We start from the raw sequence: 56,230 nt of genomic DNA, 5'->3' as shown, positions 1-56,230 counted from the left end.
CGCTACGAGGCGGCCAAGAACGGCGGAGGTGCGGCATGAGCAACGAGATTCGCGACCAGGTGCCCGCGGACAGCCCCGGCGCACGCGAGATCGGCTTTGCCGTTCCGCAAATCTGTAACGCCGGCCGCGTGCTGTTCGACAATCTCGACAAGGGGCGCGGCGACAAGCTCGCGCTCATCGGCCCGGCGGGCACGCGGACCTATGCCGAGCTCTGCGCCGAGGCTTGCCGCTGGGGCAACGGGCTTGCCTCGCTCGGCCTCAAGCGCGGCGACCGCGTGCTCTTGTTTCTCGACGACACGCCGGCCTATCCCGCCGCCTTCTTCGGCGCGGTGCGCGCCGGCTTCGTGCCGCTCCTGATCAACACGCTGACGCCGCCGGACCTCTTGCAGTTCTATCTTGCCGATTCCGGCGCTGCCGTTGCGGTGGTGGATGCCGAATTCTGCGCGCGCTTCAATGCGGAAGCTTGCAGGGACACGGGGCTGCACACGCTGATCGTCGTCAATGGCGAGGTGCGCGACCACGCCGCGCCTGTTGCCATCGCAGCGGCAAGCTGGCTCATGCAGTTCCCGGCCGAACTCGCGGAAGCCAACACCGATCGCGACGAGATGGCGTTCTGGATGTACTCCTCCGGCTCCACCGGCCGGCCCAAGGGCATCGTGCATCTCCAGCACGATATGGCCTATAGCGAAGCCGCCTTTGCCCGGAGCGTGTTGAAGCTGACGTCTGGCGACATCTGCTTCTCGGTGCCCAAGATCTTCTTCGCTTACGGCTTCGGCAATTCCGTCACCTTCCCATTCTCGGCGGGCGCGGCAACGTTGCTGTTGCCAGGCCAGCCGAAGCCCGCATCGATCTTTTCGGCGATCGCGCAATACAAGCCGACGGTGTTCTTCGGCCTGCCGACGCTTTATACATCGCTGACCAAGGCCGAAGGCGCGGACAAGACGAATTTCTCGTCGCTGCGCATGGCGCTCTCCGCCGCCGAGGTGCTCTCGGCCGAAGTCTTCAACGGCTGGAAGACGCTCACCGGGCTTGAGATCGTCGAAGGCCTCGGCTCGACCGAGGTGCTGCACATCTATCTCTCCAACCGTCCCGAGCGGAAGAAGCTCGGCGCCGCCGGCCTGCGCGTGCCCGGCTACGAGGTTGCGCTGCGCGACAAGGACGGCCGCGACGTCGCCGACAACGAGGAAGGCATCTTGTGGGTGCGCGGCGATTCCAACACGCCGCTGTACTGGAACCGGCCGGACAAATCCGCCGAGACGATCCGCGAGGGCGGCTGGATCTACACCGGCGATCGCTTCGTGCGCGATGCCGACGGCTTCCACTTCTTCCGCGGCCGCGCCGACGATCTCATCAAGATCTCCGGCCAGTGGGTCTATCCGCTGGAGGTCGAACTCTGCCTCGCCGACCACCCTGATATTCGCGAATGCGCGGTGTTCGCCGCCGAACTGCCGGACCGGCGCATGACGCTGAAGGCCGTGGTGGTGATGAACAACCGCACCACTGATCAGAGCGAGACGACGCGCAAGCTCCAGGATTATGTGAAGGGTAAGCTATTGCCCTACAAATATCCGCGCGAGGTGATCTTCATCGACGAGCTGCCGAAGACGGGCACGGGGAAGATCGACCGGCAGGCGTTGCTGCGGATGTGAGGCCGAGGACGCCGCCACACGTTCAGCAGGCGAAGCGAAGCGTGCCCACCACTGATCCATTGGAGGAAAGATGGTGGGCACGGCGCAAGAGCGCCTTTCCCACCCTACGAAATCTCACACTGGACTGTCATCGCCCGCGAAGGCGGCCGATCCAGTATTCCAGAGACGGTCGTGATTGAGCCGACAGGCCGCGGCGTACTGGATGCCCGGCCTGCGCGGGTAATGACAGCGGAGATAAGGGCGGCAGCGTTGCCCCCCACTCTCACCCGCCCTTCCCCAGACGTTCCAGCGCATCCTCGGCCCGCAGCGGCACGCGTGAGGCTTCGTTGTTGAGATCGACGAGCTGCACCAAGAGCTCCAGCAGCGCCTTGCGGTCGGCGGGTTTCAACGGCTCCAGCATGCGTGCCTGGGCTCGCTCGACGGCGGGGATGATTTCGCGCAGGATCGCGGCGCCTGATTTGGTCAGATAGAGCAGCTTGATCCGCTTGTCCTCAGGCGCCGGCTTGCGCTCGATATAGGCCTTGGCCTGAAGCCGCTCGATCACGCTGCCGAGCGTGGAGCGATCGAAGGCGATCACCGCCGACAGACGGGTCGCGTCGATGCCGGGATGGGTGTGGACCGCGATCAGCGCCGCATATTGCACCGGCGTCAGGTCGAACGCCTTGCACTCCTCCATGAAGATCGAGACCGCGATCTGCTGCATGCGCCGGAACAGATAGCCCGGCGCGGCATAGACCGCGTCCATCGTGATCGGAGCAAGAGGTTTACTCGGCATCGGGCTGCTTCTCCGGCGCGGCATTGGCGAAGGCCGGCATTGCCTTGGCGGCGGCTTCTGCCTGAAGCAGGCGCGGATAGGCCGACACATCGACGCCGAACCGGCGCGCATTGGCGAGCTGCGGCACCAGACAGAGATCGGCCAGCGTCGGCGCGTCTCCGAAGCAGAACGGGCCCGGCTCGTCCCTGATCAGCGTCTCGCAGGCCGACAGCCCCTCGCGGTTGACCCAGGCCGCCCAGTCCTGGACCTTCTCCTCGGCAAGGCCGAGCTCGCGCAGCCGCGCCAGCACCTTCAGGTTCTGCACCGGATGTGTGTCGCAGGCGATCGCGAGCGCGAACGCGCGCACCTTGGCACGGCGCAGCGGGTCCTTCGGCAGCAGCGGCGGATTGGGGTGCGTTTCGTCGAGCCATTCGATGATCGCGACCGATTGGGTCAGCACTGCGCCCGCATCGTCCTCCAGCGCCGGCACTAGGCCTTGCGGGTTGATGGCGAGATAAGCGGGCGCGCATTGCTCGCCCTTGCGCAGATGATGCGGCAGATGCTCGGCACCGAGGCCCTTGAGGTTGAGCGCGATCCGCACGCGATAAGCGGCGCTGGAGCGGAAATAGCCGTGCAGCTTCATTGAGACCTCCCTTGTGTTTCTTGTCGTTCCGGGGCTCGCGGAGCGAGAAGCCGGAACCTCGAGATTCCGGGTTCGATGCTGCCGCATCGCCCCGGAATGACGGCCAACATTCCTCACGTTGACGCTACCTATATCGTCAGTATACTGTCAATCGACAAAACGAACGGAGCCGCACCATGGAAGCCGTGACCAAGACGCCGGAACGCGAGGCGTTTTACCGGAAGATCGACGGCGAAAATCTCACCGCGCTGTGGACGGTGATGAACGACTTGATCACGCCGGAGCCGAAGAGCGCCTGCCGGCCTCACTTATGGAAGTTCGACATCATCCGCGACTACATGACGGAAGCCGGCAAGCTGATCACCGCCAAGGAAGCCGAGCGGCGCGTGCTGGTGCTGGAGAACCCGGGCCTGCGCGGCCAGTCCAAGATCACGACCTCGCTTTATGCCGGCGTGCAGATGGTGGTGCCCGGCGACGTCGCGCCCGCGCACCGCCACAGCCAGTCCGCGCTGCGCTTCGTGCTGGAAGGCAAGGGCGCCCACACCGCGGTCGACGGCGAGCGCACTGCGATGGAGCCCGGCGACTTCATCATCACGCCGTCGATGACCTGGCACGATCATTCCAACGAGACCAGCGAGCCGATGTTTTGGCTCGACGGCCTCGATATCCCGCTGGTGCAGTTCTTCGACTGCTCCTTTGCGGAAGGCTCAAAGGAGGACCAGCAGAAGATCACAAGACCTCCCGGCGACAGCTTTGCGCGCTACGGCCACAACCTGCTGCCGGTCGACGTAAAGCGGAGCTCGAAGACCTCGCCGATCTTCAGCTATCCCTATGCCTACACCCGCGAAGCGCTGGAGAAAGCCCGCGTGTGTCAGGAATGGGACGCCTGCCACGGCCTGAAGCTGAAGTTCAGCAATCCCGAGACCGGCGATTTCGCAATGCCGACCATCGGCACCTTCATCCAGCTGCTCCCGAAGGGTTTCAAGACCGCGCGTTATCGCTCGACCGATGCCACGGTGTTCTGCCCGATCGAAGGCCGCGGCCGCAGCCGGGTTGGGGAAGCGACCTTCGAATGGGGCCCGCGCGATCTGTTTGTGGTGCCGAGCTGGCACTGGGTCACGCACGAGGCGGATGAGGACGCCGTGCTGTTCAGCTTCTCGGACCGGCCGGTGCAGCAGAAGCTGGATCTGTTTCGGGAAGATCGCGGGAACGCGTGAGGGTTGACCCGTCATTCCGGGACGATGCGAAGCATCGAATCCGGAATCTCGAGATTCCGGGTTCACGCTTCGCGGGCCCCGGAATGACAGCGGTGCTCACCGCCAGTGCAGCAGCCTTGTCTCCAGCCAGCCGATCACCTTCCCCACGGCCAGCCCGAACACCGACAGAATCACCACACCCGCAAGCAGCTGATCCGTCTGCATCAGATTGCCGGCCTGGAGCACGAACGCGCCGATGCCGTATTGCGCGCCGATCATCTCGGCGCTGACGACGAGCAGCAGCGCGACCGAGGCGGTGATGCGGAAGCCAGCGAGGATCGCGGGCAGCGCGCCAGGCCAGATCACCTTGCGCACGATGGTGGCAAACGGAACGTTGAAGCTCTGCGCCATGCGGATCAGGTTGCGCGGCACCGCGTCGACGCCGCTATAGACCGAGATCGCGGTCGAGAAGAAGACGCCGAGCGCAATGGTCGCGATCTTCGGCTCTTCGCCGATGCCGAGCCAAAGGATCAGGAGCGGCAGCAGCGCGATCTTCGGGATCGGAAACAGCGCCGAGATGAAGGTGATGCCGACGCTGCGCGCGAGCCGCGACAGGCCGATGGCGAACCCGACGGCAACGCCCGCCGCCGTCCCGAGCAACCAGCCGATGCCGATGCGCAGCAGCGAGGCCGAAACGTGCTGCCAGAGCGCGCCAGAGATCGCGAGCTGATAGATCGCACGTACGATCGCCGACGGCGCCGGCAGGAACAGCGGATTGACGAAGCCCGCGCTGCCGGCGGCCTGCCAGATCGCGATGACGAGCGCGAGCGCGATCCAGCCGCCGAAGCGGCTCGACGCAGGCACGAAGCCCGCACCGCGGAAGCGGACGCGTCGAGTGGCTTGGTCCCTCGAAGAGCCTTCCGCCGGCGCACGGTCAAGCATGCTGAACCTCGCGTTCGGCGTCGATCGCCTCGTTGCGGATCAGCGACCAGATCTGGCTTTGCAGCGCCAGCAGCTTTTCCCGCGCAGCGGTTTCGCCGCGCTCTGCACGCGTCATCGGCACGGTCACGACCTCGCGAATGCGGCCGGGCCGCCGCGACAGCACCACGATGCGGTCTGCGAGCCGCGCTGCCTCTTCGAGATTATGCGTAACGTAGACCGCGCCCATGCCGCCGTCGGCGAGCAGGCGAACGAAATCCTCCATCAGGAGTTCGCGGGTTTGCGAATCCAGCGCCGACAGCGGCTCGTCCATCAGCAGGATCGCAGGCTTGACCGCAAGCGCGCGCGAAATGCCGACGCGCTGGCGCATGCCGCCGGAGAGCTGTTTTGGATAGGTTTTGCGAAATTCGGTCAGGCCGGTGCGGCGCAGCGCGTCCTCGACCAGCGCGCGACGCTGCGTTGCTGAAAGCTGTGTGTGCAGCAGCGGGAATTCGACGTTCTCCTCGACGGTCGCCCATGGCAACAGCGCGAAGTCCTGAAAGACGAAGGTCAGCGGATTAAGGCTGTCCGCCGGCGGCTGGCCGCGCAGCTCGGGCGCACCCGAGCTCGGCTGCAAGAGGCCGCCGAGGATCGACAGCAGCGTGCTCTTGCCGCAGCCGGAGGGACCGACGATCGCCACGACCTCGCCGGCGCTGACGGTGAACGAGACGTCGTCGAGCACGGCGAGGTCGCCGAAGCGATGAGAGATGTGGTCGGCGATCAGATCCATGCGCGCCCGCCTTCTTCACCCTCCCCTGGAGGGGGAGGGTCGGTTTGCATGCAGCGAAGCGAAATGCAAACCGGGGTGGGGTGGCGGTCTATCCACATGGATGGTGACAATGCCTGCTCCCGGACTTTCCGCGAGTACTCGGAGCGAACGACGGACAGACCACCGCCATGGCTCACCCCACCCCGCTCGCTCCGGACGATGCTGCGCATCGCCGGCACGATCGACCCTCCCCCTTCAGGGGAGGGTGGCAGGTTGCCCGTCACGAGAGTCTGCATCGTCAGCATCAATCCGCCTTCACATAGTCCTTCGCGATGATCGCGTTCGCATCAAAGCCCTTGTCGGCAAAGCCCTGTTCCTGGAGCCATTTGATCTGGTTGTCGACGTTCTTCACATCCAGCTTGCCGTCGGGGTCAATATAGGCACAGTTGCCGACGACCTGCTCGACCGGGAGGTTGGTATATTTGGCAATGATCTCCAGGAGCGGCTTGGTCTGGTCGTTGACCGGCGCAACACCGTCCTTCATCGCGGTGAGGATGACGTCGTGATATTCGCGATCGGCCTTCGCCAGAGCGGCGAGCAGTTTTCTCACCAGCGCCTTGTTGGTCAGCGTCTTCGGCGAAGCGAACACCGCCCCTAACTGCCAGGGCGTCTCGTCGCCGACCCAGCCCAAAAATTTCGCGCCGCCCTCGTCGATCAGCTTTCGCGCCGTCGAGACCGGAAGCAGCGCCGCATCGACGGTCTCGCCCTTTAGCGCAGCCGCAGCATTCGACAGCGATTGCAGCGGCACGATCTTCACGTCCGCGAGCTTGAAGCCATATTTGTCGGCGAGCAGCCCGAGCGAGTAATGAAAGCTCGATCCGACCTGCGTCACCGCCACGCGCTTGCCCGCAAGATCCTTCGGCGTCTTCAGGCCGGCGGCATAGGCGTTGTTGCTGGCGAAATAGCCGATCAGGGGATAGCCGGCCTTCTCGCGGCTCATGCCGCCGATCACCTTCAGCGTCCCCTTGCCGGCGAGATTGTAGAGACCGGCGGTGAAGGCGGTGATGCCGAAATCGACGTCGCCCGATGTGGTGGCGACCGCGATCGGCTGCGCCGCGTCGAAGAACTTCAGCTCGACCTCCAAGCCGGCCTCGCGAAAATAGCCCTTGTCCTGCGCAATGAAGACCGGCGCGGAGGACGACAGACGAAGCACGCCGATCTTCGCCTTCAGCACGTCTTCGGCCCGGGCCGTGCCCGTCGCCATGATCGCCAAAAGGCCCACTAGCGCGAGCCGCGCAATCCCCATCATCCCATTTCCTCCAGTGGTTCTCTTGGGCGTTCTCTTGCAGTCCGCTAAAGGCCCTTGGGCACCGTCTGGTCCCGCCCGATGAAGGCGCCCTGCCGTTTCAACGTTTCCTGCAATTTTTCAACGGCGATGTCACGTGGCATCCGGTTTCCGGCCAGCGCCAAGGCGGCAGCGGAACCGGCCGCCTCCCCCATCACGAAACACGCACCGGAGACCCGTGCCGCCGATTGGCCCTCATGGGTCATGGAGGCACAGCGGCCGGCGACCAGGAGATTGTCGACGCCTTCGGGCACCAGCATCCGGTACGGCAGCTCGTTATAGCCGCGCGAGTCCGGGATCGGCGGAAAGGTGAAGACCACGTCGCCGGGCACATGGGCCTCGATCGGCCAGCCATTGACGCCGATCGAATCCTCGAACGAAGCGCAGCCGAGCACGTCCTCGCCGCTGAGCTGGTAGCCGCCGCTAATGCGGCGGGTCTCGCGGATGCCGAGCTGCGGCGGCAGGTCGACGATGTAGGAATTTTCGAAGCCCGGCACAGTGCACAGGAACTCGAACGCGGCGAGCGCCTGCTTGCGGCCCTCGATCTCGCCGCGGGTGAGGTCGTCGGGCTCGACGCCATTGATGGCGTGGCCGTCCTCGCGCGCGACTTGCGTGAAATTCACCCGCCATTCGACGCCGGACTTTTGCGGCCGCACGATCGCGCTCTTGCGCGGGAATTTGTGCGTGCCGGCGGCAGTGGCCTTCTCCATCAATTGCGGAATGGTTCGCCAGGCCTCCCCTGCCTTCGCGGGATCGATGCCGTTGAGACGCAGCATCATCGAGGGGTACATCGGATGGCCATGCTCGTCGCCGATTTCGAACGGCGCGCCGGCCCACACCGCGAGATCGCCGTCGCCCGAGCAGTCGATGAGGATCTCAGATCGCACCGCCTGCCGGCCCGCCTTGGTCTCGACCATCAGCGCATCGATGCGGCGGTCATCGCCCATCACCACGCCGGCGCCGAGCGCGTGAAAGAGGATGTGCACCTTATGGCTGGCAAGCAGCTCGTCGGCCGCGATCTTGTAGGCGGCGGTGTCATAGGCCTGGGCAAAGACCTTGCCGAGGATCAGGTGCGGCGCATTGAGACCGTTGAGCCGATCGATCCGCGCCAGCAGCTCCGAGGCCATGCCCTGCACCAAGCGGCGATGCTCGCCGTAGACATTGCCGTGCAGGCCGCAGAAATTGGTGACGCCGGCTGCCGTGCCCATGCCGCCGAGAAAGCCGTAGCGCTCGACCAGCAGAGTCTTCCGCCCCGCGCGCGCCGCTGACGCCGCCGCAACGATGCCGGCCGGGCCGCCGCCGAGCACGACGATTTCATATTCGCCATAGAGCGGCACCTGTCGTGCCGGTTCTTCGATCATCGCCCGCATGACGCGTCCTGTTCACAACTCTCTTGCTTGGGGCCGACTATGGATCAGTGCGCACTGAGCTACAATCCACCAAAAAAGCTCGCGATCGACGAGCGCAGGACACTGGAAACGCTGCGCCGGATGCGGCAGGACGATGATGCCGTCTATCGCAGCATCAACAACATCTGCCGCGGCTGCTGAACGCCTAACCTTTGCCGCCCCGCCAATTCGCCGCCCGCTTCTCGGCAAACGAGGCCAGCCCTTCCGCTGCCTCTGCGCTCTGACGCTTGACCGAATGCAGATGCACGAGCCGCGTGTAAGCGGCATCGTCCACCGCCATGCCGCCGAACGAGCTCTCCAGCGCGAGCATTTTGGTTTCGGCCATCGCTTCCGGCCCGTTGGCGAGCAACTGCTCCACCATCTTGCTGCCTGCGGCCTCCAGTTCGGCGAGCGGCACCACCTCGTGGACGAGGCCGATGCGGCGGGCGTCCTCGGCGCCAAAGCGCTCTCCGGTCAGCGCGTAGCGGCGGACTTGCCGTACACTCATGGCGTCGCAGAGCTGCGGGATGATGATGGCGGCGGTCAGGCCCCAGCGCACCTCGGTGATCGAGAACAGGGCGTTGTCCGCGGCGATCACGACGTCGCAGGCCGCGATCACGCCGGTGCCGCCACCGAAGCAGCCGCCCTGCACCAGCGCGACCGTCGGAACCGGCAGCGTGTTGAGCCGCTGCACGGCCTCGAAGGTCGCGCGCGAGGCCGCCTCGTTCGCTTCAGTTGATTGCGGCCGCACGCCGTTGATCCATTTGAGGTCGGCGCCGGCCTGGAAATGCTTGCCATTGCCCCGGAGCACGACGACACGGAGGCTCTGCTTCTTGCCGAGATCGTCCATGGCCGCGAGCACGCCCGCGATCAAGGCGCCATCATAGGCGTTGTTGACCTCGGGACGGTTCAGGGTGACGGTCGCAACGCCGCGCTCGTCGAGGGTCCACAACACTGGATTGGCGGTCATCGGCGATCCTCCGGTCGATTTGTTTGCCGCGCACTATGGCCGAGGCCGCGCGCCCTGATCCATATCTTTCCGGCGTGGGGCGGCCGCGTCCATCGCATGGCGGCTTGTGTCATGCTGGCACCAGGCGGCAAGAGATCAGGACTGGACATAGACATGCGCATCTGCATTTTCGGCGCGGGCGCCGTCGGCAGCCACATTGCGGTACGGCTGGCACGCGCGGGCCATGAGGTCAGTTGCGTGATGCGGGGGGCGCATCTGGAGGCGGCTCGCGCCGGCGGCCTCAAGCTGCGCGTCGGCGATTCCGAGGTCGGCGCCAAGGTGAACGCGTCAGGCGATCCGGCCCAACTCGGGCCGCAGGACGTCGTGATCTCGACGCTGAAAGCAACCGCTCTTCAGGGACTGGTCTCCAGCATCAAGCCGCTGCTGCAGGACGACACCGCGATCGTGTTCGCGCAGAACGGCATTCCCTGGTGGTACGGCATCGGCCTGCCGCCGCGACACCCCACGCCGCCGGACATTTCGTTTCTCGATCCCGGTGGGCGCTTGCGCGCCTGCATCCCCAAGGAACGCATCGTCGGCGGCGTCGTCTTCTCGTCCAACGAGGTGATTGCGCCCGGCGTGGTGCAGAACCTCACCCCGGACCGCAACCGCCTCTTGATCGGCGAATGCGACGACCGCAATTCCGAGCGCATCACCAGGCTGCGCGGTGTCTTCAACGATGCCCGGCTGGAATCGCCGCCGGTGGCCGAGATCCGCGAGGCGATCTGGTCAAAGCTCCTGACCAACATGTCGCTGTCAGTGCTGTGCCTGCTCACCGGCCAGACCGCGCGCGGCGTGCGCGACGACCCCGCCTTCACTGAAGTCATTCCACGCATGCTGAACGAGGCCAACGACATCGCCCAGCACTTCATCCCCGAGGTCAAGCGCGTGACCCGCAGCGGCCCTGCCCCCAATCACAAGCCATCGCTGCTCCAGGATTACGAGCTCGGTCGCGCCATGGAGATCGACGTGCTGGTGAAGGCGCCGGCCGCCTTCGCGCGTGCCGCCGGCCTATCGACCCCGGCCCTCGACCTAATCGCCGCGCTGGCGATCCAGAAGGCGCGCGACAAGGGGCTCTATGCGGCGTGAACTTCAGGCAAGCCCATCGATCCAAGCCGCCAGCGTGTCGAGCACCTCTGTCAGCGCCTCGTCATTGCTGCGGCCGGACTTTTTCAGGACCGCGAAGGAGTGATCGCCGCCCTCGATCTCATGCAGCGTCGCCTTCGCTCCGAGCCGCGCGACGACAGGCTTGAGATGGCCGAGATCGGCAAGCCCGTCGCGCGTCCCCTGCAGGAACAGCATCGGGATTGCGATGCCGCCGAGATGCTCGGCCCGCTCGGCCGACGGCTTTTTGTCGGCATGCAGGGGAAAGCCGAGGAAGGCGAGCCCTTTGACATGAGGCAATGGGGCCTTGGACTGCGCCTGCGAGGTCATCCGCCCGCCGAATGACTTCCCGCCGGCCACGAGCTTCAGTCCCGGGCACAGCCGCGCCGCCTCCAGGGCCGCCGCGCGGATCGCGACGTGGGCGACCCCCGGTGGATCGGGACGCCCCTGCTTCTTCTCCATGTACGGGAAATTGAAGCGAAGCGTCGCGATGCCGCGGTCAGCGAGACCTTGTGCGACCTTCTCCATGAACGCATGCCGCATATCGGCGCCTGCGCCGTGCGCCAGCACGTAGCAGGCGCGCGCCTCGGCCGGCTGCGTCAGGATCGCCGAGACTGTGCCGATGCGCTCGATGTCGAGCTTGAGCTCTTGAGTTTTGGCAGCCAAAATCAGACACCCTGATGCATTTCTGGCCGCCTTGGTAGCGTCACTGGCGCAGCCTGAAAACACAATAATTGCCGCGCCCTGCCGGCCTACCAAGCCGGACAGCCGCATTGACCGAGGTAACCATGTCCCACCGCTCCTCCTGGATGACCGAAGAGCTCGAAATCTTCCGCGACCAGTTCCGGAAATATCTCGCCAAGGACCTGGCGCCGCACGCGCAAAAATGGCGCGAGCAGAAGATGGTCGACCGCTTCGCCTGGCGCGGGCTCGGCGAGATGGGGGCGCTGCTGGCAAGCGTGCCGGAGGAATATGGCGGGTTGGGCGCCACCTTCGCCTATGATGCGGCGGTGCTGGACGATCTCGAAAGCACGGTGCCGGAGCTGACGACGGGCGTCTCGGTGCACAGCGCCATCGTCGCGCACTATATTCTCAATTACGGCTCGGAGGAGCAGAAGAAGCGCTGGCTGCCGAAGATGGCCTCGGGCGAGATGGTCGGCGCCATCGCCATGACCGAGCCCGGCACCGGCTCGGATCTGCAGGCCGTGAAGACCACGGCGAAGAAGCAGGGCAATTCCTACGTCATCAACGGCCAGAAGACGTTCATCACCAACGGTCAGGCCGCCGATCTCGTCATCGTGGTCGCACGTACCGGCGAGGCGGGCGCGAAAGGCATCTCGCTGATCGTGGTCGAGACGGCGGGCACTGAAGGCTATCGGCGCGGGCGTAACCTCGACAAGATCGGCCTGCACGCCTCCGACACGTCGGAGCTGTTCTTCGACAATGTCACCGTGCCGCCGGACAACCTGCTCGGCAAGGAGGAAGGCCAGGGCTTTGTCCAGCTGATGCAGCAATTGCCGCAGGAGCGCCTCGCGCTCGCGGTCGGCGCCGTCGCCTCGATGGAACGCGCGGTCAAGCTCACCACCGACTACACCAAGGAGCGGAAAGCCTTCGGCAAACCGCTCATGGACTTCCAGAACACCGCGTTCAAGCTCGCCGAGCGCAAGACCGAGGCGATGATCGCGCGCGTCTTCGTCGACTGGTGCATCGAGCGACTGATCGCAAAAGACCTCGACACGGTCACGGCGTCGATGGCGAAATATTGGTGCTCGGAGAAGCAGGTCGAGACCGCCGACGAATGCCTGCAGCTGTTCGGTGGCTACGGCTACATGCAGGAGTACCCGATCTCACGCATCTTCATCGATTCCCGCATCCAGAAGATCTACGGCGGCACCAACGAGATCATGAAGCTGTTGATTGCAAGGTCGCTGTAGTCGCGTCCTGCTCAATTCGGATGCCACCAGCGGCCGCCGATAACGACACCGTCGGAGACGATCTTGCGATCGCCGATCAGGTGCTCGCCGACGACGTCCTCGTAATCGAACTGGCCCTGCCTGACCGAGATCAGCGTGGCGTCGCCGACGCTGCCCGGTTTGAGGCTGCCGAGCTCGGGGCGGCGCAGCGCCATCGCCGCATTCACCGTCGAGGCCGCAATCACATCCGGTAGCTCCATGCCCATGCACAGGAATTTCGACATGGTCGTGACCTGATCATAGGCGGGGCCGTCGATGCACAGCATGTGGATGTCGGACGAGATCGTGTCCGGATAGAAGCCGTTGGCGAGCATCGCGCGCGCGGTCTTGAACGCGAACGAGCCCTTGCCGTGACCGATGTCGAACAGCACGCCGCGCTCGCGTGCATCCAGCACCGCCTTCTTCACCGTGCCCTGCGCGGTCGCGGGCGTGTTGGGGAAGGGGCGGAACGCGTGGGTGAGCACGTCGCCTGGGCGCAGGCGGGCCAGCACCTCCTCATAGCTCGGCGGCGGGTGATCGATATGCGCCATCAGGGGCATGCCGACCTCGTTCGCGACTTGGAGCGCGATATCGAGTGGCACCGTCCCGGACGTGCCCGACGAATGCAGGCCCACACGCACCTTGATGCCGATGATGAGATCGCGATTGGCATCCGCCACCTTGGCCGCGTCGATCGGATTCATCAGCCGCAGCTCCTCGCTCTCGCCGACCATGATCCGGTGCGAGAAGCCGAAGATGCCGGCATGCGAGACGTGGAGATAAGCGAGAATGCGGACCTGGCTCGGCTCGATCACATGCTTGCGAAAGCCTGCGAAATTGCCCGGGCCGGCGCTGCCGGTATCCACCGCCGTGGTGACGCCGGAGAGGCGGCAGAATTCCTCGGCATCGATGCCGAGCGAGGTGCCGCCCCAATAGACATGGGTGTGCAGATCGATCAGCCCCGGCGTCACGATGTAGCGTGAAGCGTCACGGACCTCGGTGGCCGGGTCGGCCTTGAGCCCGCTGCCGACCGCTGCCACCTTGCCGCCGGCAAAAGCGACGTCAGTCACGGCGTCGAGCTTCTGGGACGGATCGACCACACGGCCGCCGCGCAGGATCAAGTCGAAAGGCATCGTCGTCTCCGGAAGTGCTGTAAGGTGTGGCGGGCACGTCGGCCGGACCAGCAAGGAAGGAAGCCGTTCGCTTCTAGCAATTTTTGCGCCGAGCGGCGTGGCAAACCGTGACGGTGGCCCTGAAAATGGCGATCCCGGGAAGACTCGAACTTCCGACCTACGGTTTAGGAAACCGCCGCTCTATCCGGCTGAGCTACGGGACCGCGGAACCCGGAGTTGCGGGTTCGGCCCCCTCATAGCAGAGCAGGATGCCGTTCGCCAGCCGCAAGGCGGGTCATCGCCAAGCCGAGAGGAGGCTGTACAATCGCGTCTGGATTGACCCTGCGGAGCAGCTCCCATGATCGAAAGCATCAGCGCCATCACGCTCGGCACGCACGACATGGCGCGCGCCGTTCAGTTCTACCGTTCGCTGGGGTTCGAGCTGCTCCATGGCGGAAAAGCCGCGGCATTTACCAGCTTTCGCGCGGGGACCGGCTATGTCAACCTGACCGCCCAGCCCGACGACAAGCGCTGGTCCTGGTGGGGCCGCGTCATTTTCTATGTCGCCGATGTCGACGCAATCTTTGAGCAAGCGCGCGCCGCCGGATGGCAGCCGTCGACCACGCCGCGCGATGCGGAATGGGGCGAACGTTATTTCCATCTCACCGACCCCGATGGCCATGAGCTCAGTTTCGCGCGGCCGCTTCGCGGAGTTTGAAGAGGCGGGATAGCTACGCCCTGATATTGTTGTCCTTTACCACCTTGCCCCAATAAGCGACCTGCCTGTCGAAGAAGGTCTTGAAGCCGGCGCCGTCCTCGAGCAGCAGCGTCATGTGCTCGGTGTCCTTGAGCTGGGCGGCGGTCGCGGGCTCACTCAGGATCTCCTTGGAGGCCGTCGCCATGGCCGAAACGATGTCCGGCGGCGTGCCGGCGGGCGCGAAGATGCCCCACCAGACGAGCGTCTCGAAGTCCGGAAAGCCCGCCTCGATCGCGGTCTGCGTGTCCGGCAGCGCCGGCAGCCGCTCGCGGCCAAGCTGCAGGATCGGTCGCAGCATGTTGGTGCCGAGCTGGGCGGCGACCAGCGCCGCCGATCCTGCAATCAGATCGACATGGCCGCCGAGCACGTCGTTCATCGCCGGGCCGCCGCCGCGATAGGGTACGTGCATGATCTCGACACCGGCCTTGCTGCCGAGCACGGTCATGGCAAGATGCCCGAGCGTACCGATGCCGACCGAGGCATATTTCACCGCGCCGGGCGTCGCCTTGCAGGCCGCCACCACGTCCGCGAAGCTCTTGTAGGGACAGCCGGCGCCGGCCGCGATGACGTAAGGCGCGGTGCCGATCAGTAGAACCGGCATCAGCTCACGCTCGACATCCACCGGCGGCTTGTCGAGGATGGATGGAATCACCGCATGGGAATCGAACGTCACCAGAAATGTCGAGCCGTCCGCGGGGCTCTTGGCCACCTGCGCCGCGCCGAGCGCGCCAGCGGCGCCCGACTTGTTCTCGACCACGACGATGCGGCCAAGCCTGGTTTGCAGGTTGGATTGCAACAGCCGCGCCATCGCGTCGGTCGATCCGCCCGGCGGAAACGGCACCACCAGCGTGATCTTGCTCCCTTGCGCCGCCGCCGGCGCCATTGCGAGGATGGCCGGCGCAGCCAGGAGCGTACGTCGCGTGATCGTCATGGTCCCCTCCCTTTGATCCCCCCGCGCTTTGCTTTTTGAGCGCTTCAGGTCGTCCCGAAACCGGATCCCGGTTTCCTGTATTCTGGCCTTGGTGGACTAAAGATGTCCAACACGCGGGCGCCGTCGGGGCCGGCGCGCATGGTGTGCGGCACGTTGCCGGGCGTGCGCCAGAAATCACCCTTCTTGACCAAGATTTCCTCATCGCCCTGGACGCGGATGGCGGAGCCGTCGAGCAGCACGCCCCATTGCTCCTCGGGATGATGGTGCAGCGTGCCCTGCGCATGCGGCGCGAGCGTCACCACCGACAGCATCGCCTGCTCGCCGGAGAAGATGCGCGTGGTCACCCCAGCCGCGAGTTCGCGAAACAGCCCGTCGCTGGGATCATCGATATTGTGGAATTCATTCTTCTGGCTCATGCCATCCTCTCTTGTCGCCGCCTGATCAGGACTTGCCGTAAGAGCCCTGGTAGCGCCCCTCGCGAATCGCCTTCAGCGTCTCCTCCTCGCGCGCGACCTGGACGCGCACCGCCTCCAGCAGAGCCGCGGCGCCCGCGGCGGGAAACGACACCACGCCGTCCTCGTCGCCGACGACGATGTCGCCGGGCGCAATCACGCTGCCGCCGATCGTGACCGGCACGTTGATCTCGCCGGGGCCGTTCTTGTAGGGGCCGCGATGGATCACCGCGCGGGCGTAGCAGGGAAAGTCGTCGGCCGCGAACGCCGCAACGTCGCGGATCGCGCCGTCGATGACATAGCCTTCGGCTTTGCGCCATTGCGCGATGTTCTTCATGATCTCGCCGACTAGGGCTCGCGACTCGTCGCCGCCGCCATCGACCACGATGACGTCGCCGGGGCCGACCAGCTCGAGCGCGCGGTGGATGGCGAGATTGTCGCCGGGACGGGTGCGCACCGTGAAGGCCGCTCCCACCAGCTTGCCGCCGCGATGATAGGGCCTTAACCCCACTGCGCCCGGCAGCCGGGCCAGATTGTCGGAGATCACCGAGGTCGGCGCGTCGCCGAAACCTGCGATGATGCTCGCCGGCGGCTTCGGCACGCTGCTCGCTGCGATGGTGATCGTCATGTCGGTCCTTCCGTGTTCTTGTCCGTGTTTTTGTCTTATTCGGCGTGCGCCCGCGCCTTAGCCGGCCAAATCCGGAAGGCGCGCCCCTCCTTCATCCACGCCGCGCGCTCGTCGCGCAACAGGGTGCGGCGGACCTTGCCGGAATCATCGCGCGGCGGTGCGTTGACGATCTCGAAACTCTCCGGGTGCTTGTAGCGGCTGAGCTTGTCCTTCAGGAAATCTGCCACGCCATCAGCGATGGCCTGACCGCCGGCATCGGGCTCCGGCTCGATGATGGCGTGGACGCGCTGGCCCAATTCCGGATCGGGCAATCCCACCACGACGCAGGAACGCACGCCGGGACAGGCGGAGACGGCGGCCTCGACCTCGGCCGGATAGATGTTGGCGCCGCCGCGCAGGATCATGTCGGCGAGACGGTCACCGAGATAGAGATAGCCTTCCGCATCCAGCCGGCCGATATCGCCAAGCGATTCCCAGCCGTCGGCTCGGCGCTTCGGCTCGGCGCCGAGATAGTGATAGGTAGCGTCCCTGCCGTCATTGTTGAGGAAATAGATCTCGCCGGTCTCGCCAAGCGCGACATCGTTGCCGTCCTTGCCGATGATGCGAAGCTTCGCCATGTCGCCGATCTTGCCGACCGAACCCTTGTGCGTCAGCCATTCCGTACCGGAGATGATGCAGGCGCCCTGGCGCTCGGTGCCGCCATAGAGCTCCCAGATCCGCTCGGGCCCGAGCCAGGCGATCCAGTTCTCCTTCAGCCAGGGCGGCATCGGAGCTGCCATGTGGAAAACTGTCTGAAGACTCGACACATCGTAGGCGTTGCGCACGGTCTCCGGCAGCGCCCAGATCCGGTGCATCATGGTCGGCACGAAATTGACCCATTGCACGCGCTCGCGTTCGATCTGCCGCAGCGTCTCCTCGGCGTCGAACTTGACGAGGCCGGTGAGCTTGCCGCCGGCGAACAGCGCGTAATGCGACACGATGAACGGCGCATTGTGATACAGCGGGCCGGGATTGAGCAGTGAGACCCCGAAGGGGATATTGAGCGGCGGCGCAGCGACGGTGTCGGTCACTGCCGGATGATGGTCGAGGATCACCTTGGGACGGCCGGTCGAGCCGCCTGAGGTCATGGCCTTCCAGTAGCGCGCCACCGGCGGGTTGAGCGGCTCGTCCGGAAAACCTTGCGGCACGAAATCAGCCGGGAGACGGTTCGGCGCGTTCCAATCGGCCTCGCCGCCGACCACCAGTGCCGGCTTGAGGATGTCGAGCACCGCGGCGGCTTCGCCGCGCGGCAGCCGCCACGACAGCGAGGTCGGCGTTGCCCCGCACTTCCACACGGCAAAGGATGTCTCGAAGAACGCGTTGCTGTTGGGCAATCCGATCGCGACGAAGTCACCGGGCTTGACGCCCTTGGCCATGAACGCCCGCGCGCGCCGGTTGGCGCCACGCTCGAGCTCGTCCCATGTCAGTGTCTCCTGCCCATGACGGACGGCGATCGTGCCGTGCGGTTTGCGCTCAGCGTACCAGCGCGGCACGTCGGACAGGGGCAGCAGCATCAGGCGTTTCCACTTCGTCTTTTTGGCGCCGCCTCACGATGAGGCGCTCACACTGCGAAGTGTAACAGCCAAAGCCAAGCCTTCAAGTCGCAAGCCTTCAAGGCATGCGCATCAGCGCTCCGCGCCGCAGCCCGCACTATCGAACAGTGCCGCGAGCCCGCATCGCGAGGTCAGCATCTTCTCGCCGTCATGGCCGACGCCGGGAACGTCCAAGATCCTGTGATTGGGCGGGCCGTGGTTGCGCTTGGCCATTGCCTCCGCATAGGCATGGCCGCGGGCGTGGCGCCTTGCGCCTTCGCCATGCAGCTCTTGTCGAGCGGCGGGATGCTCGGGATTGGTGTCGAGGGTGCCGAGCAGATAGATCACCTCGCGCTCGACATAGCGCTGCTCGAGCGCGGCCGGCGCCACGTTCGCACGAGCGCGGTTGCGACGATACCTGCCGGCCCTCGCATAACGGACATTCTCCTTCGAATTCAGATCAATAAAGGTTTAAGCGCATCGCCTGCCGCGCGGCTGTGACTCCCGCGCCACGTCAAGCAAAAAATGTCAGCAGCCCAGCCATGAAATTCCCGGGTTCCATGGGTGACAAGCCGGCGATAAAGAGGCAAAAATCCGGCTCGACTCAGGTGGGGTTGAGTCGTGCAAGGAATGCTCTCGTAAAATGTCGCTCGTAGTTGCATCGCGTCGTGCGACGCCGCTTCTCGTTACCGCAGCAGGATTATTTCTGCTGACGCTGCCGCATGCCCAGGCGCAATGGTGGAAGCGCGCGCCGGTCGACTTCGAGCAATGCGCCGACGCCGCCGAGAAATCCCCGACCAAGGCCGAAAAGACGGCGGCGCTCGCCGATTGCAACGCCAAGTTCGCGGGCCGCCGCAAGGCAGGCGGCGGCTATTCCTATTACGACTTCCTCCAGGATCGCACCTTCGACATCGCCGGGCCGAATCCGACGCCCGAGGAGCAGAAGAAGATCGACGAAGCCTACACCGCCTATCTCGCTAGTCAGCGCCGCAGCAATGAAGCGGCCCAAGCCACCGCGCGACAGCAGCGCGAGCAGCAAGAACAACAAGTCCAGCAGCTCCAGCAGGTCGCACTGCGCACCGAGGTCGAACGCGTACGCGTGCCCGTCCCGGTTGAGCGGCCGAAGGTGCAGCAGACTGTCGGCCCGAGGCCGAAGGGCGCGCCCTGCACCAAGGGCTCGTTCTCCTGCGAATGGCCGCGCCTGTCGGAAAGCTTGAATGATTTGAAGAAGTTGTTCAATCCAACGCAGAGTAAGCCGGCGAAGAAGGGCTAGCTGGCCACTGCCGTCATTGCGAGGAGCACTTGCGACGAAGCAATCCAGTCTGCCTTCGTGGAAAGATTCTGGATTGCTTCGCGGAGCCTGTCATCGGGCCGCGCTTCGCGCGGACCCGTTGGCTCGCAATGACGAGTTGGATGGAGATTCGCGTCCCTTCCTCAATTCGCGTGCTTCTTCTTGCTCCGCTTCGGTTTGGCCACCGACGCACTCGCGGGCGCCGCTGCCGTTGGCGGAGCGCTCAACGCCTTGCGGCTCTCCTGCAATCGCGCGTCATAGCCCGGAGAGTTCACGACCGTCGGCGGCCTTGCATGAGCGAACGTGGATGTGCCGCAGAGCGCAGCCAGCGCGAGCCCGATCATCAAACAACGCTTCATCGCACCGCTCCTTCGCGCTCACGCTGATCCGCGAATCTGCCGTGGCGTCAGCCCGGATGGGCCCTTGCCCGCGACTTCGGCTTCCTTGATCAACGCAACAATGCGGCGCATCAGCGGCACGTCGATATTGTTCTGTTCGGCCAACGCGATGACCGCGCCCTGAAGATAGTCGATCTCGGTCTTGCGCCCTTGTTTCAGGTCCTGCCACATCGAGGAACGCGCCTCGGGGTCGATCTTCATCGTGCGGCCCAGGATCGCATTGAAGATTACATCTGGCAGCCTCAGCAAGGTCGGCGTCCATCCCATTGGGATCGGCGTTGCCGAAACCGGCGCGATGCCGGCAGCCTTCAGCGCGGCCAGGCCCTCGGCCATCTGGTCCGCGAACAGCCTTCGCCAGTCGCGGCTCGCCAATTGAGCGGCGAGCGGCATGTCGGATAGCGCGCTGAGTGCGTTGTTCAGATTGATGATCAGCTTGCCCCATTGCACGTCGGTGATGTCGCGGCTCGCGCGCATGGTGAGCCCCGGAACCGAGAGCGCCGCGGCCGTGTTCTCCGCATCCTCTCCGACATGAATATCGCCGGACGTCGAACGGTGGAAACGGCCCTCACCCATCGCGATCACGTTGAACGGCACCATGCCGGCGAGCACGCGCCGGCCGCCGAGACGCTCACCTAGCACCGCGACATTGCCGATGCCGTTCTGAAGCGAGACGACGAGGGCGTCGTGCGGCGCATGCTGCGCGATCTGCTCCGCGATATCGGCGGTGTCGGCGCTCTTCACCGTCACCAGCACGATGCCGGCGCTGTGGAAGATCGAAGGGTCGTCCGACAAGGCGAGCTGGCCAGCACCGAGCTTGTTCTCGGAGCCATCGTGGTCCGTCAGCCGCAGGCCGAAGCGTTCGATCTCGCCCTTCACCCGCGGCCGCACCAGCAGCGCGACGCGGCGGCCCGCGGCCGCCAGCATGCCGCCGACGAAACAGCCGATGGCGCCGGCGCCGGCCACCACGATCGGTCGATCCGTAAGCACTGACCTCGCTCCCTGAATGACCGGTCTTCGATAGCAGAGGCGAAGCCGGCTGCCCATCGCGTCGCAGCCGCCTTGTAACCGTCATGACTGCCCCATATGTTCTCGCCCCGGGGGCCCGTCAGCGGCGAGCGCTCGCCGAACGAGACGCCAAAGGGAGAGCACGATGGGTCTACTCGACGTCCTCAACGGCATGCAGAACGGCCCGCGCGGCCCCAGCGCGCCCAGCTCCGAGCAATCCTCCACCGGCATGTCGCCGATGACCATGGCGCTGCTCGGCCTGCTCGCCTGGAAAGCCTTCAAGCATATCACCGCAAACCAATCCGGCACGGCCCCGCAACCGTCGCCGACGCCTGCGCCGCCGCCGGTGAACACCGCAGACAGCGGCGGGCTTGGCGGTCTCGGAGGCCTGCTGAAGGGCGGCCTCGGCGGCCTGCTAGCGGGCGGCGCGGCCGGCACCGTGCTGAGCGGCGGGCTTGGCGATCTCCTCAACCAGCTCCAGAAGAGCGGCCATGGCGACGCCGCAAATTCCTGGGTCGGCAAGGGCGAGAACAAGCCGATTGCACCGGGCGATCTCGCCAGCGCGCTCGGCGCCGACCAGATCGACAGCCTGTCCGCCCAGAGCGGCCTGTCGCGTGAGGAGCTGCTGTCCGGCCTCAGCCAGTATCTGCCGCAGGTGGTCGACCATCTGACGCCGGACGGAAGGCTGCCGACCGAGGACGAGCTCTCGGGCCGCATCTGATTGTCGTCAAAGGGAGGGGAGCACTGTCATGAGCATGGGCGGCCTGTTGTGGATCATCCTTGTCGGCTTCGTTGCCGGCCTCATCGCGCGCTGGCTCGCGCCGGGGCCGAACAATCCGAGCGGCTTCATCCTCACCACTATCCTCGGCATCGCCGGCGCGTTTCTCGCGACCTTCGTCGGCCAGGCCATCGGCCATTACAGCCCCGACCAGGGCGCCGGCTTCATCATGGCCACGATCGGCGCCGTGGTGGTGCTATTCATCTGGCACCGCCTGGTGGCCAGCGGCGTGATCAAGGGGTGATCGCCGCAGGCCGTAGGGGAGCCTGCCGCCTCACACAGCGTCATTGCGAGGAGCTCTTGCGACGAAGCAATCCAGACCGTCGCCGCGGACGCTTTCTGGATTGCTTCGCTTAGCTCGCAATGACAGGGGTCACGTAATCAAATGCATCCCCGCATCCATGCGCACGACCTCGCCGGTCATGTTGCTGGAGGCCGGCATCGCGAGGAAGCAGACGAGCTGCGCGATGTCTTCCGCGCTCGAGGCGACCTTGAGCGGCACTTTCGCCACCACGCTGTCGCGCACCTGTTTTGCGCCGGCTTCGCCGCGGCCCTTGGTGAACCAGGGCGTGTCGATATAGCCGGGGCACACCGTGTTGACGCGGATCAGCGGCGCCAGCGCGCGCGACAGCGACAAGGTCATGGTGTTGAGCGCGCCCTTGCTCGCGGCATAGGCGATCGACGAGCCGACGCCGCTGATGCCGGCGACCGAGGACACGTTGACCACCGCCGACGGCCGGCCCGAAGCCTTGGCGCCGGCCTCGAGCAGGCTGCGTGCCGCGCGTACCATCTGGAACGGGCCGATGGTGTTGACGCCATAGACCCGCTGGAAATCTTCCGCCGACAAGCCGTCGAGATCGGCGTGAGCGACGTGCTTGGTGGTGCCGGCATTGTTGACGAGCACGTCGAGCCGGCCCCACCCGGCCGCCGCTGCGACGATCTTGCGGCAATCGTCATCCTTTGAGACGTCGCCTTGCGCGACCAGGACTTCCGCGGCGCCGGCCTTGCGGCAGAGCTCAGCCGTGGCCTCGGCTTCCTTCTGGCTCGAGGAATAATTGATGACGAGCCGGGCCCCGCTCCGCGCGAGAATTTCCGCGGTTGCAGCACCCAGGCCGGATGCCGACCCCGTCACGACTGCACACAAGCTGTCCTTTGCCATCCCTGATGTCCCTCCCTGATCTGATGTCGGCGTCTTGTTTAGCGAGTTTGCCGCGCCCTGCAAATCGAGCAAACTCCGCTAAGCGGAATTAGCTTGTCGCCCATGCCGGCGCTGCAGGTTGGCCTGCGATCAACGCTTGTCAGGGCCATGGCTTTTTCCGATCATCGGGCGCAAGAAGAGACCGCGCGCCCATCCACGGGGCGGACGCGCCAATGGCAAAGCACGGGGAACGCTGTGGCGGAGAGTGACGATATCGTCGTCGAGACCGCGGAAAAAATCTTCGCCGATCTCGCCGATCCGCAAACCATCAACAACGACAAGAAGAATTCGTGGCAGGCGCCGCTGTGGCAGGCGCTGAGCGAGGCCGGCCTGCCGCTATCGTGGGTGCCTGACGACCTGGGCGGCTCCGGCGCTAGCCTTGCCGACGGCTTTGCCCTTCTGAACGCTGCGGGCCGCTTTGCTGTCGCGGTTCCCCTGGCCGAGACCATGCTCGCGGGCTGGCTGCTCGCGCAGGCCAAGATTGCCTCGCCCGAGGGCGAGATGACCTTGCTGCCGGCCTCGCCAAAGGATCACATCACGCTCGATGCCGACGGCGCGCTCTCCGGCCGCGCGCGCGGCGTGCCCTTTGCCAAGGCGGCGAAGCATTTTGCGGTGCTCGCGCAGGGCAAGGACGGCATGTCCATCGCGCTGGTCGATGCGAGCAAGACCCGGATCGAAGCCGGGCTCAATGTCGGCTACGATCACAGCGACACCGTGACGCTCGATAAGGTTCAGCCCGTCACCCTCAAGCCCGCGCCACAAAGCTTTGAGCAGACCACGCTGATGCTGATGGGCGGCGTCGCGCGCAGCCTTCAGATCGCCGGCGCGCTGGAATCCATGCTCGATATCTCCGTGCGCTATTCCAACGAGCGCGTCGCCTTCGAGAAGAAGATCTCGAAATTCCAGGCGGTGCAGCACAATCTCGCACGCCTCGCCGGTGAATCCGCCGCAGCGCTAGCGGCCGCGACCTCTGCCGCCGATGCGATTGCGAACGCCAAGGCGTTCGATGACGAGGTCTATCTCGAAGCCGCCTCCGCAAAAATCCGTTGCGCGGAAGCTGCGGAAAAGGGCGGCGCCATCGCGCACCAGGTCCACGGCGCGATCGGCTTCACCATGGAGCATATCCTGCACCGCTACTCGCTGCGGGCGCTGGCCTGGCGCGACGATTTCGGGTCGGAGAGCCATTGGGCCGTCGAGCTCGGCAGGCTCGTTGCAAACCGCGGCGCCGATGAATTGTGGCCGCTCGTGGCCTCGCGCTGATCAGGGGACGACGACAATGACCGCTGCCCTCCGTTTCGATCCGATCCGCCTCCCCGAAAAATGCGAGCAATTGCGCAAGGAAGTGCGCGCCTTCCTCGCCGAAGAAATTGCCGCCGGCACTTTCGATCCGCACAAGCCCAACCGCGAGGACACCGACGCGCCGGAATTTTCGCGCCGGGTCGGCGCCAAGGGCTGGCTCGGCATGACCTGGCCCAAGAAATATGGCGGCCAGGAGCGCTCGTTCCTCGAACGTTACGTGGTGACCGAGGAGATGCGCGTGGCGAATGCGCCGACGCGGCGCTTCTTCGTCGCCGATCGCCAGAGCGGACCGGTGTTGCTGAAATACGCGCCCGAGCACATCAAGATGGAGATCCTGCCGCGCATCTGCCGCGGCGAGATCTGTTTCGCCATCGGCATGAGCGAGCCGAACTCCGGCTCCGACCTGTTCGCGGCAAAGACGCGCGCGACCAAGACCGACGGCGGCTATCTCATCAACGGCACCAAGATCTGGACCTCGTCGGCGCATATTGCCGACTACATGATCGCGATCTTCCGGACCTCGCCGCCGACCAAGGAAAACCGCCGCCACGGCCTGACCCAGTTCCTGGTCAAGATGAAGCAGCCGGGCATCAAGGTGAACCCGATCGGCCAGATCACCGGCCAATACGAGTTCAACGAGGTCGTCTTCACCGATCACTTCATTCCCGACGATCATGTGCTCGGCGAGGTCGATGGCGCCTGGAAGCAGGCGACATCGGAGCTTGCCTATGAGCGTTCAGGCCCCGAACGCTTCCTCGAAACCTATTACGTGCTGACCGAACTGGTGCGCGCGATCGGCCCCAACCCGGACACGCGCAGCGCCGAGGGCATCGGGCGCCTCGTCGCGCAGCTCCACACCATGCGGCGCATGTCGGTCTCGGTTGCCGGCATGCTGCAGGCCGGCAAGGAGCCGGTGGTGGAAGCGTCCATCGTCAAGGATATCGGCACGGTCTGGGAGCAGCAGCTGCCGCACCGCGTGCGCGATCTCGCCGCCTTCGTCGAGGAGACCGCGACCAACCGCGAGACGCTGGAGCGGCAGCTCGATTTCGCCATCAAGACCGCACCGAAACTCACTATCCAGGGCGGCACCACCGAGGTGCTGCGCGGCATCATCGCCCGCGGACTGGGACTTCGATAGTGCGGATGAGAGCGATGCGCTGGCGGCGGGCGCCGTTCACCTCTCCGATCGGGAGAGGTCTTCGCAACTGATACTGGAGGCACAAAATGACCACGTATAATGATATCGGCGTCGAGAAGGTCGGGCATGTCGGCACCATCGAGATCCGCCGGCCGCCGCTCAATTTCTTCGACATCTCGCTGATCAATCAGATCGCGGATGCGCTCGACGAGTTCGACCGCGATATCGAAATCCGCGCCTCGGTGCTGTCGGCGCAGGGCAAGGCGTTCTGCGCCGGCGCCAATTTCGGCGATCCGGCGCGGCAGGCGCAGGAGGCGCGCGAGGCCGAGAAGACCGCCAAGGGCGATCCGGCCGACAGTCTCGGGCCGATCAACCATCTCTACATCCAGGCCGTGCGCATCTTCCGCGCCAAGAAGCCGATCGTCGCCGCCGTGCAGGGCGCCGCCATCGGCGGCGGCCTGGGCCTGGCGGTGTCCGCGGACTTCCGCGTCACCTGCCCCGAAGCCCGCTTCTCCGCGAACTTTACCAAGCTCGGCTTCCATCCCGGCTTCGGCCTGACCGTGACGCTGCCCGAGCTGATCGGCAAGAACAACGCCGAGCTGATGTTCTACACCAGCCGCCGCGTCACCGGCGAGGAGGCTTACAAATGGGGCCTCGCCAACGAGCTGGTGCCGCAGGACCAGGTCAAGGCGGCCGCGATGAAGCTCGCCAGCGAGATCGCCGAATGCTCCCCGCTCGGGCTGCTCTCCACCCGCGCCACGATGCGCGCCGGATTGGCCGACCGCGTCATGGCGGCGACCAATCACGAGCTCGCCGAGCAGACGCGGCTGCGCGCGACAGAGGATTTTAAGGAGGGCGTGAAGGCGACGGAAGAACGGCGCGTGGCGAATTTTAAAGGAAGGTAGCTCGTCGGGTGAAGGCACCTCTTTGTTCCTTCTCCCCTTGTGGGAGAAGGTGGCGCGAAGCGCCGGATGAGGGGTATCTATCCATGCGATCAAGTCCGCATTTGCGGAGAGATACCCCTCACCCGTCTCGCCGGGATGCGGCGAGCCACCCTCTCCCAAAAGGGGAGAGGGTTAAGTGCGCCCCACCACCAGCGCGTCGACGATCGTCACGCCCTGCCCCTCCGGGTGCACCAGCACCGGGTTGAGCTCGATCTCCGCGATCTCCGCCGCATGCCGTGCGGCAAGCACGGAGATATCGGCGACGAGCTGCGCCAGCGCCGTGACATCCGCCCTCGCCCCTCCGCGAAAACCGTTCAGGAGCGGCGCAGCCTTCAATCCTGCCAGCATCGCGCCGGCCTCCTCGGCACCGACAGGCGCCGGACGATAGATCACATCGCGGAATAGCTCGGTCGTGACGCCGCCGAGCCCCACCATCACCATCGGGCCAAATGTCTTGTCCGTCATCGTTCCCACGATGATCTCGACGCCCTTCTTCGCCATCGGCCCGACCAGCACACCTTGAATGACCGCCGCCGGCCGCTGCCTGCGCGCATTGTTGAGCAACGCTTCGAACGCCAGGAAGACCTCGCCCTTGGTGGTGATGTTGACCCGCACGCCATCGACTTCGCTCTTGTGCGCGATGTCGGGCGACTGGATCTTCATCACCAGCGGAAAGCCTACGCGGGCGACGGCTTCATCCAGCCCGGCCTTTTCCGTCACCAACACTTCGTCCGGCAGCCCGATGCCGGCGCCGCGGAGCAATGCCTTGCTGTCGGCCTCGGACAATGTCTGCTGCTTCAAATGCGCAGAGAGATCGCGCACCGGCAACCGCGTCTCGTCCGCGGGCTTCGGCAGATTGAACATTGCGTAGTCGACGAGCCGCCGCATCGCGACGCCGACATGAGTCAAACCGGAGAGGACCACGACACCGGACTTCGCGAGCTCCCGCCGCGCGAAGTCGGAGGGCACCGTGTAGGAATAGAACGCGACCGGCTTCTTCTGCGCCGCCAGCGCCGGCGTCAGCTCGGCCTCGTCGAACGGTTTGCGCACCTCGCTCGACAGTGAGAGCACGACCAGCACCGCGTCGACCTCGTCGGAGGCGGTGAGCAGGTCGACGCTCTTCTGCAATCCGCCGGAGGTCACGCCTTGCGCCGTAACGTCGATCGGGTTGCGTGCGGTGCCGTAGGACGGCATCAGCGTTCGGATCCCGGCCTGGATCGTTTCGGAGAGCTCCGGCACCTGCAAGCCTTGCAGTGCCACAGCATCCGCGGCCCAGATGCCGGCGCCGCCGGAGACGGTGACAACGGCGACGCGATCGCCCTTTGGCAGCGGATTACTGGCGAGCAGCGCCGCGATCGTCAGCGCCTCGTCGAGATCGTTGGAGACGATGAATCCGTATTTCGCGAACACCGCGTCATAGGCCGTCGACCAGCCGGCCATGCTCGCCGTGTGGGAGGCTGCCGCGCGCTGGCCTGCGCCGGAACGGCCGACTTTTGTCACGATGACGGGCTTTCTCGTCTCGGCGGCGCGCCGCGCCGCGGCCAGAAACTTGTCGACGTCACGGATGCCTTCGATGAACAGCAGGATCACGTCGGTCGAGGCGTCCTGCACCAAATAGTCCAGGAACTCGCCGGCGCCGAGATCGGATTCGTTGCCGGCGCTGACAACGTAGCTCACGGCGATACCGATCGCCCTCGCACGATGATAATAGGCAAAGCCGATGCCGCCGCTCTGCGCGACGATGCCGATCCGTTTTTGCGTAGCGACCAGCGGCACCACACCTGGTTTGACGTCCACTGCGGGACTGAAGGTGGCCGCCACGCGCTGCATTTGGCTGAAGAAGCCCTCGGCATTTGGGCCGGAAATCCGCATGCCGGTGCGTCTCGCCAGCGCCGCGATCGCGTCCTGCATCGCCGCGCTGTCGCCGCCCTCCTCCGCGAAGCCAGAGGAGATGATGACGGCGTTCTTGACCCCGGCGACGGCGCATTGCTCGAGCGCCGGCAGCACTGCGCGGGCCGGAATGACGATGACGGCGAGATCGATCGGCGCGCCGATCTCGGCGATCGATTTATAGCAGGCGAGCCCGTCGATGTCGGCATAGTTCGGGTTCACCGGATAGATCTTGCCGGGATAATCGTTCTTGCGCAGCATCGACAAAAGCCGTCCGGGAATCTTCTCGTGATCGCGCGAGGCCCCGATCAGCGCGATGCTCGCGGGCGCAAAGAAGCTGTCGAGCGGATGCGGCATGGCGTGTCCCTGTTGTTTTTCGATCAGTCTATCCGTGATGGCCGGGCTTGTCCCGACGATCCAACGCCGTCATTCCAGCTCAAGAACGCGGATGCCCGGGACAAGCCCGGGCACGACGATACGGTGAGAGATGAGCCGACAAATCAAGCGACGCGGAACGTTACACCACCTAACAAGAACTCGTTGCCGGCAACGGCCAGCCCCTTCGCCTTGGCCGCATGCAGCACGCCCGCCACGTCAGCCACCCGAAACTCCAGCGCGCTCATGATCTCGCTGGCCCCCTTCACGAAGCGGAAGCTTGCGTTGGGCAGCTTCAGTTCGGCGTCGCGCGGCGCAATACCAATGATCTTACCCCAGTGCTCCGCCAGCCCCTGCGGGTCTGGGCTTTGCATCTCCACGGTCGTCAGCGCCTGCGTCACATCCTTGCGGATGAATTTTTGCCAGTCGGGTCCCGCCGGCGGATAGACGCCAAGAATGTCGTCGCTGCCTTCGGTGTGATTGAACTCGATGAAGGCGGCGCGGCAGTCGCGGGGGTGGAGCTGCACGCCGTGATAGGGCGCATGGTCGATGACGTTGGCGGTGCGCACGCCCAGCGCGTTGGCGTTGCGGCCGCGCTCGTCCGGATCGTTGCAGCAGAAGATCGCCATGTAGCCGCCGCGCCCGCCGGTTTTCTCGATGAAGCGACCGGCCGTGGTGCCGTCCCTGAAGGGCGCCACGACTTCCAGCAGGATCGTGTCGACCGGGAGCAGCGCGTTCTCCAGACCGTATTTCGCGACATTGCCGTCGCGATAGCACACAGTGAGGCCCATGATCCTGCCGATATCCGTGATGACAGGCTCAAGCTGCGGCGCCACCAGGCAGATCTGACGCAGCCGGATATAGGGCGCCATCGTCATGCGCCCTTGAAGGTCGGTTTGCGCTTCTCGACGAAGGCTTTGGCGGCCTCCTTGTGGTCCTCGGTGTCGCCGCATCGGGTGTGATGGATCGCCTCGCCATCGAAGCAATCCTCCAGCGCCAGGTGCTCGGCATTGTTGATGTTGCGCTTGATGAAGCCAAGCGCAATCGATGGGCCCTGCGCCAGCGACAGCGCGAGCTCGTGCGCGGCAGCGTCGATCTCGGTGTCGGGAACCACCTTCGTCACCATGCCGATCGCATGCGCCTCTTTTGCAGTCAGCACCGGCGACATCAGATAGAGCTCGCGCGCCCGCGCGCTGCCGAGCAGTTGCGTCAGAAAATAGGTCCCGCCGTAATCGCCGGAGAAGCCGACCTTGGCGAAGGCCGTGGTGATCTTGCAGGATTCGCTGGCGATGCGCAGGTCGCAGGACAGCGCCATCGACAGGCCGGCGCCGGCCGCCGCGCCGTCGAGCTGCGCCACGACGGGCTTTGGCATCTGATGCAGGATGCGCGAGACCTCCATGCCGCGGCGCAGGTTTGCGAGCTTCTGCTCGAACGGCAGCGGCGCGCGGCCCTCCGCCATCGACTTGACGTCGCCGCCGACGCAGAAGCTGCCGCCCGCGCCCTTGAACAGCACCGCCCGCACCTCCGGATCATCGGCCGCGCGCCGCGCCGCCTCGACCAGCCCGCGCACCATGTCCGGGTTGAGCGCATTCTTGCGCTCGGGCCGGTTCATGGTGATGGTGAGCAGCCCGCCTTCGAGCTTTTGCAGGACCATGTCGTTGCTCATGGGTGTCTCCCTTGTTGTTTTAGCTATCACCACACCGTCATTGCGAGCAAAGCGAAGCAATCCAGAAGTGTTTCCGCAGATGCAGTCTGGATTGCTTCGTCGCTTCGCTCGCGATGACGTTGCGAGTTCGTCACGCTGTCATTTCTTCACCAGCGGGCAGCGCGACTGCTCCAGCGACTGGAACGCCTCGTTGCCGGGGACTGTGGCGAGCAGCTTGTAATCGTCCCAGCGGCCCTTGGATTCCGACGGCTTCTTCACCTCGAACAGGTACATGTCATGGATCATGCGGCCGTCCTCGCGGATCTTGCCACCCTTGGCGAAGAAGTCATTGATCGGCGTCTCCTTCATCACCTTCATGACCGCCGCAGCGTCGGTCGTGCCGGCTGCCTTCACCGCTTTCAGGTAATGCGTGACGGAGGAATAGACGCCGGCCTGCGCCGAGGTCGGCGGCCGCTTCACGCGTTCCCGGAAGCGCTTCGAGAAGGCGCGCGTCTCGTCGTTCATGTCCCAGTAGAACGCTTCGGCCAGCAGCAGGCCCTGCGCGGTCTCAAGCCCGATCGAGTCGATGTCGGTGACGAAGGCGAGCAGCGGCGACAGCTTCTGGCCGCCCTTCATGATGCCGAACTCCGCCGATTGCTTGATGGCGTTGACGGTGTCGCCGCCGGCATTGGCGAGCCCAATCACCTTGGCCTTCGAGGCCTGCGCCTGCAGCAGGAACGACGAGAAATCCGAGGTGTTGAGCGGATGACGCACGCTGCCGAGCACCTTGCCACCGGTCTTGGTGACGACGTTGCTGGTATCCTTCTCCAGATCCTGGCCGAAGGCATAATCGGCGGTGAGGAAGAACCAGGTGTCGAGGCCCGATTTGACCGCGGCAAGGCCGGTCACGTTGGCCTGGGCGAACGTGTCGAACACGTAGTGCACGGTATAGGGACCGCAGGCTTCGTTGCTGAGGCGGATCGAGCCCGGGCCGTTGAAGATGATGATCTTGTTGCGCGCTTTCGCGATCTCTCCGGCGGCGAGCGCGGTCGCCGAGGCCGCGACGTCGTAGATCATCTCGACGCCCTGGTTGTCGAGCATGTCGCGGGCGATGTTGGCGGACAGATCGGCCTTGTTGAGATGGTCGGCCGCCAGCACCTGGATCTTGCGTCCCAGCACCTCGCCGCCAAAGTCCTCGACAGCCATCTTGGCCGCGGTCTCGCTGCCGGGGCCGGTGATGTCCGCATAGAGGCTCGACATGTCGAGGATGCCGCCGATCTTGAGCGGCGGCTTGTCCTGGGCCTGCACGGCGCTCGCGCTGAGGGCAAACGCGGCAGCAAAAATGCCCGTCAGAATATGCTTCATCGAAACAGACCTCCCTTATCGTGCCGTGCTCTGATGGCGGCTTGGCTATTGGTGTTGCTGCAATCATGCCGTATGCGCGAGAGCGCAGCAAGCGAAGGTACGTTGCGTGCGCACGATTGCCGCGTGTGTTTTCCGCAAAGCGGAATGGTGAGGCGCGGACAAATGTCTCCACGTCATTGCGAGCGTAGCGAAGCAATCCAGAATCTTTCCGCGGAGGGACTCTGGATTGCTTCGCTACGCCCGCAATGACGGAGTATGAGGAAGCCTCTTCGCGAGCCACTACGCATGAGCTAAGCTTGGCACGCAATACAACCTCTCCGGGTCACGTGACGCCACGCCTTCACCTCATCGTCGCACTTCTTCTCGTCGCGGGTCACAGCGCATCCGCGAGCCCATGCCAATTCGAGTCTCAGGGCGAAGGCCGCGTCGCGGCCATCGTCGATGCGCGCAGCGTGCGTCTCGACGATGGCCGTGAAATCCGCCTGATCGGCATCGAGACGACGGCGACGACAAAGCAGGCCCTGACGTCGCTGCTCGCCGGCCGCGACGTGGCCCTGCGCGGCACCGACGACACACCTGACCGCTACGGCCGGCAAGGCGCTTTTGTGTTCGCTGGCGAAAGCGACACCCCGGTGCAGACGACGCTGCTCGCCCAAGGCGATGCCATCGTCTCCGCCGAGATCACGGACAAGGACTGCGCGGCCGCCCTGATGGCGTCGGAAGCCGAGGCGCGGCGCCAAAAAATGGGCAGCTGGGCTGATCCGTCGGCCATAAAAAACGCGGAAAGTCCGGACGATATTTTGGCAGGGATTGGGCGTTTTATGGTGGTCGAGGGCAAAGTCCTGTCGGTCCGGCAAGCTGGGGCAATGACCTACCTCAACTTCGGACGAAACTGGACACGGGACTTTGCGGCGACTATTTCAAGGCGCACGCTGCCGGCATTCGAAAACGCCGGAATTACCCTCAAGTCCTTGGAGAATCGACGTATTCGCGTTCGGGGCTGGGTTGAAGGGAATACGGGGCCGCGTATCGATATACGCCTCGTGGGACAGGTCGAGTTGCTGGGCGCAAACGAGCCGACAGGGGTAAGGCCCTAAAAGGGCCGGGCACGGGTTAAGCGACGTGAATGGGGTGCTAGAACGGCACGAACGAGGTGATGGCCGCCGCCTGCGGGCTGCGCCGGCCGCGCTGTGCCTTGTTCTGGGCGGGCTTCTCGCCGGCTGCGGCGACATGGGCAGGTTCCAGGCCGCCGCGACCCCACCGGCTGTCGCGATGCCCAAGCCGAAGCCCGCCGTCGCGCAGACGCCGGCCACCGAGAAGGAGCACGAGCGCATCCTGGCGAGCTATGGCGGCACCTATGACGATCCGCGGCTGGAATCGCTCGTCAGCAAGACCGTCGACCGGCTGGTCGCCGCCTCCGATCGCCCCGATCAGGGCTACAAGGTCACCATCCTCAATTCCGGCGCGGTGAATGCGTTCGCACTGCCGAACGGCCAGCTCTACGTCACGCGGGGCCTGCTCGCGCTCGCCAGCGACACCTCGGAATTGTCCTCCGTGCTCAGCCACGAGATGGCACATGTCCTGTCCAAGCACGCCGCGATGCGCGAGGACCAGGCGCGCCAAGCCGCGATCGTCACCCGTGTCGTCACCGACATGAGCAACGATCCAGATCTGACCGCGCTCGCGCTCGCCAAGACCAAGCTCACCATGGCGAGCTTCTCGCGCAAGCAGGAGATCGAGGCCGACGGCATCGGCGTCGGCATTTCCGCGCGCGCGCATTTTGACCCTTACGGTGCGGCGCGCTTCCTCTCGGCGATGGAGCGCAATGCCGAGCTGAAGGCCGGGAAAAGCTCGCTCGATCCGCGCGCGCAGGATTTCACCTCGTCGCATCCGGCTACCCCGGAGCGCGTGCAGAATGCGCAGACAATCGCGCGACAATATGCAGCGCCCGAAGGCGCCGAGCGCGACCGCGAGACCTATCTCGCCGCGATCGACAATCTCGTCTATGGCGAAGACCCCAGTGAAGGTTTTGTCCGCGGCCGCAGGTTCCTGCATCCCAAGCTCGGCTTTACCTTCCAGGCGCCGGACAATTTCACGCTCGACAACACCGCGCAGGCGGTGATCGGCGTGCGCGAGGGCGGCTCGCAGGCGATGCGCTTCGACGTGGTGCGCGTGCCCGCCGAGCAGTCGCTCGGCGATTACCTGAACTCCGGCTGGATGGAAGGTGTCGAGAAGGCGTCCACCGAGGATCTCACCATCAACGGCTTTCCGGCGGCATCCGCCACCGCCAAGGGCGATCAGTGGCGGTTCAAGGTCTATGCTTTGCGCTTCGGCAGCGACGTCTACCGCTTCATCTTCGCGGCCAGGCAGAAGTCGACCGAGAGCGACCGCAACGCGCGCGAGACCGTCAATTCATTCCGCCGCCTGACGCTCGAGGAGATCCAGGCCGCGCGCCCGCTACGGATCAAGGTCATCACGGTGCAGCCCGGCGACACCGTGGAATCGCTCTCCCATCGCATGGCCGGCGTCGACCATCCCGCCGAGCGTTTCCGCGTGCTCAACGGCCTCGATCGCACCGCCCAGGTGAAGGTGCGTGATCGGGTGAAGATCGTCGCGGATTGACGTCGACGCGTAGCCCGGATGGCTACCGCCCCGCGTCCATGTCGCCGGCCTCGCGCTGGCCGCTGAGCCAGAGCGCGAGCAGGGTCCAGAACGCGCCCGACAACAGGTACGCACCCGAGGCGATGACGCCGAGATTGGTGGCAAGCAAAAGCGCCACCAGCGGCGCGAAGCCGGCGCCGAACAGCCAGGCCATATCCGACGTCAGTGCGGACGCCGTGTAACGGTACGTCTGCTTGAAGTTCGAGGCGATCGCGCCCGAGGACTGGCCGAAGGACAGGCCGAGCAGGATGAAGCCGATCACCATGTAGATGGTCTCGCCGAACGCACCAGCGTCGAGCAGCTGCGGGGCGAAGCCGCTATAGATCGCGATCGCGATCGCCGATCCCATCAGCAGCGACTTGCGGCCGACACGGTCGGCGATGATGCCGGAGATCACGATCGCGGCGACGCCGAACACGGCAGCAACGATTTCGATGATCAGGAAGCGCACCGGGCTTTCGCGGGTGAACAGGAACACCCAGGACAGCGGAAACACCGTCACCATGTGGAACAGCGCGAAGCTCGCCAGCGGCGCGAACGCACCGAGCATGATGTTCTGACCTTCGCGCGCGACGGTGTCTGAGATGCGCGCCGGCTGCAATTCGCGAGTCTCGAACAGCGAAGCATATTCCTCGGTCGTCACCATGCGCAGGCGGGCGAACAGCGCCACGACGTTGATGGCGAAGGCGACGAAGAACGGATAGCGCCAGCCCCAGTCGAAGAAATCGTCGGCCGAGAGGTTGCCGGCGAAATAGGCGAACAGCGCGCTCGCCACGATCAGCCCGAGCGGGGCCCCTAGCTGCGGCACCATTGCGTACCAGCCACGCTTGGAGGGCGGCGCATTCAGCGCCAGCAGCGAGGCGAGACCGTCCCATGCGCCGCCCCAGGCCAAACCCTGCGCGATACGCGCCAGCGCCAGCAGCCAGATCGCGGCAACGCCGATCTCGTGATAGCCCGGCAGGAACGCGATCGCGACGGTAGCGGTGCCGAGCAGGAAAAGCGCCGAGATCAGCTTGGCCGTCTTGCCGTAGCCGCGGTCGATCGTCATGAAAATGACGGTGCCGATGGGGCGGGCCATGAAGGCCAGCGCGAAGATCATGAAGGAATAGAGCGTGCCCGTCAGTTCGCTCGCGAACGGGAACACCAGGCGGGGGAACACGATCACGGAGGCGATCGCGAAGACGAAGAAGTCGAAGAATTCCGAGGTACGGCCAATGATGACGCCGATGGCGATCTCGCCGGGGCTGGCCTGGTCGTGGCCGTGCTCGCCCGAGGGGAGGTCTGCCATTGCGGGGGTCTGTGCCGTCGCCATGCGTGCGCCCTTAACGTCCTGAAAACCAAAGCCAACCGCCCGGCGGGACGCCAGGCAATCTGGACCTCTCTGACCCAACATTCCGCACTGCAACATTGGACAAATTGTCCAATGTCAGGATTGTTGCGCCGCAGCTACCCGTTGGCCCCGCAAAGGAAACTCATTCTCAAAGGCTCGGCCCGTGTCCCGTCTCAAGATTCTGGCGCTGCTACCCCTGGCGGCTGCGCTCAGTGGCTGCAACTACATCGTGCTGGCGCCCGCCGGCGATATCGCTGCCCAGCAGCGCGACCTCGTCATCATCTCCACCGTCCTGATGCTCCTGATTGTCGTCCCCGTGATGGCGCTGACGGTGCTGTTCGCCTGGCGCTACCGCCAGTCCAACACTGAGGCTCGCTACGAGCCGGATTGGGACCACTCGACCAAGCTCGAGCTGGTGATCTGGTCGGCGCCGCTCTTGATCATCGTCTGCCTGGGCGCGCTGACCTGGATGGGAACGCATCTGCTCGACCCTTATCGCACGCTTGGCCGCATCCATGCCGAACGCGCCGTGGATCAATCCAAGGCCCCGCTCGAGGTCGACGTCGTCGCGCTCGACTGGAAATGGCTCTTCATCTACCCGGACTACGGCATTGCCACCGTCAACGAGCTCGCAGCTCCGGTCGACCGTCCGATCACCTTCCGCATCACCGCATCCTCGGTGATGAACTCGTTCTACATCCCGGCGCTCGCCGGCCAGATCTACGCGATGCCGGGCATGGAGACCAAGCTCCACGCCGTCGTCAACCACGCCGGCACCTACAAGGGTTTTTCGGCGAATTACAGCGGCGCCGGCTTCTCCGGCATGCACTTCAACTTCCAGGGCCTCGACGACAAGGGCTTTGATGCCTGGATCGCCAGCGCCAAGTCGGCCGGCGGCTCGCTCGGCCGCGCCGAATATCTCCAGCTCGAAAAGCCCAGTCAGAACGAACCGGTCCGGCGCTACAGCACGATCGATTCCGATCTCTACCGCCTGATCCTCAATATGTGCGTCGAGACCGGCAAGATGTGCCAGAGCGAGATGATGGCGATCGACGCCAAGGGCGGAGCCGGCCATCAGGGCCTGAACAACACTCTGCCGCTCGCCTACGACAAATACGCCCGCCGCGGCACGGCGCTTGGGCCGGAGCCGAGCTTCGTTGCCGGCACCTGCACCCCGGATGCGCCGCAAGGTGCCGCGACCACCGCGTCGATCAAGGCGCCGACCGACACCGCGCCGCTGCTCGGCGCCGGCCTGAAGCGGCCGTCGTTCACGCCGCTGAAGTCCTCGTCCTTCTTCCTCGGACAGCGTCCGAAGTCAGATTCTTAAAGAGATCCCGCATGTCTCCTGATCTTCTCAAGCTCATCTTTGGCCGGCTCGGCTTCGAATCGCTGCCGCTGCACGAGCCGATCGTCGTCGGCACCTTCGTGGTGGTCGCGCTCGGCGGCGCCGCGCTGCTCGGCGCCCTCACCTATTTCCGTCTCTGGGGCTATCTGTGGCGCGAGTGGTTCACCACCGTGGACCACAAGCGCATCGGCATCATGTACATGATCCTCGGTATCGTGATGCTGCTGCGCGGCTTCGCCGACGCGCTGATGATGCGCGGCCAGCAGATGCTCGCCTTTGGCGGCTCCGAAGGCTATCTCAACGCCCATCACTACGACCAGGTCTTCACCGCCCACGGCGTGATCATGATCTTCTTCGTGGCGATGCCGCTGGTCACCGGCCTGATGAACTACGTCGTGCCGCTCCAGATCGGCGCGCGCGACGTGTCGTTCCCGTTCCTGAACAATTTCAGCTTCTGGATGACGGTCGGCGGCGCAGTGCTGGTGATGGCCTCGCTGTTCATCGGCGAATTCGCCCGCACCGGCTGGCTGGCCTATCCGCCGCTGTCGAACATCGGCTACAGTCCCGACGTCGGCGTCGACTATTACATCTGGGCGCTTCAGGTCGCCGGCGTCGGCACGACGCTATCCGGCATCAATCTGATCTGTACTATCGTCAAGCTGCGAGCTCCGGGCATGACCATGATGCGGATGCCGGTGTTCACCTGGACCTCGCTCTGCACCAACGTCCTGATCGTCGCCTCCTTCCCCGTCCTCACCGTCGTGCTCGCGCTGCTCTCGCTCGACCGCTACGTCGGCACCAACTTCTTCACGAACGATTTCGGCGGCAGCCCGATGATGTACGTGAACCTGATCTGGATCTGGGGCCACCCCGAGGTCTACATCCTGGTTCTCCCCGCCTTCGGCATCTTCTCGGAAGTCACCTCGACCTTCTCCGGCAAGCGGCTGTTCGGCTACACCTCGATGGTCTACGCCACGGTCGTCATCACCATCCTGTCGTACCTGGTCTGGCTGCATCACTTCTTCACGATGGGCTCGGGCGCCAGCGTCAACTCGTTCTTCGGCATCACCACGATGATCATCTCGATCCCGACGGGGGCGAAGATGTTCAACTGGCTGTTCACGATGTATCGCGGCCGCATCCGCTACGAGCTACCGATGATGTGGACCATTGCCTTCATGCTGACCTTCGTGATCGGCGGCATGACCGGCGTTCTGCTCGCGGTACCGCCGGCCGACTTCGTCCTGCACAACAGCCTGTTCCTGATCGCGCACTTCCATAATGTGATCATCGGCGGCGTGGTGTTCGGCGCGTTCGCAGGCATCAGCTACTGGTTCCCGAAGGCGTTCGGCTTCAAGCTCGATCCGTTCTGGGGCAAGCTGTCGTTCTGGTTCTGGGTCACCGGCTTCTATCTTGCCTTCATGCCGCTCTATGTGCTCGGCCTAATGGGCGTGACCCGCCGCCTGCGCGTGTTCGACGATCCCTCGCTCCAGATCTGGTTCGTCATCGCCGCGATCGGCGCCGGGCTCGTCTTGCTCGGTATCATCTGCATGCTGGTGCAGTTCGCGGTGAGCTTCCTCAAGCGCGAGCAGCTCAAGGACGTCACCGGCGATCCCTGGGATGCACGCACGCTGGAATGGGCGACCTCTTCACCCCCGCCGGACTATAACTTCGCCTTCACGCCCGTCGTGCACGACAACGACGCGTGGTGGGACATGAAAAAGCGCGGCTACCAGCGTCCGCTCACCGGGTTCAAGCCGATCCACATGCCCAGCAGCACCGGCACCGGCATCATCCTCGCCGGTCTTGCCACCGCGATGGGGTTCGGCCTGATCTGGTACATCTGGTGGCTGGCCGCCGTGAGCTTCATCGCGATGCTGGCCGTCGGTATCGGTCACACCTTCAACTATCACCGCGACTTCGACATTCCGGCTGAAGACGTCATCCGGACCGAGGACGCGCGCACCAAACTGCTCGCCGGAGCCAAGTAAATGACTGTCGCGATCAATCCCACCCAATCCGGCGAGCCGATCTTCTACCTCGCCGACGAGCACCCGCATCCGGAAGGCTGGAGCACCGCGCTGGGCTTCTGGATCTATCTGATGAGCGACTGCCTCATCTTCGCGATCCTGTTCGCCACCTTCGGCGTGCTCGGCGGCAACTATGCCGCCGGTCCCGCGCCGAAGGACCTGTTCGACCTGAATCTGGTCGCGGTGAACACCTCGATGCTGCTGCTGTCGTCGATCACCTACGGCTTCGCCATGCTGACGATGCAGCAGAACAAGGTCGGCCAGACGCAGATCTGGCTGGCGATCACCGGCCTGTTTGGCCTCGCCTTCATCGGCATCGAACTCACCGAGTTCGCCCACATGATCCACGAGGGCGCCACGCCGCAGCGCAGCGCCTTCCTATCCGCCTTCTTCACCCTGGTCGGCACCCACGGCCTGCACGTCTCCTGCGGCCTGATCTGGCTGGTAACGCTGATGGTGCAGGTCTGGAAGTTCGGCCTGATCGAAGCCAACCGCCGCCGCCTGATGTGCCTGTCGATGTTCTGGCACTTCCTCGACGTAGTCTGGATCGGCGTCTTCACCTTCGTCTATCTCCTGGGAGTTCTGCGATGAACACCGATAGCCACGCCGCGCACGCCGACAATCATCACCATGGCGACGGCCACGCCCACGGCACGTTCTCGACCTATATGCTCGGCTTCGTACTCTCGGTCGTGCTCACCGCGATCCCGTTCTGGCTGGTGATGAGCGGCGCGCTGCCGAGCAAGCAGATCACCGCGCTGCTCATCATGGCCTTCGCAGTCGTGCAGATCGTCGTGCACATGATCTACTTCCTGCACATGAATACGACGTCGGAGAACGGCTGGAGCATGATGGCGCTGATCTTCACCATCGTCATGGTGGTGATCGCGCTTTCCGGTTCGCTGTGGGTGATGAACCACCTCAACAGCAACATGATGCCGATTCATCAGATGAGCGGAATGAAGTGAGCGAGCCTCTGACGTGAGCAAGATCTGGACCGGGACGAACAAGGCAGGCGGGACGCGCGGCAAGGCTGCGCGATCCCCCTCCCTGTGGCTCACGGTCCTCTCGCTCACGGCGATTGCCGTTCTGATCGCGCTGGGCATCTGGCAGGTCGAACGCCGCGCCTGGAAGCTGGCGCTGATCGACCGGGTCGAGCAGCGCGTTCGTGCCCCGACCCAGCCGGTTCCCTCGCCCGCTGCGTGGCCCACGATCTCCACCGCGAACGACGAGTACAGGCACGTCACCCTCACCGGCCGTTTCCTGCATGACCGCGAGACGCTGGTGCAGGCCGTCACCGAGGAAGGCCCCGGCTATTGGGTGCTGACGCCGCTTCTGCGCAGCGACGGCACGCAGGTCCTGATCAACCGCGGCTTCGTGCCCTCCGAGCGGCGCGACGCCTCGACGCGCCGGGACGGCAATCCCGACGGCGAGGTTGAGATCACGGGTCTGTTGCGCATCACGGAGCGCAAGGGCGGATTCCTCAGGAACAACGTGCCTCAGCACAACCGCTGGTACTCGCGGGATGTCGCCGCGATCGCGGCGGCACGCGGCCTCCACGAGGTCGCGCCCTTTTTCGTGGATGCCGACGCCGGATCACAAATTGCCGGCGGTCCGATCGGCGGATTGACCGTGATCCGCTTTCCCAATAACCACCTGATCTACGCACTGACGTGGTTTGCCCTGGCTTTCATGCTAGCCGGTCGACTTTTCGTCACATTCGGCGGCGGGCTATTGCGCCGCAAACGCTTCGTCCACGAACCGGCCGGCGGCTCCGACGCCGCTGCCCGCAGGACGGGATCAGATGCTGGAACGATCGTCGAGCCGACCTGACGACGCAAAGTCGAGCCCCCGGACGCTTGCCCATGGCGGCGAGCTGGCCGTGACGCTGCAATCGCAGGAGGACGCGCGCGGCGAGCTGATCGGCACTGCTCCCACCGACCACGAGACCAACCGCAAGAACATGGCGCTGCTGATCCAGCTGCGCTGGACCGCGGTGGTCGGCCAGATCGTGACCATCGGCGCCGTGCATTTCGGACTTGGCATCCCCCTGCCCTTGGAACGGATGGGTGCGGTGATCGGCGCGCTGGTGCTGCTCAACGTCTCCAGTCTGGTCTGGGTGCGCCATCGCGCGGCGATCACCAACAACGAGCTTTTGGTCGCGCTGATGCTCGACGTCGCCGCGCTGACCGCGCAGCTCTACCTCTCTGGCGGCGCCACCAATCCCTTCACCTCGCTGTTCCTGCTCCAGGTCACGCTGGGCGCGGTGCTGCTCGACGCCCGCTCGACCTGGTCGCTGGTTGCGCTGACCTGCGCGAGTTTCGTGTGGCTGACGCTCGCCTACAGGCCGCTCGACCTGCCGCCAAATCCCATCAGCGAGACCTACAGCCTCACCGTAGCAGGCATGCTGTTGGGCTTCGTCCTCAACGCCGTGCTGCTGGTGGTGTTCGTCACCCGCATCAACAGGAATTTGCGCGAGCGCGACGCGCATCTGGCGGCGCTGCGCCAGCACGCGGCCGAGCAGGATCACATCGTGCGCATGGGCCTGCTCGCCTCCGGCGCGGCCCACGAGCTCGGCACCCCGCTCGCCTCGCTTTCGGTGATCCTCAGCGACTGGCGCCGCATGCCAGATCTCGCCGCCGATCAGGAGCTCGCCGAGGATCTCGCGGAGATGGAGACCTCGCTGCAACGCTGCAAGTCGATCGTCACCGGCATCCTGGTGTCGGCAGGGGAAGCACGCGGCGAAGGCTCCTCACCGACGACGGTGACGGCGTTCGTCACCGCGCTGGTGGAGGAATGGCGCGACGCGCGCTCGGCGCGGACGCTCTACTTCGTCAACACCTTCGGCGAGGACGTCGCGATCGTCTCCGACATCGCGCTGAAGCAGGTGATCTTCAACGTGCTCGACAACGCCTATGAGGTCTCGCGCGATTGGGTCGAGCTCGTCGCCGAGCGCGAGGGCGACAATCTCGTGCTGTCGATCAGCGACCGCGGCCCGGGCTTTGCGCAGGAGATGCTGGCGCAGCTCGGAAAGCCCTATCAGTCCAGCAAGGGCCGCGCCGGCGGCGGGCTCGGCCTGTTCCTGGTGGTGAACGTGGTGCGCAAATTAGGAGGCAGCGTGACCGCCGAGAACCACAGGAAGCGCGGCGCCACCGTTCGTCTCACGCTGCCGCTCGCAACGCTCGCGATCGGAGGGAATTTTGACGCCTGACCGCTCGCTCATCGTCGTCGAGGACGATGCCGGCTTCGCCCGCACACTGAAACGCTCGTTCGAGCGCCGTGGCTACGAGGTCGTGCTCGCCGCCTCGATCGAAGAGGTACGCCAAGTGCTGGAGGAGCGCTCGTTCGGCCACGCCGTGGTCGACCTCAAGCTCGGCGGCGCCTCCGGGCTTGCCTGCGTCGAGCTCTTGCACACGCATGATCCCGACATGCTGATCGTGGTGCTGACCGGCTTTGCCAGCATTTCGACCGCCGTCGAGGCCATCAAGCTGGGAGCCTGCCACTACCTGGCAAAACCGTCGAACACCGACGACATCGAGGCCGCCTTCAACAAGGCCGAAGGCAACGCCGAGGTCGCGCTCGATGCACGACCGACATCGATCAAGACGCTGGAATGGGAGCGCATCCACCAGACCCTGATCGAGACGGATTTCAACATCTCGGAAGCGGCACGAAGGCTCGGCATGCATCGGCGGACGCTGGCACGGAAGCTGGAGAAACGGCCGGTGAAATAAGGTGTCGTCCGGACAAGCGTCCGCCAAAACAAAAGCCCGGCTGAACGGCCGGGCTTTTGATCTGCTGCGATCGATACGACGGGTTGCTTACGCAGCCTCGTCGGCGACGGTGGTGTCGTCGCCATCGGTGTCGTCGGTATCGCCCTCTGCATCGGTATCTGCTTCGCCCTCGGCGGCTTCCGCCTTGGCGTTGCGGCGGGGGCTCTTGGCGAGCTGGGCCTCGATCTCCTTGACCGCCTCGGTCTCGGTCGAGTGCTGCACCACCGCGATCTCGCGGGACAGACGGTCGAGCGCCGCTTCGTAGAGCTGGCGTTCGCTGTAGGACTGCTCCGGCTGCGACTCCGAGCGGTAGAGGTCGCGCACGACTTCCGCGATCGCAACGATGTCGCCCGAATTGATCTTCGCTTCGTATTCCTGGGCGCGGCGCGACCACATGGTGCGCTTGACGCGGGCGCGGCCTTTGAGCGTCTCCAGCGCCTTCTTGACCAGCGCCGGATCGGACAGCTTGCGCATGCCGACATTGGCGACCTTGGCGGTGGGAACGCGCAGCGTCATCTTGTCCTTGATGAAGTTGATGACGAACAGCTCGAGCTTGGCCCCGGCGATCTCCTGCTCCTCGATGGCCAGGATCTGGCCGACGCCGTGAGCGGGATAAACGACGAATTCGTTGGCCTTAAAGCCCTGACGCTGGGTGACGACCTTCTTTTCCTCGACCTTCGGCGCAGCAGCGGGCTTGGCGGCCGGCTTGGCAGCGGCAGGAGCCTTGGCATGAGCAGCAGCAGCAACGGGAGCCTTCGGCGCGGCGGGCTTGGCAGCGTGAGCCTTCGCCGGGTGAGCCTTGGCAGCAGCAGGCTTGGCAACGGTCGCTTTCGCGGCCGATTTGGCAGTCTTGTTAGGCATTGCGCTTCTTTTGTTCTTCGAGGACTTTGCAGCCGGCGCCTTCGTCGCGGTCCGACCCTTGGATGCGCTACGGCTGGCCGCGGCGACTTTTTTGGCCTCCTTATGGGAAGCCCTCGCTGAAGTACTCTTTTTACGCGTTTTCTGTGACACAGCCTGCGCGCGGAAACTGCCACGCCCCTGTTCGACATTTGGTTTCACGGGAACCCAGAGGGGCCAACGGGGCTGACGGGGTTCGGCTTAATGTGCCCAATATAGCACATTTCCCGCAAAAATCAATGATTTAGGAGTCTTCAGGGCTGGTTTTCGGCGGTAACGCAGCTATTAGGGTTAAGTTTGGGCCCTAATTAGTCTCCCGAGCCCGGGTTCGGAGAAAAATATTTCTCGAACTTGCCTTCCATGCCGTCGAATTCCTTGGCGTCGGCGGGTGATTCTTTCTTCTGGGTGATGTTGGGCCAGCTCTTGGCGTAGTCGGCGTTGACTTGGAGCCACTTTTCCAAGCCCGGTTCCGTGTCCGGCTTGATGGCGTCGGCGGGGCATTCCGGCTCGCACACGCCGCAATCGATGCACTCGTCGGGATGGATGACGAGCATGTTGTCGCCCTCGTAGAAGCAGTCGACCGGGCAGACCTCGACGCAGTCGGTGTACTTGCACTTGATGCAGTTTTCAGTGACGACGTAAGTCATCCAACGCTCCGAAAAGCTCTTTCAAAAGTCGCGGCTTGCGTAGCGCGGATGGCCGGGCGCCGCAAGGTCGGGAACGGCCGATCATGACACTTGTGTGCGTTTGATCAGCCAAGAAATGAATGCACCGCGCAATTAATTGCGCTCGCCGAGTTCTTCGTAGAGCACGCGGGCCGAGGCGGCATCGCCGCGACGCTCGTTGAAGGCGATGACCCTCAAGACGCGCACGGTGCGATCGAGCGCGATGGTGAGCACGTCGCCGGCCTTGATCGCATGCCCCGGCGATGTCTCGCGTGCGCCGTTGACGCGAACGTGGCCGGTGACGACCAGCTCAGCGGCGGAGGTGCGCGCCTTCACCACCCGGGCGTGCCACAGCCATTTGTCGATGCGCTGCCGCTCGGTCGTAGGATTACTCCTTGCGCTCCGCCAGTTGCTCTTTCAGCGCTGCGAGCTTTGCGAAGGGCGAGTTCGGATCAACAGGACGATCGCGTTCGCGCGGATTCGCGCTGGAGGCATAGGGACGCAGCGACGGACCGGACTCGCGGTCGCGGCGGTCGCGGCCCTTGTCGCGGTCGCGGCCACGGTTGTCGCGGCCCTTGTCGCGATCGCCGCCGAACTTGCCTTTGTTGTCGCGGTTGCGATCGCGATCCTTGTTGTCGCGGTCCTTGCCCTCGAAACGGCGATTCCTGTCGTCACGCCCCTCGGGACGCGGCGCACCGTCTCCACCACCTTCGCGGCCCTTGCGAAAATCCTTGGCCCCGTCGCGGCGATGACCACCACCATGACGATGGCGCTCACCCGACTTCGCGCCTTCGGCTGCTTCGCCGGGCGCGGCCGTGCTTTCCGCGCCCGCTTGCGGACGCGGCTGATGGTGACGCTGATGGCGATGGCGCTCGTGGCGCGGCTTGCGATCCTCGTGACGGCCGCCGGGACGCCAGACCTCGACGAGCTCGGGCTCGGCCGGCGTCGCCGCAGCCTCAGGCGCGGCAGCCTCAGGCGCGACGGCTTCAGGCGCGGCAGCATCAGGCGATGCAGCAGCTTCCGTTGCCGCGGTCTCGGCGGCAGCGGCTTCGAGGCCGGCAGCCTCTGCGGCAGCCTCTGCCGGCGCAGCAATCTCTTCCGCCGGTGGCGCGATGCCGCGGGCATCTTCGGGCGTGACGGCAGCCTCAGGCGGAGCTTCCGGCGCAGGCTCTGGCTCGTGCGCGCCCTCGTCGCGCTGCTCCATGCCGGGGGCGTCTTCGACGGCGACGGCTTCAGGAGCGGCTTTGGCGGATGCTTCTGCGGGCAGACCCGCTACGGCCTCCGCTGCGGTCTCGGTCGACGTCTCCGCGCTGCCCTCGACAGGCGGCGTCTCTGCCGCGACCGTCTCGGTCACCACAGGCTTTGGCGGCAACGGCGGACGCTTCTCCATGCGATAGCCGAGCGCGCGCAGCACCGACGCAAAGTCCTCGCCGGCGGATCCCGTGAGCGAGGTCATCGCCTGCGTCACCACAAAACCGCGGCCGTCGAACGCGCCGGCCGGCTTTTCGCCGGGCGAGTTCTCGCGCCAAGCCAGCGCCGGGCGGATCAGATCGGCAAGCCGCTCCAAAATATCGACGCGCACGGCGCGCTCGCCGGCCTGCTTGTAGCCGAGCACGCGATAGGCATCGCGCGGCAGCTGCTTGTCGACCGGGAACGAGGTGCGGCCCGAAGATGCCAGATGCTGAGCGCCAGACAGCGCGGAGAGATCGACATTGTCCTGCTTCAACGCCCAGAGCAGCGCTGCGAGCGCGCGCGCGGCGGGCTTGAGCAGACCGGGGAAATAGATGTGATAGGCCCCGAAGCGGACGCCATATTTGCGCAAGACCGCGCGCGAGGACTGGTCGAGATCCTTCAGCTCGCTGGCGATCTTCGGCCGCTCCAGCACGCCGAGCGCCTCGACCAACTGATAGGCGATGCCGCGGGCGATGCCGGTGACATCCTCGGCCTTCGACAGCTCGAACATCGGCCCGAGCAGCTTTTCGATATGCGTCTTGAGCCAGAGCTCGAGCCGGGCCTGCACCTTCTCGCGGGGCGCCCCAGTCAATCTCTCGTCCGAGATGATGCGGATGCGCGGATGCAGCGCGTCGTCTGCGGCGGACAGGCGCGCCACGGCATCGCCGGTCCAGCGGATGATGCCTTCGGAGGTCAGCACGAACTGCTCGTCCGGTGCATTGCCCAGCTTTTCGGCGCGCGCGTTGATCTCGCCGGCGAGCACCGCTTGCGCTGCAGCCTGCAAGGCTTTCGCATCGGAGCCGGCTTCCGCAGCGTCCGGTGCAAAGGTGAAGCCGTCGAGGCGGCCGATGACGTGGCCTTCGACGATGACTTCGCCGGTCTTGCCGATTTCAGTATTCAAGCTCGTGTTCTCCCGCAGGCGGCGCATCAATACACTGGTCCGGCGATCAACGAAACGCTCAGTCAAGCGTTCATGGAGCGCATCCGATAATTTATTTTCGACCTCGCGCGCGATCCCCTGCCAGCGTTCGGGGTCTTTCAGCCAATCCGGGCGGTTGGCGACGAAGGTCCAGGTGCGAATCTGCGCGATCCGGGCCGACAGCGTGTCGATGTCGCCATCGACGCGGTCCGCCTGATCGACCTGGGCAGCAAACCAGCTATCGGGGATGCATCCCTTCTGCATCAGGAAGCCGTACAGCGTCGTCACCAGCTCGGCATGGGCGGCCGGCGACAGCTTTCGGTAATCGGGGACCTGGCAGGCCTCCCAGAGGCGCTCCACGGCCGCCTTGCCATGCGCGATATCGCGCACATCGACGTCGCGGGCGGCGTGGTCGAGCACGCGCATGTCCTCGGCGATCGGGGCGCGCGTCAGCGCCTCGTGCCCTGGCGCCAGGTTCAGCGACACCTGGAGCGCGCCGAGCGAGGAGAAATCCAGCTTCGAGTTGCGCCATTGCAGCATCTTCACGGCGTCGAAGGTGTGGTTCTGGAGCGCGTTGACGAGCTCGGGCTCGAACGGCGCGCAGCGGCCGGTGGTGCCGAAGGTGCCGTTGCGCGTGGCGCGGCCGGCGCGGCCGGCGATCTGCGCAAATTCCGAGGGCGTCAGGCGGCGGAACTGGTAGCCGTCGAACTTGCGATCGGAGGCAAAGGCAACGTGGTCGACGTCGAGATTGAGCCCCATGCCGACCGCGTCGGTGGCGACGAGATAGTCGACATCGCCGTTCTGGAACATCGCCACCTGCGCGTTGCGGGTGCGAGGGCTGAGCGAGCCCAGCACCACGGCGGCGCCGCCATGCTGGCGGCGGATCAGCTCGGCAATGGCGTAGACCTCGTCGGCGGAGAAGGCGACGATGGCGGTGCGGCGCGGCTGGCGCGTGATCTTGCGGTCGCCGGCGAATTCGAGCTGCGACAGGCGCGGCCGCGTGATCATGGACACGCCCGGCAAGAGGCGCTCGATGATCGGGCGCATCGTCGCAGCGCCCAAGAGCAGCGTCTCGTCGCGGCCGCGGCGATTGAGGATGCGGTCGGTGAAGACGTGGCCGCGTTCGAGGTCGGAGGCGATCTGGACCTCGTCGATGGCGAGGAAGGAGACGTCGAGATCGCGCGGCATCGCCTCGACGGTCGAGACCCAATAGCGCGGCTTCTTCGGCTTGATCTTCTCCTCGCCGGTCACGAGCGCGACGCTCTCTGGCCCCGCGCGATCGGCGATCTTGTTATAGACCTCGCGCGCAAGCAGGCGCAGCGGCAGCCCGATCATGCCGGAGGGATGCGCGAGCATCCGCTCGATGGCGAGATGGGTCTTGCCGGTGTTGGTCGGCCCGAGCACCGCGGTGACGCCGGCGCCGGGGGCACGCTCGGAAGCGAAGGGGGAGGAAGAAAAAGCCATTCCGGAGATAGGTAGTGCCGATTTGGGCGAATGTCAGTGCTGTTTGAGGCGATGAGGCGATCAGGTGTCAGCGATGTCTCCGAACCCCACCACGCGCTCCGCTGTCATGCCCCGGCTTGACCGCGGCATGACACTACGCCGCGGCTCATCGGCTCAACCACGACCGCCTCGGCGTACTGGATCGCCCGGTCAAGCCGGGCGATGACAGCGAACGCGGAGCAAGTCCTCCCAACCGCGCAACTGTCTCACTTTGCGACGCTTTTCCCGTTCGCCTTAAGCTTCGGAACGACTCTAGAACGAATCGCGGCCGAATCGCTGACTCCCGATTGCGTCCCGTTCCGTTCACGCAACATGTCGCGGGCCTCGCCACAGGTGCGCACTAGATGAAGGCTCCGGCTGCCGTACAAGCGACGATTTGATGACGGATTCCTTAAAGCTGGGGACGGCGGGGAGTCGAATCAGAATCGGGCGGGAGTCAAATGGATTCCAGGTTCCCCGACCTGCCAAAACAAAAGTTTTCGAAAACAACCCCATGCACAGTAGGTAAGTCATTGATATTTTATATGTTCTTACCCTCCACTCGAGGGGTCCGGGACGAGCGTAGCTCGCCCGTGGTCGATCGCGCGCAGCGCGAGGGGGTGGGGTGATCTTTCCGCCCGGCACAGCGCCCGTAGGGAGAGATCACCCCACCCCGTCGCACATTTCGCTGCGCTCATGTGCGCCGACCCTCCCCCTCCAGGGGAGGGTGAAAGCGCTACTGCGTCTTGGCGACGCGTGGCGGCTGGGGGGAGGTGATGAAGCTCGTCGCTTCCAGCATCGCAGGCCCCAAGGGCGTCGGCACTTTCAGCCAGAACGGGACCAGGATGCGCGTTCCCGCCACCGGCGCGAAGGCGATCTCGATGTTGCGCTGGGCGGCGAGGTATTTGATCACGGGCCGATCGGGGATGTAGCCGGCCACGGGCACGAAATAGAGCGCGCAGACCACGACCGGGCCCTTGTATCCCTTCTCGGCCTTCACGCTCTCCATGCGCTTGAAATCGAGTTTCAAGTCGTAGCGCATGCGGCCGTCGAACACGGGCGCGCTGTTATGGCAGGCTTCCGGCGACACCGGATCGCCATTGCCGGGCACGCGCAGCAGCGAAGCCGTCATCGGATCCCAGACGCCGCGGCGATGCGCTTCGGTGACGACGATGCGATCGGGGTCGACCGGCGGCTCCGGCAGGATCGCAAAATCCTTCACATTGCCCTTGTCGAGCGTGATGCGGATCTCTTCGGTCTTCTTCGAGGTGGTGGTGGAGGCCTGGTAGCCGGTCGCAACCAGTGCGCCGTTGACGACGCGGCCCTGCGAGGCCCCGGTGCCCGAGCCGCCCGCGAACGACTTCAAAAGCCCCGTGGTGCCGCCGGAGGCCGCGGCGGCGAACACGTCGTCCTGGATGTCGATGTTCCAGGCGCCCTTGCCGACGGGAATGCCCGATAGCGTCGCCTCATATTGCGCCTCGAGCTTGCCTTGCGCCGCTGCCGGCGCCGCCCCCCACGCCAAGGCGAGGCCGCAGAACGCCGCCAGGGCCAACTGGCCGGCGCGCCGCCGCGGCGGATGAGAGGTCAGGATATTCACGAAGCCATCCAATGGGGCCGTCAGGCCTTGTTAGTTAAGCCAAAAACAGCGGCAAACAATGTGCTGGGCGCCAAAAGCGGCGGAACTCCCCAGGACTCTTCGGCCGCGAATACGCCCTTTATGTGATGGTAAGGCGTTCCGATCATTGCCGTTTTGGTGATCGGGGAAGGTGTGGTCGCGGGCGCGGTCACCTCTCCCGCTTGCGGGAGAGGTCGCGCGAAGCGCGGGTGAGAGCTCTCTCCTCTGGGGCACTGTCGCGACTTGCCCTCCGCGGAGACAGCCCTCTCCCCAACCCTCCCCCGCGCGCGGGGGAGGGAGCGCACCGCGGGTGCCGCGCGAGATCCCGGGTTCGCGCTCCCCGCGCCCCGGGACGACGGGCCAAAAACGGCCCGTCGCCTTGACGTCTCGCCCCTTCCCCCCTATACGTCCGCCCGCTCCCTGCAAGGACGAAAGAATTTGCCCCCGTGGCGCCCCGAATGGCGGCCGCAAATCGTTGGGGGCTCGAACCTGAGGATTTCTACCATGTCTCGCCGCTGCGAACTGACGGCCAAGGGCCCCCTCGTCGGCCACAAGGTCAGCCACTCCAACATCAAGACCAAGCGCCGCTTCCTGCCGAACCTCGTCAACGTGACGTTCATCTCGGAAGCCCTGGAGCGCAACGTGCGCCTGCGCGTCTCCACCAACGCGGTCAAGAGCGTCGACCACAATGGCGGCTTGGATGCCTTCCTGCTCAAGGCCAGCGCCGACGTCCTGTCGCCGCGCGCCCTCGAGCTGAAGCGCGCCATCCAGAAGAAGGTCGGCGACGCGCCGGCGAAGAAGGCGAGCTAAGAGTTCGGGCGGGGGCTAGGTTGCGTCGCGTGGCGTAGGCTTAGCCGAGTACAGTTGCGTTGCGGCCGGATCGGAAGATCCGGCCGTTTTTGTTGTAGAATCGATAGCTGCGCTGAAAGTTCAATTGCTGATTGAACGAGATATGTTCAAGATGAGTGGCAGGGGCTTACGGGCAGAGTTGTTATCGCGCATCGCGATATAAGACAAAAATGCCAGATCTCGATTGCTTCCTGAGCAATCGAAATGCGACGAGTGTTTGATCAGTGAATGCTCGGTGATCGCATAGGAGTGCCTGTAAGCCCCTTCATAACAGGGGGCCGAGTGTCACTGCTGCTCAAGCTAAAAACATCCAAATCATTGGACGACGTCGCGAGCCTGTTGGGGTACCAACCGCAAGGGCTCACCTACATTCTTTACAAAATTCCCGACTCTGCGAAGTACACGACCTTCGCGATAGCCAAGCGCAGCGGAGGGTTGCGCGAGATCAAGGCTCCCATTCCGCATCTGAAAACTTTGCAGCGAAGATTAGCCAACCTGCTCAACAGCTGCCTAGTTGAAATAGAGAATGCAGGGGAGCGACGTCGGCCGATTTCGCACGGCTTTGTTCCTTCTCTATCCATCATTACCAATGCCTCGGCCCACAAGGGACGGCGTTATGTATTGAACCTCGACCTAGAACAATTCTTTCCGAGCATAAATTTCGGACGCGTACGTGGCGTGCTGATACGAGATAAGCGATTTGAACTTGATCCAAAGGTCGCAACTGTTGTGGCTCAGATAGCATGTCACGAAAACAGCCTGCCTCAGGGCAGTCCGTGTTCACCGGTTTTGTCAAACATTGTCGGCCGTTTGTTGGATATTCGCTTGGTCCGATTCGCTCGCCAGCACAAATGCACTTACTCACGCTACGTTGACGACATCACCTTCTCAACAAATCGCACAGCCTTCCCATCAGAACTTGCGGTACACCAAGAATCCGGCGATTGGGATCTGAGCCAATCTCTTGTCTCAGAGATAGAACGAGCCGGTTTTCGTGTGCACGCCCGAAAGACCAGAATGCAGGTGCGCGGATCACGTCAGCTAACCACTGGCCTGTTAGTCAACGAAAAGGTCAATGTTCGGCCAGAGTATTATCGAACTACTCGCTCGATGTGCGCGGCGCTGTTCAAGGAAGGAACTTACTACGAAATGAGGCCCGCCGCACTGGCGGGAGGAAACGCGGCTGACGCAGCAGTTAAACAGGTTGCAAACTCCCTCAGTCTTCTTGAGGGCCGACTTGGCTACATTTATCATGTACGCGATACCGTCGATCGACGAGAAGGCGCTGAAAAGAAGAAGAACTCGACGGCCACGCGAAAACTTTTTCACAAGTTCTTATTTTACAAGAACTTCGTTGCCCTCGAAAAGCCGCTCATAATCACCGAAGGGAAAACCGATTCGATTTACTTGAGGTGCGCAATACGAAGCCTCTCGTCATTTCATGGAAAGCTTACAATCGATCGAGGCAGCAAGCCCCGACTAAGCGTCAGCTTCCTTAACTTCACAAGCACCGTCCACGACGTTCTTCAGCTTGGAGGAGGTACGGGAGATTTCAAATTTCTAATGCTTCGATACAAGCAGTTGCTTAAGGAGTTCAAACATGCACCGCTTGCTCACCCAGTGATACTCCTGATCGATAACGACGACGGCGCAAAAGAGATTTTTGGCGTTGCCAAGCAACTCGGGATTGCCGACGTCTCCCTGACATCCAAGGCAGCCTTCTACCGTATTTTTGCAAATCTCTATTTGATCAAGACTCCGGAAGGGGCCGATCAAAATCCAAAGACCTGCATTGAGGACCTCTTCGATTCATCCGTGCGCAACACCCTACTCGGCGGAAAGAGCTTCGATCCGGACAAGAAGCACAATGAGGAGGGGAAATATGGCAAGGCTCACTTCGCAGAGAAAGTGATCCGGCCACAAGCAGCCGATATTGACTTTTCAAAATTCGAAATGCTCTTGGACCGCATAGTCGCAGTGATCGAGGATTACGCCCCCGCTTCAAAAGACATTCGATAGCCACGCCGCTTATGTGGGTCACATTGATGCCCAAGGTTTCTTACGTCGCTTACATCGATGAGTCAGGAGACGATGGGGTCGCTAGCGTTCGTCCTATTGATCCAGCAGGAGCAAGCGAGTGGTTCGTCTTGTCTGCACTAGTCGTACGAGCAGAAGCACAGCGAGAGACCGTCTGGGTTCGCGACATCTTAAAACAGATTCGCCTCGAACAGCGCCGAACTCTACATTTTCAACCACTTGACGATTGGAGGCGCACCTTGGTTTGCGCCAACATCGCGACCTTGCCAGTCCGCTGTTTTGCGGTGATTTCAAACAAGACCAATATGCACGGCTATCGAAATAAGAAGGCTGAAGCTACCTCGGCTATTGCGGGCAGAACTTGGTTTTACTGGTGGATAACGAGGCTGCTGCTTGAGCGCGTAACCGACTACTGCGAGCGCCGCGCACTGAGAGACTATGGCGAGCCTCGGACCGTGAGACTCGAGTTCGCCAGGCGAAGAGGGTTAAGATACGCTCATTTACGAGCTTATCTTTATTGGTTACGAATGCAGTCCCAGGCTGGAGAGCTCTACCTGCAACGTGGCGATCTCAAATGGTCAGTTATCGATCCGATCAATCAGGTTGCCGCCTACGACAGTAGCGAACGCGCCGGTTTGCAATTGAGCGATACAATCGCCTCAGCATTCTATCAATCGGTAAATGGCCCCGCTCCGGATTACTCATATGCACTCGCGCTAAAGCCGCGGATGGCGCGTAGGCCGGACGGTCAGATATTCGACTATGGGCTCAAGCTAATGCCCAGCGGTTACTTGCAGCGAGCAGGTTTGCAGCAGCGCAAAATATTCGAACTTTACAAACAGTGAGGCAGGCCCCCGGCCCCTGAGGACACCGCTGGAGTTGCAGACTCACCAACGTGGTGAGACATCCATGCGGCTGTCACGCAAAGCGTGACTCGGGGTTGATCCGGCGTTGCCTGCCAACGCTCATATAATGGATTCTTGTTGTTGTTTCAAGTGCTTAGTAACCCATTGATTCGAATCGTCTTTTGCGCACGAGCTAGGATCGAACTTTCCGCTATCTCGCCCCGGCAGCATCACCCGGAAGCACATCCCGTGGAGCACGCACCCAAACCCGCCTCGGAAAAACCTCGTCATCTGCTGTGACGGCCCGGCAACGAGATCTCGGAGAACTCGCCAACCTCCTGAAGCTCTATCGCTGCCTGCGCGCGAGACCGACAGGACGCAGCCGCGGCAGATGCTGCCCGACAATCCCGGCGTCCGGCACGGTGTCCGGCACTCGTAAACAGCACCCCTCGCGCGTTAACCGTGCATTAACCAACGCAGCCTAGCCTGCGGTAATCGTCCAGCCATCATTAGCTCGAAATGCCGTCCCGGTTCGCTCCAGGAGAAGCGCCGATGTGCGTTGCATTGTTGACGTATGCCGATCTCAGTGCCCGCCTCGATATCTCCCGAGAGGCCGCGCGTTCGCTTGCGCGACGCCGCCATTTGCCGCGCTCGCGGTCGGAGGACGGCAAGGCCCTGGTGAGGGTTGATTTCGCCGAGCTCCGCTACACGCCCCGCCTACGGCGCGTCCGCCGGGCAGACCCGATCGATGCCTCCCTGGCGAAGATCGAGGCCATCAAGATCCAGGCCTTCAAGGCGGAGGTGGCGCGGCTCGAGGCCGTCGCAACCGCCTACAGGGCAGTGTTCGAGCGCGAGCGCGAACGTGCCGATCGCCTGGCTGTCGAGCTGACGCAGGCGGCCGCCGAGACGACCGCCGCCAATGCGTGGGCGGCACGACTGGAAGACGAAGTGGCGGTTCTCCAGGCCGGTCGCCGGGCGGGCGGCACGATCGCGGGACAAGCCGCGCTTCGATTGGGACATCTGGCCGCTGCGATCGTGCAAGCAGACCGGGCGGCTCGCAGGTAGCACTCGAGACTCATCTCCATCCCCGGCTTGCCGGAGCAATCACGAGGGAAGTATGACTGGCACCACCGATATCCACGAAATGAAGGCCCGCATTGTCGTGTTCGGCGTCGGCGGCGCCGGCGGCAATGCGGTCAACAACATGATCACGGCCGGGCTGCAAGGGGTCGAGTTCGTGGTCGCCAACACCGACGCGCAGGCGCTGGCGATGTCGAAGGCGAGGCGCCTGATCCAGCTCGGCACACAGGTGACCGCAGGCCTTGGCGCCGGCTCGCAGCCGGAATTGGGCCGCGCCGCAGCCGAAGAGGCGATCGATACGATCCGCGATCAATTGACCGGCGCGCACATGGTGTTCGTGACCGCCGGCATGGGCGGCGGCACCGGCACCGGGGCTGCCCCCATCGTCGCCAGGATCGCACGCGAGCTTGGCATTCTCACGATCGGCGTGGTCACCAAGCCATTCTACTTCGAGGGCCAGCGCCGCATGCGCTTTGCCGAAGCCGGCATCGAGGAGCTGCTGAAGACGGTCGACACGCTCCTGATCATCCCGAACCAGAACCTGTTCCGGGTGGCCAGCGAGAAGACCACATTCGCCGATGCCTTCGCCCTTGCCGACCAGGTGCTTTATTCGGGCGTCGCCTGCATCAGCGACCTCATCGTCAAGGAAGGCCTGATCAACCTCGATTTTGCCGACGTCCTCTCCGTCATGAAGGAGAAGGGCAAGGCCATGATGGGACGGGGCGAGGCTTCCGGCGAGAAGCGCGTGCTTGCCGCCGCCGTCGCCGCGATCTCCAATCCATTGATCGAGAATCCCTCGATCAAGCGCGCCAGTGGCCTCATCATCTCCATCACCGGCGGCAAGGATCTCATGCTTTACGAGGTCGACGAAGCCGCGACCCGCATTCGCGACGAGGCCGACCCGGACGCCAACATCATCGTCGGCGCGTCGTTTGATGACAGCCTCGAAGGCATCGTCCGCGTCTCGGTGGTGGCGACCGGAATCGATAATCTCGACCCGGCGCAGCAGGCGCAGCCGGTGGAGACCGCCCTCACGCAGCTCGCCGGCAGGCTGCGCAACGACGGCCGCCGTATCGCCGATCGCATCGAGCGCAGTGTGCCCCTTGCGCAAGTGGAAAGCCCGCCGCTGCACCACCCGGTGGGGCCGCCGGCAAGGCCGAGCCTGGAACATGCACGCCAGCCGGCCGACCGGCCGCTCGATCCTTACGGCCGCAGCGCTGCGCGCAATGCACCCGACGAGGCCGTTCTCGACATCCCGGCCTTCCTGCGCCGCGCCGCCAACTGAGCGGTGGCAGGAGGGGAGTTACGGTCGTCATCGCGAGGCGCGACGACATCGCGAGCTATGATGCGCCATGGCGCATCTGAGCATGCATCGAACCGCGGTGATTGTTGAGCAATGGATTCTCGGGCTCGCGCCAAGAGGCGCACCCCGGAATGACGGAGCGGCTTGCGGAGAAGGCTATCGCATATGACAGTTGGAGGCTGCCGGATGAGTTCGGCCTGCATGGTTCGAGACGCCGGCTTTGGCGGGCTCCTCACCATGAGGGTCTGATAGCTCGCCGCGAAACGAGACCTCATCCTGAGAGCCTGACTCAAAAAGCGCGTGGACGCTATCAAGGTCTGGCTAGACGGCGAATTAGGAGCCTGAGATGGGCGGCGAGCAGCCAAGCGAGCTCGGTAGCGGCAGAGCGTTCGAAGTCTTTGGAGAGGCGCCGGCATCTTCCGAACCATGCAAAGGTGCGCTCG

At 64.3% G+C, this 56,230-nt stretch carries 54 protein-coding genes, 1 tRNA gene and 2 pseudogenes (1 of these 57 cut by a window edge); 28 read left to right on the top strand and 29 right to left on the bottom strand.

Annotated features, from left to right (window positions below; all coding sequences use genetic code 11):
* Both IVA78_RS13510 and IVA78_RS13505 read left to right on the top strand, forming a co-directional pair.
* On the top strand, positions 1-39 hold the 3' portion of the coding sequence (locus IVA78_RS13510; protein WP_247465659.1) for an FAD-dependent monooxygenase. 1,101 nt of this gene lie to the left of the window's left edge; 39 of the gene's 1,140 nt are visible here — the last part of the coding sequence; the start codon falls outside the window, past its left edge; it ends in the stop codon at positions 37-39.
* Positions 36-1,649 (top strand): benzoate-CoA ligase family protein, encoded by a 1,614-nt coding sequence (locus tag IVA78_RS13505; protein WP_247465657.1) that lies wholly within the window; start codon positions 36-38, stop codon positions 1,647-1,649. Before IVA78_RS13510 ends, IVA78_RS13505 begins: the two co-directional genes overlap by 4 nt.
* Before the next feature lie 262 nt (positions 1,650-1,911).
* On the opposite strand, the gene IVA78_RS13500 is transcribed toward IVA78_RS13505, so the two are convergent.
* Positions 1,912-2,424: a MarR family transcriptional regulator gene (locus tag IVA78_RS13500; RefSeq protein ID WP_247465655.1), complete on the bottom strand. Its 513-nt coding sequence runs from the start codon at positions 2,422-2,424 to the stop codon at positions 1,912-1,914.
* A complete protein-coding gene (gene maiA / locus IVA78_RS13495) occupies positions 2,414-3,046 on the bottom strand; it encodes a maleylacetoacetate isomerase (protein WP_247465653.1) in 633 nt (210 codons plus the stop codon). Before maiA ends, IVA78_RS13500 begins: the two co-directional genes overlap by 11 nt.
* Before the next feature lie 176 nt (positions 3,047-3,222).
* Between maiA and gtdA the strand changes: the two genes are divergently transcribed.
* Positions 3,223-4,263, top strand: coding sequence for a gentisate 1,2-dioxygenase (gene gtdA / locus IVA78_RS13490; protein ID WP_247465651.1), 1,041 nt, complete (start codon positions 3,223-3,225; stop codon positions 4,261-4,263).
* A 96-nt stretch (positions 4,264-4,359) separates the two neighbouring features.
* Here gtdA and IVA78_RS13485 read toward each other — a convergent pair whose 3' ends face one another.
* The 4 genes from IVA78_RS13485 to IVA78_RS13470 form a co-directional block, all read right to left on the bottom strand.
* A complete protein-coding gene (locus tag IVA78_RS13485; protein WP_247465649.1) occupies positions 4,360-5,184 on the bottom strand; it encodes an ABC transporter permease in 825 nt (274 codons plus the stop codon).
* The gene (locus tag IVA78_RS13480) at positions 5,177-5,950 is read right to left on the bottom strand and encodes an ABC transporter ATP-binding protein (RefSeq protein WP_247465647.1); all 774 of its coding nucleotides are present in this window, start codon (positions 5,948-5,950) and stop codon (positions 5,177-5,179) included. The genes IVA78_RS13485 and IVA78_RS13480 overlap by 8 nt, the downstream gene beginning before the upstream one ends.
* A gap of 283 nt (positions 5,951-6,233) precedes the next feature.
* Entirely contained in the window at positions 6,234-7,238 is a 1,005-nt protein-coding gene (locus tag IVA78_RS13475) for an ABC transporter substrate-binding protein (RefSeq protein WP_247465645.1), read from the bottom strand.
* Between the two features lie 44 nt (positions 7,239-7,282).
* The gene (locus tag IVA78_RS13470) at positions 7,283-8,644 is read right to left on the bottom strand and encodes an FAD-dependent oxidoreductase (protein ID WP_247465643.1); all 1,362 of its coding nucleotides are present in this window, start codon (positions 8,642-8,644) and stop codon (positions 7,283-7,285) included.
* 39 nt (positions 8,645-8,683) lie between these two features.
* Here IVA78_RS13470 and IVA78_RS13465 point away from each other — a divergent pair, with 39 nt between their 5' ends.
* Positions 8,684-8,824 carry a hypothetical protein gene (locus tag IVA78_RS13465; RefSeq protein ID WP_247276349.1) on the top strand — a complete coding sequence of 47 codons (141 nt, stop codon included), beginning with the start codon at positions 8,684-8,686 and terminating at the stop codon, positions 8,822-8,824.
* A gap of 4 nt (positions 8,825-8,828) precedes the next feature.
* On the opposite strand, the gene IVA78_RS13460 is transcribed toward IVA78_RS13465, so the two are convergent.
* Complete coding sequence (locus IVA78_RS13460; protein ID WP_247465640.1) at positions 8,829-9,632, bottom strand: enoyl-CoA hydratase-related protein; 804 nt, start codon at positions 9,630-9,632, stop codon at positions 8,829-8,831.
* Positions 9,633-9,785: 153 nt separating this feature from the next.
* Here IVA78_RS13460 and IVA78_RS13455 point away from each other — a divergent pair, with 153 nt between their 5' ends.
* Positions 9,786-10,760: a ketopantoate reductase family protein gene (locus IVA78_RS13455; RefSeq protein ID WP_247465637.1), complete on the top strand. Its 975-nt coding sequence runs from the start codon at positions 9,786-9,788 to the stop codon at positions 10,758-10,760.
* 3 nt (positions 10,761-10,763) lie between these two features.
* Here IVA78_RS13455 and IVA78_RS13450 read toward each other — a convergent pair whose 3' ends face one another.
* Positions 10,764-11,441, bottom strand: coding sequence for an alpha/beta family hydrolase (locus IVA78_RS13450; protein ID WP_247465636.1), 678 nt, complete (start codon positions 11,439-11,441; stop codon positions 10,764-10,766).
* Positions 11,442-11,563: 122 nt separating this feature from the next.
* On the opposite strand from IVA78_RS13450, the gene IVA78_RS13445 reads away from it, so the two are divergent.
* On the top strand, positions 11,564-12,709 hold the full coding sequence (locus IVA78_RS13445) for an acyl-CoA dehydrogenase family protein (protein WP_247465633.1): 1,146 nt from the start codon (positions 11,564-11,566) through the stop codon (positions 12,707-12,709).
* Between the two features lie 11 nt (positions 12,710-12,720).
* On the opposite strand, the gene IVA78_RS13440 is transcribed toward IVA78_RS13445, so the two are convergent.
* A complete protein-coding gene (locus IVA78_RS13440; protein ID WP_247465628.1) occupies positions 12,721-13,860 on the bottom strand; it encodes an amidohydrolase/deacetylase family metallohydrolase in 1,140 nt (379 codons plus the stop codon).
* A gap of 126 nt (positions 13,861-13,986) precedes the next feature.
* Positions 13,987-14,063 (bottom strand) — tRNA-Arg (locus tag IVA78_RS13435).
* Between the two features lie 134 nt (positions 14,064-14,197).
* Between IVA78_RS13435 and IVA78_RS13430 the strand changes: the two genes are divergently transcribed.
* Entirely contained in the window at positions 14,198-14,557 is a 360-nt protein-coding gene (locus IVA78_RS13430) for a VOC family protein (RefSeq protein ID WP_247465625.1), read from the top strand.
* 13 nt (positions 14,558-14,570) lie between these two features.
* Here the strand turns inward: IVA78_RS13430 and IVA78_RS13425 are convergent, their stop codons facing one another.
* The 5 genes from IVA78_RS13425 to IVA78_RS13405 form a co-directional block, all read right to left on the bottom strand.
* Complete coding sequence (locus IVA78_RS13425; protein WP_247465623.1) at positions 14,571-15,527, bottom strand: tripartite tricarboxylate transporter substrate-binding protein; 957 nt, start codon at positions 15,525-15,527, stop codon at positions 14,571-14,573.
* A gap of 44 nt (positions 15,528-15,571) precedes the next feature.
* The gene (locus IVA78_RS13420) at positions 15,572-15,943 is read right to left on the bottom strand and encodes a cupin domain-containing protein (RefSeq protein ID WP_247465621.1); all 372 of its coding nucleotides are present in this window, start codon (positions 15,941-15,943) and stop codon (positions 15,572-15,574) included.
* Positions 15,944-15,968: 25 nt separating this feature from the next.
* Positions 15,969-16,607 (bottom strand): RraA family protein, encoded by a 639-nt coding sequence (locus IVA78_RS13415; RefSeq protein ID WP_247465618.1) that lies wholly within the window; start codon positions 16,605-16,607, stop codon positions 15,969-15,971.
* 35 nt (positions 16,608-16,642) lie between these two features.
* A complete protein-coding gene (locus IVA78_RS13410) occupies positions 16,643-18,160 on the bottom strand; it encodes an AMP-binding protein (RefSeq protein WP_247465615.1) in 1,518 nt (505 codons plus the stop codon).
* A gap of 111 nt (positions 18,161-18,271) precedes the next feature.
* Positions 18,272-18,568, bottom strand: coding sequence for a hypothetical protein (locus IVA78_RS13405; RefSeq protein WP_247465612.1), 297 nt, complete (start codon positions 18,566-18,568; stop codon positions 18,272-18,274).
* Positions 18,569-18,821: 253 nt separating this feature from the next.
* On the opposite strand from IVA78_RS13405, the gene IVA78_RS13400 reads away from it, so the two are divergent.
* Entirely contained in the window at positions 18,822-19,451 is a 630-nt protein-coding gene (locus IVA78_RS13400) for a hypothetical protein (RefSeq protein WP_247465609.1), read from the top strand.
* 161 nt (positions 19,452-19,612) lie between these two features.
* Here IVA78_RS13400 and IVA78_RS13395 read toward each other — a convergent pair whose 3' ends face one another.
* Positions 19,613-19,828 carry a hypothetical protein gene (locus tag IVA78_RS13395; RefSeq protein WP_247465607.1) on the bottom strand — a complete coding sequence of 72 codons (216 nt, stop codon included), beginning with the start codon at positions 19,826-19,828 and terminating at the stop codon, positions 19,613-19,615.
* An 18-nt stretch (positions 19,829-19,846) separates the two neighbouring features.
* On the bottom strand, positions 19,847-20,854 hold the full coding sequence (locus IVA78_RS13390; protein ID WP_247465604.1) for a 2-dehydropantoate 2-reductase: 1,008 nt from the start codon (positions 20,852-20,854) through the stop codon (positions 19,847-19,849).
* A 163-nt stretch (positions 20,855-21,017) separates the two neighbouring features.
* Between IVA78_RS13390 and IVA78_RS13385 the strand changes: the two genes are divergently transcribed.
* Positions 21,018-21,593: a YidB family protein gene (locus IVA78_RS13385; RefSeq protein ID WP_247465601.1), complete on the top strand. Its 576-nt coding sequence runs from the start codon at positions 21,018-21,020 to the stop codon at positions 21,591-21,593.
* Positions 21,594-21,621: 28 nt separating this feature from the next.
* Complete coding sequence (locus IVA78_RS13380; protein WP_247276334.1) at positions 21,622-21,894, top strand: GlsB/YeaQ/YmgE family stress response membrane protein; 273 nt, start codon at positions 21,622-21,624, stop codon at positions 21,892-21,894.
* A gap of 129 nt (positions 21,895-22,023) precedes the next feature.
* Here the strand turns inward: IVA78_RS13380 and IVA78_RS13375 are convergent, their stop codons facing one another.
* Positions 22,024-22,809 carry an SDR family oxidoreductase gene (locus IVA78_RS13375; RefSeq protein ID WP_247297955.1) on the bottom strand — a complete coding sequence of 262 codons (786 nt, stop codon included), beginning with the start codon at positions 22,807-22,809 and terminating at the stop codon, positions 22,024-22,026.
* A 234-nt stretch (positions 22,810-23,043) separates the two neighbouring features.
* On the opposite strand from IVA78_RS13375, the gene IVA78_RS13370 reads away from it, so the two are divergent.
* From IVA78_RS13370 to IVA78_RS13360, 3 genes are all read left to right on the top strand, one after another.
* A complete protein-coding gene (locus IVA78_RS13370) occupies positions 23,044-24,108 on the top strand; it encodes an acyl-CoA dehydrogenase family protein (protein WP_247465598.1) in 1,065 nt (354 codons plus the stop codon).
* Positions 24,109-24,124: 16 nt separating this feature from the next.
* Positions 24,125-25,285 carry an acyl-CoA dehydrogenase family protein gene (locus IVA78_RS13365; RefSeq protein WP_247276331.1) on the top strand — a complete coding sequence of 387 codons (1,161 nt, stop codon included), beginning with the start codon at positions 24,125-24,127 and terminating at the stop codon, positions 25,283-25,285.
* 86 nt (positions 25,286-25,371) lie between these two features.
* A complete protein-coding gene (locus IVA78_RS13360) occupies positions 25,372-26,190 on the top strand; it encodes an enoyl-CoA hydratase/isomerase family protein (RefSeq protein WP_247465596.1) in 819 nt (272 codons plus the stop codon).
* 171 nt (positions 26,191-26,361) lie between these two features.
* On the opposite strand, the gene IVA78_RS13355 is transcribed toward IVA78_RS13360, so the two are convergent.
* The 4 genes from IVA78_RS13355 to IVA78_RS13340 form a co-directional block, all read right to left on the bottom strand.
* Positions 26,362-28,476, bottom strand: a complete 2,115-nt coding sequence (locus IVA78_RS13355; RefSeq protein ID WP_247465593.1) for an acetate--CoA ligase family protein — start codon at positions 28,474-28,476, stop codon at positions 26,362-26,364.
* Positions 28,477-28,619: 143 nt separating this feature from the next.
* Positions 28,620-29,366 (bottom strand): hypothetical protein, encoded by a 747-nt coding sequence (locus IVA78_RS13350; protein WP_247465591.1) that lies wholly within the window; start codon positions 29,364-29,366, stop codon positions 28,620-28,622.
* 2 nt (positions 29,367-29,368) lie between these two features.
* Positions 29,369-30,160 (bottom strand): enoyl-CoA hydratase, encoded by a 792-nt coding sequence (locus IVA78_RS13345; protein ID WP_247465588.1) that lies wholly within the window; start codon positions 30,158-30,160, stop codon positions 29,369-29,371.
* Between the two features lie 138 nt (positions 30,161-30,298).
* On the bottom strand, positions 30,299-31,504 hold the full coding sequence (locus IVA78_RS13340) for an ABC transporter substrate-binding protein (RefSeq protein ID WP_247465585.1): 1,206 nt from the start codon (positions 31,502-31,504) through the stop codon (positions 30,299-30,301).
* A gap of 245 nt (positions 31,505-31,749) precedes the next feature.
* Between IVA78_RS13340 and IVA78_RS13335 the strand changes: the two genes are divergently transcribed.
* Together IVA78_RS13335 and IVA78_RS13330 are read left to right on the top strand one after the other, a co-directional pair.
* On the top strand, positions 31,750-32,601 hold the full coding sequence (locus tag IVA78_RS13335; RefSeq protein WP_247465582.1) for a thermonuclease family protein: 852 nt from the start codon (positions 31,750-31,752) through the stop codon (positions 32,599-32,601).
* A 133-nt stretch (positions 32,602-32,734) separates the two neighbouring features.
* On the top strand, positions 32,735-34,126 hold the full coding sequence (locus tag IVA78_RS13330) for a M48 family metalloprotease (protein WP_247465684.1): 1,392 nt from the start codon (positions 32,735-32,737) through the stop codon (positions 34,124-34,126).
* 22 nt (positions 34,127-34,148) lie between these two features.
* Here IVA78_RS13330 and IVA78_RS13325 read toward each other — a convergent pair whose 3' ends face one another.
* Positions 34,149-35,477, bottom strand: coding sequence for an MFS transporter (locus tag IVA78_RS13325; RefSeq protein ID WP_247465580.1), 1,329 nt, complete (start codon positions 35,475-35,477; stop codon positions 34,149-34,151).
* A 181-nt stretch (positions 35,478-35,658) separates the two neighbouring features.
* On the opposite strand from IVA78_RS13325, the gene cyoA reads away from it, so the two are divergent.
* The 7 genes from cyoA to IVA78_RS13290 are packed head-to-tail and all read left to right on the top strand — an operon-like array spanning position 35,659 to position 42,604.
* Positions 35,659-36,822, top strand: coding sequence for a ubiquinol oxidase subunit II (gene cyoA, locus IVA78_RS13320; RefSeq protein WP_247465577.1), 1,164 nt, complete (start codon positions 35,659-35,661; stop codon positions 36,820-36,822).
* Between the two features lie 11 nt (positions 36,823-36,833).
* A complete protein-coding gene (cyoB, locus tag IVA78_RS13315) occupies positions 36,834-38,831 on the top strand; it encodes a cytochrome o ubiquinol oxidase subunit I (RefSeq protein ID WP_247465574.1) in 1,998 nt (665 codons plus the stop codon).
* Positions 38,832-39,461 (top strand): cytochrome o ubiquinol oxidase subunit III, encoded by a 630-nt coding sequence (gene cyoC / locus IVA78_RS13310; RefSeq protein ID WP_247276321.1) that lies wholly within the window; start codon positions 38,832-38,834, stop codon positions 39,459-39,461.
* Positions 39,458-39,838: a cytochrome o ubiquinol oxidase subunit IV gene (gene cyoD, locus IVA78_RS13305; RefSeq protein WP_247465556.1), complete on the top strand. Its 381-nt coding sequence runs from the start codon at positions 39,458-39,460 to the stop codon at positions 39,836-39,838. Before cyoC ends, cyoD begins: the two co-directional genes overlap by 4 nt.
* 13 nt (positions 39,839-39,851) lie before the next feature.
* Entirely contained in the window at positions 39,852-40,703 is an 852-nt protein-coding gene (locus IVA78_RS13300; protein ID WP_247465553.1) for an SURF1 family protein, read from the top strand.
* Positions 40,675-42,081 carry an ATP-binding protein gene (locus tag IVA78_RS13295; RefSeq protein ID WP_247465550.1) on the top strand — a complete coding sequence of 469 codons (1,407 nt, stop codon included), beginning with the start codon at positions 40,675-40,677 and terminating at the stop codon, positions 42,079-42,081. The genes IVA78_RS13300 and IVA78_RS13295 overlap by 29 nt, the downstream gene beginning before the upstream one ends.
* Complete coding sequence (locus IVA78_RS13290; protein WP_247276317.1) at positions 42,071-42,604, top strand: response regulator transcription factor; 534 nt, start codon at positions 42,071-42,073, stop codon at positions 42,602-42,604. The genes IVA78_RS13295 and IVA78_RS13290 overlap by 11 nt, the downstream gene beginning before the upstream one ends.
* Positions 42,605-42,691: 87 nt before the next feature.
* Here the strand turns inward: IVA78_RS13290 and IVA78_RS13285 are convergent, their stop codons facing one another.
* The 5 genes from IVA78_RS13285 to IVA78_RS13265 form a co-directional block, all read right to left on the bottom strand.
* Positions 42,692-43,504, bottom strand: coding sequence for a CarD family transcriptional regulator (locus IVA78_RS13285; RefSeq protein WP_247465548.1), 813 nt, complete (start codon positions 43,502-43,504; stop codon positions 42,692-42,694).
* Between the two features lie 344 nt (positions 43,505-43,848).
* Complete coding sequence (fdxA, locus tag IVA78_RS13280; protein WP_018643465.1) at positions 43,849-44,187, bottom strand: ferredoxin FdxA; 339 nt, start codon at positions 44,185-44,187, stop codon at positions 43,849-43,851.
* A gap of 132 nt (positions 44,188-44,319) precedes the next feature.
* Positions 44,320-44,571 carry a S4 domain-containing protein gene (locus tag IVA78_RS13275; RefSeq protein ID WP_346275298.1) on the bottom strand — a complete coding sequence of 84 codons (252 nt, stop codon included), beginning with the start codon at positions 44,569-44,571 and terminating at the stop codon, positions 44,320-44,322.
* A gap of 22 nt (positions 44,572-44,593) precedes the next feature.
* On the bottom strand, positions 44,594-48,040 hold the full coding sequence (locus IVA78_RS13270; RefSeq protein ID WP_247465542.1) for a helicase-related protein: 3,447 nt from the start codon (positions 48,038-48,040) through the stop codon (positions 44,594-44,596).
* Between the two features lie 754 nt (positions 48,041-48,794).
* Positions 48,795-49,604 (bottom strand): DUF3108 domain-containing protein, encoded by an 810-nt coding sequence (locus tag IVA78_RS13265; RefSeq protein ID WP_247465681.1) that lies wholly within the window; start codon positions 49,602-49,604, stop codon positions 48,795-48,797.
* Positions 49,605-50,177: 573 nt separating this feature from the next.
* On the opposite strand from IVA78_RS13265, the gene rpmB reads away from it, so the two are divergent.
* The 6 genes and pseudogenes from rpmB to ftsZ all read left to right on the top strand — a co-directional run bounded on the left by rpmB (position 50,178) and on the right by ftsZ (position 55,769).
* The gene (gene rpmB / locus IVA78_RS13260; protein WP_247276313.1) at positions 50,178-50,483 is read left to right on the top strand and encodes a 50S ribosomal protein L28; all 306 of its coding nucleotides are present in this window, start codon (positions 50,178-50,180) and stop codon (positions 50,481-50,483) included.
* Between the two features lie 321 nt (positions 50,484-50,804).
* Positions 50,805-52,541: a retron Ec67 family RNA-directed DNA polymerase/endonuclease gene (locus tag IVA78_RS13255; RefSeq protein ID WP_247465538.1), complete on the top strand. Its 1,737-nt coding sequence runs from the start codon at positions 50,805-50,807 to the stop codon at positions 52,539-52,541.
* A 26-nt stretch (positions 52,542-52,567) separates the two neighbouring features.
* Entirely contained in the window at positions 52,568-53,404 is an 837-nt protein-coding gene (locus tag IVA78_RS13250) for a DUF3800 domain-containing protein (protein ID WP_247465536.1), read from the top strand.
* Positions 53,405-53,648: 244 nt separating this feature from the next.
* Positions 53,649-53,832, top strand: a pseudogene (locus IVA78_RS13245) (DUF2235 domain-containing protein); the annotation flags it as partial.
* A 124-nt stretch (positions 53,833-53,956) separates the two neighbouring features.
* Positions 53,957-54,469 carry a hypothetical protein gene (locus IVA78_RS13240; protein ID WP_247465534.1) on the top strand — a complete coding sequence of 171 codons (513 nt, stop codon included), beginning with the start codon at positions 53,957-53,959 and terminating at the stop codon, positions 54,467-54,469.
* 52 nt (positions 54,470-54,521) lie between these two features.
* Positions 54,522-55,769, top strand: coding sequence for a cell division protein FtsZ (ftsZ, locus tag IVA78_RS13235; RefSeq protein ID WP_346275297.1), 1,248 nt, complete (start codon positions 54,522-54,524; stop codon positions 55,767-55,769).
* Positions 55,770-56,097: 328 nt separating this feature from the next.
* Here the strand turns inward: ftsZ and IVA78_RS13230 are convergent.
* A pseudogene (locus IVA78_RS13230) lies at positions 56,098-56,230 on the bottom strand (IS5/IS1182 family transposase); the annotation flags it as partial.

The sequence above is a fragment of the Bradyrhizobium sp. 137 genome, from assembly GCF_023074095.1.
Taxonomy (GTDB): domain Bacteria; phylum Pseudomonadota; class Alphaproteobacteria; order Rhizobiales; family Xanthobacteraceae; genus Bradyrhizobium.
Note: the sequence above shows the minus strand (reverse complement) of the source record. Positions and strands in the feature narration are given on the sequence as shown.

Bases quoted from the DNA above. Each gene is read 5' to 3' on its own strand.
- IVA78_RS13270 (WP_247465542.1), bottom strand. From the start codon at position 48,040: ATGGCTTTTTCTTCCTCCCCCTTCGCTTCCGAGCGTGCCCCCGGCGCC.
- cyoB (WP_247465574.1), top strand. From the start codon at position 36,834: ATGTCTCCTGATCTTCTCAAGCTCATCTTTGGCCGGCTCGGCTTCGAA.
- cyoC (WP_247276321.1), top strand. From the start codon at position 38,832: ATGACTGTCGCGATCAATCCCACCCAATCCGGCGAGCCGATCTTCTAC.
- IVA78_RS13455 (WP_247465637.1), top strand. From the start codon at position 9,786: ATGCGCATCTGCATTTTCGGCGCGGGCGCCGTCGGCAGCCACATTGCG.
- IVA78_RS13475 (WP_247465645.1), bottom strand. From the start codon at position 7,238: ATGATGGGGATTGCGCGGCTCGCGCTAGTGGGCCTTTTGGCGATCATG.
- IVA78_RS13340 (WP_247465585.1), bottom strand. From the start codon at position 31,504: ATGAAGCATATTCTGACGGGCATTTTTGCTGCCGCGTTTGCCCTCAGC.
- IVA78_RS13415 (WP_247465618.1), bottom strand. From the start codon at position 16,607: ATGACGATCACCATCGCAGCGAGCAGCGTGCCGAAGCCGCCGGCGAGC.
- IVA78_RS13480 (WP_247465647.1), bottom strand. From the start codon at position 5,950: ATGGATCTGATCGCCGACCACATCTCTCATCGCTTCGGCGACCTCGCC.
- IVA78_RS13250 (WP_247465536.1), top strand. From the start codon at position 52,568: ATGCCCAAGGTTTCTTACGTCGCTTACATCGATGAGTCAGGAGACGAT.
- IVA78_RS13350 (WP_247465591.1), bottom strand. From the start codon at position 29,366: ATGGCGCCCTATATCCGGCTGCGTCAGATCTGCCTGGTGGCGCCGCAG.
- IVA78_RS13385 (WP_247465601.1), top strand. From the start codon at position 21,018: ATGGGTCTACTCGACGTCCTCAACGGCATGCAGAACGGCCCGCGCGGC.
- IVA78_RS13365 (WP_247276331.1), top strand. From the start codon at position 24,125: ATGACCGCTGCCCTCCGTTTCGATCCGATCCGCCTCCCCGAAAAATGC.
- IVA78_RS13420 (WP_247465621.1), bottom strand. From the start codon at position 15,943: ATGAGCCAGAAGAATGAATTCCACAATATCGATGATCCCAGCGACGGG.
- IVA78_RS13380 (WP_247276334.1), top strand. From the start codon at position 21,622: ATGAGCATGGGCGGCCTGTTGTGGATCATCCTTGTCGGCTTCGTTGCC.
- IVA78_RS13470 (WP_247465643.1), bottom strand. From the start codon at position 8,644: ATGCGGGCGATGATCGAAGAACCGGCACGACAGGTGCCGCTCTATGGC.
- IVA78_RS13355 (WP_247465593.1), bottom strand. From the start codon at position 28,476: ATGCCGCATCCGCTCGACAGCTTCTTTGCGCCCGCGAGCATCGCGCTG.
- IVA78_RS13375 (WP_247297955.1), bottom strand. From the start codon at position 22,809: ATGGCAAAGGACAGCTTGTGTGCAGTCGTGACGGGGTCGGCATCCGGC.
- IVA78_RS13360 (WP_247465596.1), top strand. From the start codon at position 25,372: ATGACCACGTATAATGATATCGGCGTCGAGAAGGTCGGGCATGTCGGC.
- IVA78_RS13325 (WP_247465580.1), bottom strand. From the start codon at position 35,477: ATGGCGACGGCACAGACCCCCGCAATGGCAGACCTCCCCTCGGGCGAG.
- IVA78_RS13295 (WP_247465550.1), top strand. From the start codon at position 40,675: ATGCTGGAACGATCGTCGAGCCGACCTGACGACGCAAAGTCGAGCCCC.
- rpmB (WP_247276313.1), top strand. From the start codon at position 50,178: ATGTCTCGCCGCTGCGAACTGACGGCCAAGGGCCCCCTCGTCGGCCAC.
- IVA78_RS13335 (WP_247465582.1), top strand. From the start codon at position 31,750: ATGACGGAGTATGAGGAAGCCTCTTCGCGAGCCACTACGCATGAGCTA.
- maiA (WP_247465653.1), bottom strand. From the start codon at position 3,046: ATGAAGCTGCACGGCTATTTCCGCTCCAGCGCCGCTTATCGCGTGCGG.
- cyoD (WP_247465556.1), top strand. From the start codon at position 39,458: ATGAACACCGATAGCCACGCCGCGCACGCCGACAATCATCACCATGGC.
- ftsZ (WP_346275297.1), top strand. From the start codon at position 54,522: ATGACTGGCACCACCGATATCCACGAAATGAAGGCCCGCATTGTCGTG.
- IVA78_RS13430 (WP_247465625.1), top strand. From the start codon at position 14,198: ATGATCGAAAGCATCAGCGCCATCACGCTCGGCACGCACGACATGGCG.
- fdxA (WP_018643465.1), bottom strand. From the start codon at position 44,187: ATGACTTACGTCGTCACTGAAAACTGCATCAAGTGCAAGTACACCGAC.
- IVA78_RS13500 (WP_247465655.1), bottom strand. From the start codon at position 2,424: ATGCCGAGTAAACCTCTTGCTCCGATCACGATGGACGCGGTCTATGCC.
- IVA78_RS13395 (WP_247465607.1), bottom strand. From the start codon at position 19,828: ATGAAGCGTTGTTTGATGATCGGGCTCGCGCTGGCTGCGCTCTGCGGC.
- IVA78_RS13410 (WP_247465615.1), bottom strand. From the start codon at position 18,160: ATGCTGCTGCCCCTGTCCGACGTGCCGCGCTGGTACGCTGAGCGCAAA.
- IVA78_RS13345 (WP_247465588.1), bottom strand. From the start codon at position 30,160: ATGAGCAACGACATGGTCCTGCAAAAGCTCGAAGGCGGGCTGCTCACC.
- IVA78_RS13440 (WP_247465628.1), bottom strand. From the start codon at position 13,860: ATGCCTTTCGACTTGATCCTGCGCGGCGGCCGTGTGGTCGATCCGTCC.
- gtdA (WP_247465651.1), top strand. From the start codon at position 3,223: ATGGAAGCCGTGACCAAGACGCCGGAACGCGAGGCGTTTTACCGGAAG.
- IVA78_RS13465 (WP_247276349.1), top strand. From the start codon at position 8,684: ATGGATCAGTGCGCACTGAGCTACAATCCACCAAAAAAGCTCGCGATC.
- IVA78_RS13485 (WP_247465649.1), bottom strand. From the start codon at position 5,184: ATGCTTGACCGTGCGCCGGCGGAAGGCTCTTCGAGGGACCAAGCCACT.
- IVA78_RS13400 (WP_247465609.1), top strand. From the start codon at position 18,822: ATGTCGCTCGTAGTTGCATCGCGTCGTGCGACGCCGCTTCTCGTTACC.
- IVA78_RS13285 (WP_247465548.1), bottom strand. From the start codon at position 43,504: ATGCCTAACAAGACTGCCAAATCGGCCGCGAAAGCGACCGTTGCCAAG.
- IVA78_RS13240 (WP_247465534.1), top strand. From the start codon at position 53,957: ATGTGCGTTGCATTGTTGACGTATGCCGATCTCAGTGCCCGCCTCGAT.
- IVA78_RS13445 (WP_247465633.1), top strand. From the start codon at position 11,564: ATGTCCCACCGCTCCTCCTGGATGACCGAAGAGCTCGAAATCTTCCGC.
- IVA78_RS13460 (WP_247465640.1), bottom strand. From the start codon at position 9,632: ATGACCGCCAATCCAGTGTTGTGGACCCTCGACGAGCGCGGCGTTGCG.
- IVA78_RS13330 (WP_247465684.1), top strand. From the start codon at position 32,735: ATGGGCAGGTTCCAGGCCGCCGCGACCCCACCGGCTGTCGCGATGCCC.
- IVA78_RS13425 (WP_247465623.1), bottom strand. From the start codon at position 15,527: ATGACGATCACGCGACGTACGCTCCTGGCTGCGCCGGCCATCCTCGCA.
- IVA78_RS13505 (WP_247465657.1), top strand. From the start codon at position 36: ATGAGCAACGAGATTCGCGACCAGGTGCCCGCGGACAGCCCCGGCGCA.